Here is a 55,614-nt window from a genome sequence, read left to right on the forward strand (position 1 = left end):
GGAGAGCCGTGCCTTCGGGTTCGCCGAGAGGAGGGGGCGCCGGTGATGAGCCGGCGCCCGTCGAACGGGCGGAGGTCTACTGTGCGAAGAGCGCCTGCAGCTTCTTCATCATCTCGGCCGGGGTGATCTGGCCGGTCATCGCCTGCTGCATGTTGGCCTGCCACTCGGTGTTGACGAAGTCGGCCGTCGCCGAGGACTGCGGCAGCACGGCCGCGAAGGGCAGGGACTGCAGCGTCGCGTCGACGAAGCGCTTCTCGTGGCCGGTCCAGTTCGCCGAGCCGCTCCTGGTCACGGGCAGCTGGTTGGTCGCCTTCACGAACTCGACGTTGTTCTCGGGCTCGGCGAGGAAGGAGATCCACTTCCAGGCCGCGTCCTTGGCCTGGGAAGCCGAGAAGATCGCCAGCGACTCGTCGCCGTAGGAGGTCCACGCCTTGCCGTGGCAGGCCGGTACCGGCACCGCCGAAACCTTGTCTCCGAGCGCGGCCACGAGGTCCTTGGACGAGCCGATATGGTGGATCGTCATCGCCGTCTTGCCGGACTTGAAAGCCCCGATGATCTCCTGGAACCCGTCGTTCGGCGAGGAGGGTGGGATCGACTTGTCCTTGGCGAACATGTCGACGAGCCATTCGTTGGCCGCGATGGCTTCAGGGTTGTCGAGGCCGCCGGGCTTCAATTCCGCGCCGCGCGAGAAGACGAACGTGCCCCACTGGTCCCAGCCGCCCTTGCCACCCCGGAAGCCGAAGCCGTAGGTGTCGGGCGCCTTGGTGAGCGTCTTGGCGGCGGTGCGGAACTCCTCGCAGGTCTTCGGCGGCTGGAGGCCGGCGGCCTCGAAGAGGTCGGTGCGATAGTAGAGGTAGAGGACCACGTACTGGATCGGCAGGTAGTAGTTGCCCCCGTCCGGCGCGGCGTTCAGCGTCAGGAGGTTGTCGAGAAGCTCGGCCTTGCCCGGCCAGGCGTCGATGCGCTCCTTCAAAGGCTCCAGCGCGCCCATTTCGAGAAGGCGCGGCTGCGCGAAGAGCTTGACCATCGCCGCGTCCGGCGCGTTGCCGCCGACGAGCGCGGTGTAGAGATTGTCGTAGTAGCTGTTCCAGGGAACGTTCTCGGCCTCGATCTCGATCCCGGGATTGGCCGCCTCGAACTTCTGGACGAGAGCCGACATCGGATTTTCTGGATTGTCGAAATGGTACCAGAAGCGGACGGTCTCGGCGTTGGCGGCCGAGGCGCCGAGCGCAGTGACGAGGGCGAGCGAGGCGGCGAGCGTCTTGAGGCGGGTCATGGTGTTTCCTCCCGGTCTTGTTGTTGTCTAGATGCGGCCTTTGACGAAGTCGGCGGCTTGCCCCAGCGCCTCCCGCGCCTGGGGCAGGTCGTTCGTCATCTGCAGGAACCCGTGGACGACGCCCGGCACCACATGGGTGCGCTCCGGCCGGCCGAGCGCGGCGAGCCGCGCCTCGAGGTTCAAGGTGTCGCTGAGGAGGGGGTCGATGCCCGCCGCCATCAGGTGCAAGGGCGGCAGGGCGGCCAGCGCGGCGTCGGAGGCGAGAAGCGGGGCGACGAGGGGCGTTGCCCGCGCCGCCGCGTCCGCGACGTAGAAGTCCCAGTAGCGTTGCATCTTGGCCCGTGTCAGGCCGGGTCCGTCCGTGAAGGCCCTGTAGGACGGGGTATCGAAATCGGCGTCGTAGACGCCGTAGAAGAGGAGGGCGGCGTCGGCTTCCGTCCGACCTGCCTCGTGAAGCAGGGCGGAGACGCAGAGACCCGCGCCCGCGCTGTCGCCAGCCAGGATCAGCGGCCCCCGGCGCACGCCGAGGTGGGCCGTCGCCTCGAAGGCCGCGCGCCAGGAGGCGACGACGTCGAGAACGCCTGCGGGAAAGGGATGCTCGGGCGCGAGGCGATAGTCCGGCAGGATCACCGGCAGCCCCGTCTCGGCGGCGAGCATGCGCGCGCAGCGCTCGTGCGTTTCCGGGCTGCAGAAGGCGAAGCCGCCGCCATGGACGAAGAGGATCGCGCCGTCGCGCGCGTCCGGCGGGACGAGCACCAGAAGCCGCACCTTGGCCGATCCGAGGCCGTCGTCGGCCCGAACCTCAGCGGTCCCGGTGCGCTCCATCGCCGGCAGTGCGACGTTCCAGCGCCGGTTGCCGATTTCGGCAGCGCGCCGCCCGTCCGCCGGGGCCATCAGCGTCGGGTCGGGCTGCGGCCCGTCCTCGGCGAGGACCCGGGCGGCGAGGGCCGCCATCTCGGGGGCAAGCTCCGTTGCGAAGTCGGGCGCGCTCATTGCACCTGATCCGGGAAGACGTTCGGGCCGAAGTCGACGATCGTCGCGATGTGGTGGAACAGTGCGGCGGAGGCGGCCTTCAGATCGCGAGCCTCGATGGCTGCGATGATCGGCTCGTGGCGCTGCGCCGTCTGCAGGAGATCGCGCGTTCCGATGGAGCGCGAGATCTTGAAGCGGTGGTTGTGGATGAGGCAGCGGCGCAGGATCGGGTCGAGGGCGGGCAGTCCGGCGTCGGCGAAGATGCGGCCGTGGAACTCGCGGTCGATGGAGGCGAGTTCCAGCTCGTCCCCCTTCCGGGCAGCGACGGTCATGTCGGCGAGGAGCGCCTGGAGGTCACTCGCCAGCGTCCGGCTTGGATGCCGGAGGACGTGGACGATGCCGCGGCACTCGATGGACTGGCGGATCCGGAACAGCTCGACGGCCTCTTCCGTGGTGCAGGCAGAGACCTGCGTGCCGCGATAGCCGTTGCGCAGGACGAGTCCCTCGTCCTGCAGCTGGAGCAGCGCTTCGCGGACCGTCCCTTGGCTGCAGCCGAAGCGGGTGGCGAGTTCGAGCTCCACCAGCGGCTGCCCGGCCTGAAGTTCCCCCAGCATGATCTCGCGCTTCAAGGAGACGAAGGCGGCGGCCGACTTGCCCGACGGCGCGCGGCGGGTCGAGGTTCGCCGACGCTCGTCTCCTGCCTGAGGCTCGTTCACGACACACTCCCGACTTGCCATTATCGATATCATTATTGATAATGCGGGAAAGATCAAGCGGTCTGGGAGGACCCATGTCAGCCATCTCGTTGAAGGCCATCCGCAAGAACTACGGCACCGTGACCGTCATCCGGCGGATCGATCTCGAGATCGAGAGCGGAGAGTTCGTCGTGCTTGTGGGACCGTCCGGCTGCGGGAAGTCGACGCTTCTGCGCATGATCGCCGGCCTGGAGGAGATCTCGGGCGGCGATCTCGTCATGGGCGGGCGCAGCATCGGCCATCTGCCGCCGGCCGAGCGCAACATCGCGATGGTGTTCCAAGACTACGCGCTCTATCCGCACATGAGCGTCGAGGACAACATGTCCTTCGGCCTCAAGATGCGCGATGCGGATTCCGCCGAAATCGCGCGCAAGGTCAAGGACGCATCCGGCATCCTCAAACTCGACCCCTTCCTCGCCCGCCTGCCGGCTCAGTTGTCCGGCGGCCAGCGCCAGCGCGTGGCGATGGGGCGCGCGATCGTGCGCGATCCGCAGGCCTTCCTGTTCGACGAGCCGCTGTCCAACCTCGACGCGGCGCTTCGCGTCGAGATGCGCCTCGAGATCGCCAGGCTCCATCGCCGCATCAAGGCCACCACCGTCTATGTCACCCATGATCAGGTCGAGGCGATGACGCTGGCCGACCGGATCGTGGTCATGAACGGCGGCAACATGGAGCAGGTCGGCCCGCCGCTCGAACTTTACCGGCGCCCGAAGACGCTCTTCGTCGCCAAGTTCATCGGCAGTCCGACGATGAACACGCTGGAATGCGAGGTGGCCGGCCGGGCGGAGGCGAGCGTCCGCCTCCGGCTTCCCGCAGGGGAGGTGGCGCTGCCGCTGGAGGGTGCGCCGACGGACCTCAAGCGTGTGACGCTCGGCATCCGGCCGGAAGACCTCGAAGTCTGCGCGCCGGACGATGCCTGGTTCACGGGCGAACTCTCCGTCGTCGAGCGGCTGGGAAGCCAGACTTTCGGCTATCTCGACATCGGTCGAGACCGCATGATCACGGTGGAATTCCCGCGGGCGAGCGAGGTCGCGGTCGGCCAGCGCGTGTGCGTCGCCGGCCGGCCAGAGCACGTCCACATGTTCGATCCGACGAGCGGCATCCGCTTGAACTGATCGCCGCGACCCGCTCCGACGGGGAGACCTTCTATGGTCTTGCCGAGGCCCGGATCATGATCGAGAGCTGGCGCTGCCACTACAACACCAGGCGTCCACACTCGAGCCTGGGCTACCGTCCGCCAGCACCTGCCGCTATGCCGTGGCCGGCTGGGCCACCCCAACCCGCTTCGCCGGCCACCTCAAACATCGCCGCCGAGCCCACCATGCATTCGTTTTGAACCGGGCTACCTGGTGGGGGCAGGCCAACCGCTGCCGACGGCATGGCCAGATGAAGTGTGGCTGGACGCCGAGGTGCGTGGGAACGCACACGTTTCGACACCGTACGCGTGTCAGCGTTTGATCCCGAATGGCGCTCCACCGAAGCTTCTGAACGCTGGTCCAGCGACGCTTCGCCGAGCGTGATCACCGCGCTGCCGGCGCTGGAGCCTTGCACCATGAATGAATAATCGTGGCCGTCACATCGATGGTACGCGAGAGATCTCGAAGGTCGACCCATTCGCCGATCCCCTTCGCCATCGTCAGATCGCCGCATGCCGGACCGTAACCGACGGTCGGCATGGAGCGCTGGACGAGAGGGTTGCGGATGTCGCTCGACGTATGGAGCGGGTTCACCCTCGGGTTCGCTCCGGCATCCTGCAGCGTCGCGCGGACCAGGCGGTAAAGCGGCCCCTCGACGTCCGTTTCGGCGGCCGACACCCCGGAGAGCCATTCCAACACGGGCTTTCCCGCCGAAGGCCATTCCAACTCGCGCAAGGCGCCCGATACGGCGTTGTCCACGAGGGCCTTTGCGTCCGCCAGGGTCTCGTCCGGCACCAGCGACATCACCGCCTGGATCCGGCAGGAGGCGGGGACGCGCGCCGAAGCGCCTGTTTCCCCGGCCTCGATCCGCGTCACGAGGAGGTTGGTGGAGCGGCCGACCGCCTCTTGCAGGAGCGGGTGCCGGACGCTTTCCCCTCGCATGCGGTCGAGGGCCGCCAGCGCGTCGAGGACGGCCCGCATCGCATCCAGCGGATGACGGGCGAGATGGGCGAAGGCTGCGTGCGAAGGCTCGTCGGTCTGCGGGGGAACTCCCTCGATCCGGACCGCGAACTCGATCTGTCCCGGAGCAAAGGCCTTGATCTCGTCGAGACCGGCGCCCGACTCCGCCGGGTGGAGATAGATCGCGGCATCCGCGGTGAGGCCGCTGGCAAGCGCTGCGGCGATTCCCCGGCGATGCCGCTTCGAGGGCGCCGATACGAGGGTGACCGGTGCGGGCGGGGTCCAGCCGCGGGCCCGCAACCGCGCGAGCGACGCCACCATGATCATGATCCCGGCGATGTCGTCGGCGACGCCCCATCCGATCAGGCGGCCGTTCTCGATCCGCGGCGTGTGCGGATCCCCGGGCCAGCCGTGATCCACCGGGCAGGGTTCCACGTCGGGATGCGCGAAGAGAAGGAGACTCCGGGCATCGGCCGTCGAGGTCGAGGGCACGATCCGGCCGATCAGGCATGTCTGCTCGCTGGAGACGACATCGACGCCGGAGGCGAACTCTTCGATCAAGGGGACGGCCCGCGGATCGTAGGCGAGAGGCTCGACCTCGCAACCCACGGCTTCCATCGCCTCCGCGACGAGGCCTGCAAAGGTCGTCTCGTCCTTCGCCGCCACGACGAGCCGCATCAGAAGGTCGAGCTCTTCCGGGGAAAGGTCGCCATGGCCGGGGGGGGCGGCTAGAGAGGTCGTCATGGAATGCGGCTCCCAATGGGACGATGGATCTTGTTCGACGGCCGTCCGTCCGAATGTCCGGACCGCCGCTACCCCCTTCGCCGCTCAGTCCAGCCGGAAGCGGATCGGCTTCGCGCCCGTCCACAAGGTGCCGCGGCCGAGTTCGGCCAGCGTGTCCAGCTTGTCGGTGATCGTCAGGAAGTGGTTGCCTGCCAGCGGTCCGGCCTTGGAGGCGAAGGCGACCGGGCCGTAGGCGAGGAGGATCTCGGTTTCCGAGACGCCGCCGGGATAGAGGATCATCTGGCCGGGATGGGGATGGCTGGTCGCGTTCTCGTAGCCGAGGCCGAAATCCCTGTCGCCGAGCGGGATCCAGCAGGCTTCGCCCGACCAGCGAACATGGATCACCCGTTCGGAGTAGGGCAACAGATTGCGAAAGGCGGCGACGGTCCTGGGCGCGGCCTCGCTTTCGAAGCGCGCGGGAAACGAGTGGCCGTCGATCTCGACGATGAGTTCGCTCATCAAGGTCTCCTGATGGATGGGGGGCAAGCTTCGTTCGGGCGGAACGCGGAAAAACGCTTCGGGGCCTGTAGCGCCCGGCGCCTCTGCGGCCCTCAGTGGCGCAGGATCTTGCCGAGGAAGGTCTGCGTCCTCGGGTTGGTGACCTCGGAGAAGAACGCCTCGGTCGGCCGGTCCTCGACGATCTCGCCTTGGTCGATGAAGACGACCCGCGTCGCGACGTTTCGGGCAAAGCCCATCTCGTGCGTGACGCACATCATGGTCATGCCCTCGCGCGCGAGGCTCACCATGACGTCGAGCACCTCGGCGATCATCTCGGGATCGAGCGCGGAGGTCGGCTCGTCGAACAGCATCGCCATCGGGTCCATCGCGAGCGCACGGGCGATCGCGACGCGCTGCTGCTGACCGCCCGACAACTGGCCGGGATACTTGGCCGCGTGATCGACGAGACCCACCCGGTCGAGGAGCGCCATCCCTTTGGCCCTGGCGGCGTCCGGCTTGCGCTGCAGCACCATTTCCTGGGCGATGGTGAGGTTCTCGATGATCGACAGATGCGGGAACAGCTCGAAGTTCTGGAACACCATGCCGATGCGCGTGCGCAAGCTCGGCAGGTCGGTCTTGGGATCGCCGACCTCGACGCCCTCGACCCGGATCGAGCCTTCGTCGAAGCCTTCGAGCCCGTTGACGCACTTGATCAGGGTGGATTTGCCCGAACCCGACGGGCCGCAGACGACGACCACTTCCCCCTTGCCGACATGGGTGGAGCAGTTCTTCAGGACCTGGAACTTCCCGTAGAACTTGTTGACGCCTTCGATCTCGATCATGGGCGGCCTTTCGCGAAGCGCGTGACGGAGAAGGGACCGATGTCGTGCGTCGCGGGCCTTCCGGCCACGAGATCGGCGGTGATGCGGCCGACGAGCGGCCCGAGCGTGTAGCCGTTGGAGGTCACGGCGTTGAAGAAGCCGGGAGCGTCGGGGTGCTCGCCGAGGATCGGCGCGCCGTCGATGTTGATGTTCATCGCCGCCCAGCTTCGGATGACGTGGGCCTTGCGAAGCGCTGGCACGACATGCTGCGCCACCCAGAGATTGCCTTCCAGGCTGTCGAAGAGCGGACGCGGATGCTGGTTCACGGGATCGAGCCCGGCCGTCCATCCGCCGCCGATGATGATGTTGCCGTTGGCCGCCTGCTTCAGCGTCAGGTGCCGGCCGGCATGGGCGACGAGGCAGGACACGAGCGGGGCGACGGCTTCGGTCACCACCATCTGGAGCGGCGCGCCGAAGACCGGCACGTCGAGCCCGAGCATGGCGCCGATGCGCGAGGCGAACGCGCCCGCCGCGTTCACGATGCGGCGCGCCCGGATGGTGCCCCGCGAGGTTTCGACGGCATAGGCATCGCCGTCGCGCCGGATCGCGCGGATCTCGGCCTGCGCGTAGAGGCGGGCCCCCGCCGCCAGCGCGGCCAGCAGGATGCCTTCGGTCGCGACGAGCGGATTGATCTTGCCTTCCTGCGGACAGAAGGCGGCGCCCAGGAAACGCTCGGAGAGCGCCGGCTCCCGGCGGCGGAGTTCCGCCGCGTCGATCAGGTGGCAGTCGATGCCCTCGGCGCGTTCCACGGCGGTCTTCGCTTCCAAGAAGCGAAGATGCTCCTCGGTTTCGGCGACCATCAGGCCGCCGGTCAGCTTGATCTCGAAGTCGGCTTCCAGTTCGCGCTCCAGCGCCCGCCACAGGTCGATCGCGTCGCGTTGCAGGCCAAGGGTGCGCGCGGCGGGGCCACCACCGGCTTCCGCGCGTGCGCCGTAGTCGAAGGACAGGAGCTGGGCATGAAGACTCCCGGCATTGCCGCCGGACGCCCCGGAGTTGGGAACGCCGCGCTCGACCACGGCGACGTCCTCGCCCGCGCGGGCCAGAAACAGCGCGGTGGATAGGCCAGCGATCCCCGCGCCGATCACGAGCGTGCCGACCGAGAGTGTCGGCAGCGGCTCGGCGTCGGCAGCCGGCCGATCGGGCAGGAGAGCGCGGCGATGACCGCCCCATTCCGGCTTCTCGAGCGCAAGCGCGGCGAGCGGGATCGGCCGGAGCGGCATCTGTGCTGCAAGCTTAGGCACAACGGCGCGGGCCTTGGGGTCGCGCGCGGCCGCACGCGCGAGCACCGGGCCGCAATACCGGCCCTGGCACCTGCCCATGCCCGCGCGCGTCAGTCGCTTCAGGCTCGCGGTGTCGCCGTGAGGCCCGTCTTCCAGCGCCCGCGACAGGGCAGCAAAGCTCACCGCCTCGCATCGGCATGCGAGAGTGTCGGGGGAGGGGGGCGCCGCATCGGATGCGTCGAAGAGCGTCCAGAGCGCGGCCTGAAAAGTCTCGTGCCGGGCAAGGCGGCGGCGGTCAGCCCGCTCTTCGTCCGCCTCGATCGCCGCATCGAAGCCGAGCTTGCGGGCGACGGCGCGCCCCGCGAGACGACCTTGCGCAAGCGCCACATGGGCTCCGGCGAAGCGCCCCGCCTCGCCGATCACGAAGACGTCCGACTGGGATGTCCGGCCGGTCTCGTCGCGCTCCACTTCCAACCGGCCACCCGCGTCGCGATGGGCGCAGCCGAGAAGGCGCGACAGTTCGCTGGCGGAGGCAAAGCCGTTGCCGACGACCACGGCGTCGACCTCGACGCGTCGCTCGCCTGCGGGCGTCGCGAAGACGGCGGCTTCGACCCGGCCGTCCCCTTCGATGCGCAGAAGCCCGGAGGACCAGGAAAGCGGGATGCCGGAGGTGCGCAGCCGGGCCATCTGCCGCATGCCGGCCACGGCGAGCGCGGGATGGCTCATGACAAGGCGGCCTGCCTCGCGCGGCCTTGCATGGGGAGCCGGCGCCCGGTCGAGAACCGCGGCCACCGTCGACCCGGCCGCGGAGAGCTCGAGCGCCACCTGCAGGTTCAACGGGCCGTTGCCCGCAACAAGGACACGCCGCCCGGCCGGAACGCCGTAGGAGCGGACGAGCGTCTGGGCGCCGCCGGTGGTCATCACGCCCGGAAGGGTCCAGCCCGGAACGGCGAGCGGCGTCTCGAAGGCGCCGGTCGCGACCACGAGCACGCGCGGGCTCCAGCGGCCGGCCCGTCCCCGGCACAGGGTGCCGAGAACGAGACGGCCTTCCTTATCCCGCTCGGCTCCCCAGACCAGCGTCTCGCCACGAATGGCGACGCCGAGGTCGCGCACCCGCTCGATGAGGGTCGCGCCGTCGCGCATCTGGCCGTCGCGCGCCGCCATCCCCTGCCGCTGCTTGTAGAACTGTCCGCCGGGGCCGGGGCGCTCGTCGAGCACCGTCACGCTTGCGCCCAGCCGGGCTGCCGCTTCCGCGGCGGCGAGTCCGGCCGGCCCGGCGCCCACCACGAGGACGTCGACGCTTGTCTCGGCCATGTCGAGCGGCAGCTCGGCGAGATCGACGAGTTCGGGATCCAGAAGGTCGATCCGCGCGGGATGGCTTCTGATGTCCTGACCGTCTTCCGACCTGCTCAGGCAGGCGCGCTGACCCGCGCGCCCGTCGACGACCACGAGGCATTCATGGCAGACGCCCATCCCGCAGTAATGGCCGCGCGGGCGCCCGTCCTTGCCGGTGGACTGCGCCTTCAGGCCCGCCGCGATCAGCGTCGCCGCCAGACTCTCGCCCGGCACGGCCGGCAATGCGCGGCCATCGAACACGATGGTCGCCGTCGCGCCGGCGCGGGGGCTGGGGGCAGGCGCCATGGGCATGTCAGGCGGCGAGCGCCCGGGCGAGGCCGAAGCGGTCGACCAGCGCTTTCATGCGTGCGTCGTCGGCGGCAGGCAGGGGCAGGCGGGGAGGGCGCGGCTGGCCGACGGCAAACCCCATGTGGCCGAGCAGCGCCTTCGTGCCGCCGACATAGAGATGGCCTCCGACCGCCTCGATCAGCGGCAGCCATTCGAGATAGAGCGCGTGCGCCTCGGGGACGCGGTTCTCGTCCTTCACCAATTCGAAGATGCGGGCCATCTGCCGGGGGGCGACGTTGGACGCGACCGCGACCCAGCCCTCTGCCCCTTCCACGAAGGACTCGAAGCCGAGAATGCCGCCGAAGACCGTCATGTTGCGACCGGCCTTGCGAATGATGTCGCGCACGCGCGTCACCTCCAGGGTCGACTCCTTGATGTAGTCGCAGCCCTCGATCTCGGCGATCCGCGCGACGAGATCGGGCTTCAGGTCCACGTTGGCGGTCGCCGGATTGTTGTAGACCATGATCGGCAGCCGGGTGGCGGCGGCGATCGTGCGGTAGTGGTGGACCAGTTCGTCGTCGGTCGGCGTCGAGTAGAAGGGCGGAATGATCATCACGCCGTCGGCGCCGAGCTCCTCGGCCTGGCGGGTGAGGCGAACGGCCTCGCGCGTGTCCTCGGCGCCCGTGCCGATGAGGACGGGCACCCGGCCCGCCGCCGTATCGATCACCGTCTTGGCGACCTGGATGCGCTCCTCCTCGGACAGGGACAGGAACTCGCCGGTGGAGCCGAGCGGGATCAGGCCGTGGATGCCCTCCCGGATCTGCCAGTCGGTAAAGGTCTCGAGCGTTTCGACGTCGAGGCGACCGGCCTTGTCGAACGGCGTGATCATGACGGTGTAGACACCGCGGAAAGGCTTCTGCATGGCGTTGGGTCCGTTGAAGGCGGGGTGTCAGCGCTGCTCGCCGGCGGCAAGCGGCTGGTCGGAGCGTCCGAAGCGCCGCTCGATCCGGCGCTGGACGACGTCCCAGAGGGTGGTCAGGAGGAGGTAGTAGATCGCCGCGACGGTGAAGAGTTCGAGCACCTCGAAGCGCTCCTGGATGAGCACCTGCGTGCGGCGCAGGAGTTCCTCCATCGAGATCACCGAGGTGACCGACGTCGTCTTCAGAAGGCCGTTCACCGAATTGCCGAGCGGCGGCACGATGATCTTGAGCGCCTGCGGAAGCACGATCGAGCGCATGATCTGCGGCTCGCGCATGCCGAGCGCGCGCGCGGCCCGGACCTGGCCCTTCGGCACCGCCTCGATGCCGGCGCGGATGATCTCCGCGAGATAGGCCGCCTCGTTCAGCGACAATCCGATCAGGGCCGCCTGCCACACGTTGAAGCGGAGGCCGAGCTCGGGCAGCGCCGTATAGATGACGATGAGCTGGACGAGCAGCGGCGTTCCGCGGAACAGCCAGATGTAGCCGCCCGCCGCCACGGCCAGGATCCGCGACGACGAGCGCCGCATCAGGGCGAGGCCGAAGCCCAGCACGAGACCGGCAAGAATGGCGACGACCGTCAGCCAGAGGGTCGTGAAGACGCCCTGGAGGATGAACGGGTTCACGAGGTAGCCGAAGAAGCCCGACCAGTTCCAGTTCAGCATGCGTGTCGTCCTTCGCCGGATCGTCGCCGTGGCGGGATGGGAGGCTCGGGGCTCAGCCCGCCGGGCCCTTCACGGCGAGCTCGCCGGACACCGGCTCGACGCCGTATTCGGCGAAGAGCTTGTCGAAGGAGCCGTCGGCCTTCATGTCCGCCAGCACCTTGGCCACCGCGTCCGCCAGGGGGCGGCTCTTCATGGCGAGCGCCACCGGCGTCGGGCCGATCCCGTGCAGCGCGCGATGGAACTGGCCGCGCTTGGCATACTCCTCCGCCACGCCGTCGATCGAGACCATCGCATCCACCTGGCCGGCCCGCAGCGCCTGGTAGGCGAGGGCGAAGTTGTCGAAGGTCCGCACCGTGGCGCCCTCGAGGCCTTTCTCGCGCAGCTGCGCGTCGATCGCCTTGGCCTGCTTCTCCTCGAAGCCGCCGATCTCGACGCCGATGGAGCGCCCCGCCAGATCGTCGAGCGACTTGACCTCGACGCCGGAATTGTTGGCCGTGGAGATGCTGATCGCCTGGTTCTCGTAGGGGATCATCTGCATCATCGCCGCCCGCTCGGGCGTGTAGAAGATGCCGGTGTTGATGAGGTCCCAGCGGCCCGACTGAAGGCCCGGCACCATCGCCGAGAACTCGATGCGGATGTATTCGGGCTCGAGGCACAGGCGCTTGGCGATCTCCTTGCCGAGCTCGACGCGCATGCCCTTCAACTCGCCCGACGCGTCGACGAACTGGAGCGGCGGCAGCGTCGGGTTCGTCGACATCACGAGCTTGCCCGGCTGGATCAGCTCGGCGTCGGCAACGGCGGGCTTGCAGTCCTGCGCCTGCGCGGTCGTGGCGAGGAGGAGGGCGCCGAGGCCGAGGATCAGGGAAAACCGGGTGGGCATGGTGAAACCTCTTGGCAAGATCGGGAGGAAATGCGCATGCTAGTGGTATACCAGTATTATGCGATGAACGCTCGTGGTGTGCAAGGTGGATTTTTCGAGATCGTCAGAAGCGTTCGAGCACGCGTCGGCGGATGCCGGAAAGATGACGCTGCATGGCGTCCGCGGCCTGTTCGGGAGCGCGCGAGGTCAACGCGGAGAGGATCTCGCGGTGCTCACCATTGTCGACATGCAGCGTCGCCCGCCATTTGGTCTGGCGTTCGTAGAGCGTGGTGTAGCGACGCATGTCCTGAAGGTAGCGCGTCATGAAGGGATTGCCGCAGTGGGTCGCGATCAGTGCGTGGAGATCGTCGTCGAACGACAGGAGATCGGATTCCTGGAGATCGTCCGTCGCTTCCAACCGCGCCATGTCGACCTCGAGGCGGGCGACATCGTCGGCCCTCACGGACGTGGCGGCGAGAGATGCCGCAGCCGGCTCGACGAGCGCGCGCATTTCGAGGGTCTGCAGGTAGTCCTGAAGGCTCAGCGCGCGAACCGCAAGGACGCCGGTGTTGCTGCGCACCAGCAAACCTTCGCCGGCCAAGCGGCCCAGGGCGTCGCGCAAGGGGGACCGCGAAACGCCGATCTCCTCGGCGATACGCCGTTCCTGGATGGGCGTTCCCGCCGCGAGGCGGGCGTCGAGGATTGCCGACAGGATATGGCGGTAGGCCTTCTCGGAGAGATTGCTGGGTTCCGCCGGGGCCGGGTGCTTCGCCATCTGGAGCTCGACTGTTTGCTTTCGCACGGCGGAGCAGTGGCATACCAGTCGTGTATAGGCGATAGGCGAAAGCGGCCGGAAGCGAGGGAGCCATGAGTTCAAAGGATGAAATCGCCTTGGCCTCCGCCGCCGATCGCAGCCCGAACCTTGCCAATCTCGTCTACCGCTCGGTGTCCGAAATGATCCGCAGCCGCCGCCTGCGCGGCGGCGACGTCATCGTGGAGGCTAAGCTCGCGACGACGCTCGGCGTGTCGCGAACTCCCATGCGCGAGGCCCTTCAGCGTCTGGAGGGCGAGGGGCTCGTCCACAAGGGCGAGGGGCGCAACTACGTCGTGCGCCGCGTCGACCTCGGCGAATATCTCCAAAGCCTGAGGCTGCGGCTCCTGATCGAACCGGAGGCGGCGGTCCTGGCGCTCGACAACATTCCCCGCCGGACGCTCCTTGCCGTGCGTCTGGAGATCATGGAACTGCTCGACGCCAAGACCTACCACACCGATCAGCACTGGTTCTCGGACGATCATCTCCACGGGATGATCATCGATCATTGCGGCAACGCGGTCATGGCCCGCGTGCTGCGCGACCTTCGGGCCGCGACACGGCTCTTCGAGATCGATCAACTCAAGGAACGGCTGATTCCCGATTCCTCGGAGCACCTCAAGATCATCGACGCGATACAGGCTTCGGACGCGCAGGCCACGCGGGACAGCGTCGCCGCCCACATCCGCAGCCTCATCGCGTTCGCCATGGCGGCCCTCCAGCTGAAATAGCGGGATGCCGGGGCCTCCGATCATGTCTGCCCTGTGCCGCTAGACTTGATCGTCGTGCCCCGTGCCGCGGAATGGAAGGCAGGGACGCTCGCTGTTTCGCCGCAGCCGGAGCAGAGTTCGCCAGCCGCTCACTGGCGACCTCGTGTTCCCCGTGATGGATGTTCCGAGACAACAAAGTCGTAAAAGCTGGGAGATGTCCTTCAGCCCCTTTCCACACGATCTAAAGCGTCGGGCAGAGAGCGACCAATGTGGCGAACTCATTGATGGGATAGGAAATCAGCGATCGACCGGAGGCGATGACGACCTCCGCCATACCCGCACATGCCGCCGTTGCAGCCATGGCGTCAGATGTCCATCATCGGTCGTAAGGGTTCGCAGTTCTGTACCGGAGCGGTGGAATTTCCGGCACACCCGACAGAATGAAACTGGGCACTGGCAAATCGAGGTGATGCTGTGACAGCCGACCGTCGCGCGAGCCAGGTCATGGCGGCTTCGTTGGATCCAGATCCATCCCGCGATGAGAAAAGCGAGGCACAATACCGCGAGCGCTATTGACGTCTCTAGAGACAGTGCGAAGTGGAGACTGACACGCACACCGCGAGTTGCGTTGCCTACGTGAACTGGCTGATTGGACGCCGATCTGAACTCAAAGCTTCGACGTTTCGCTTTTATCGGAGTGCCTCAATTTTCGCTATGCGCGAACATGCTCCGGGGACGACGGAGGGGGCGATAGAGCGAGCGGTCCGCTTGGAAGCCCTTGGCATTCTGCAGGATTCGCGCGGCGGTACGGTAGCTGAATTCGAGCAAAGCGACGTTCGGTATACCGGGCCAAAGCGTACGTCAGGAAAGAAAGTAGAGAAGGTCGACGTTCAAGATGGGGACAGGTTTGTCGAGACGCTCAATCTGAGCAAAAGCCGATACGCGGAACCGATCTGCCTCCTCCTGTGCGCTGGTCTCTATTCAAGGGGGAGGCATGCGAATGGCAGCATGCCAAGCTCTAACACGACATCGAGGCAGGCACATGGATGCTGATCGTTGTCGACGGTAATTGCAGCAACGGTTGATCGAATGGGGTTGATTGAACGATGGTATTTAAATAAATAATCTCGAATCAGAGGTGGTCGATAAATAGTTATCTTATTTGCAGTGAATTCTAACTGAGAAATAGCAAAAAGTTGCCATCCCCATTCAAGGCGGTGAAAGCCAGCCCTGGCCGATTGCGCAAAGCAGAGCAGACGCGCATTGCCACGCATACAACAGCAATAAAAACTCGACCTCGTTCGGAGATGAGCGCTAAAGTCGGAGGAACATAAGTCGTGCGCTACAAAGCGAAATCCGATTGGAAGGTCGGGAAGCTTGCGCGCGGCGGCCCGACGACGGAAGGCAGATAAGCGCTCCCCCGGGCTTCAGGGAGCGCTGCGAGTTCATGGCTCTTGTTCTCGGCGAACGGCTCGTCACGCGCGGCTCTGGACGTTAGAAACCGGCGCCTTCATGCGGGCGACGAGCAGCAAGCTGGCGGCACCGCAGGCCAGAAGCGCCAAGACGATAACCAGCCCGATAGAATAGCTGCCGGTCATGTGGCGGTTCCGCGCGCTCGCAGACCGTGGGCTCGGTACGTCGATCTCGCGCGTTTTCACGCGCTTAGGAGCATGGGTTGCGTGCGCAGACGAAACTTCGCGCCCGCTCTTGCCCTGTCGGCTCGTGCCGCACACAAGGGAAGAATGCAGACGGCCATTCCGACCCAGCCATGATTCCCTCCTCGCTCGTCCGGCGCGTCGACCTCGTCACCCTCCAGCTCTTCGTGACCGTGTGCGAGGAGGAACACCTGACGCGGGCGGCGGAGCGCGCCGGGATCGCGCCGTCTGCTCTGTCCAAACGCCTTGCTGAACTCGAGGCGACGCTCGGCACCGAACTGTTCCTGCGCCATGCCCGCGGGATGACCCCGACGGCCTCCGGCGACACGCTGCTCCATCATGCGCGTTCGATCCTGCGCTCGGTCGACAAAATGGGCGCGGAGCTGGCCGATCATGCCCAGGGGCTGCTCGGGCACGTACGGATCCTCGCCAACATTTCCTCGATCGTCGAATTCCTGCCCGACGATCTGTCGGACTTCTACCGGGCCAACGGGCGCGTGCGCATCGAACTGGAGGAGCGGACGAGCTACGCTGTGGTGAAGGGGATCGAGGAGGGCGTCGGCGACATCGGGCTCTGCGTTTCCAGCGTCGACAGCCGCGATCTCACGGCTGCCCCCTACCGCCGCGACCGGCTGGTGCTCGCCGTGCGGCGCGACCATCCGCTGGCCGGGCGCGAGCGCGTCGGCTTCCTCGATACGCTGGACTACGAGCATATCGGCCTTCATCAGGACAGCGCGATCTATCGCCGGTCGGCAGTGGAGGCCGCGCACGCTGCGCGCGACGTGAAGCTGCGCATCCACGTGCCGGGCTTCGACGCGGTGCTGCGCATGGTGGAAAGCGGGCTCGGCGTCGGCCTGATCCCGGACCGTGCCTTTGCGGTCGTCGCGCGCGGCATGGATCTTGTCGCGATCCCCCTGATGGATCGATGGGCGCATCGCGAGCTGAAGCTGGTGTCGCGCGACCCTGCCGCCCTACCGCAGGCGACGCGCCTCCTGCGCGAGCATCTCCTTCGCCCCGAAGGTTCGCCGCCGGCGAACGAGGGTTGACCGGAGACGACTGGACCCCTGGGCCCGCCCCGCCCTTCTATCGCCTCCGACGACGAATGCACGGCGGGAGGCGGGCATGGACACCTGGAATGAATCGGCGACAGCAACTAGGCTGGCTGGAGGCCCGCTCGCGGGCCTGCGTATCCTCGAGCTCGGACACTTCGTGGCGGCCCCGTTCGCCACGCGCCTCCTCGCCGATCTCGGCGCCGACGTCGTGAAGATTGAGCCGCCCGGCGGCGACCCGGTGCGGCAATGGGGCGAGCAGGCCAACGGCCAGTCGCCCTGGTGGTCGATGCACGCGCGCAACAAGCGCTGCATCGCGCTCGACCTCAAGCATCCTGGCGCGCGCGGCGTGGTTCTGCGGCTGGCGAGCGGTGCCGATGCCCTGGTCGAGAACTTCCGGCCGGGCCAGCTCGACAAGCTGGGACTGTCGGAAGTCGCGCTGCGCGAGGCGCGCCCCGGTCTCGTAATCTCGCGCATCTCGGGCTTCGGGCAGGACGGGCCCTATCGCGACCGCGCTTCATTCGGCGTGATCGGTGAGGCGATGGGGGGCTTGCGCTACCTCACCAATCATCCGCCGGAGGACACCGACCTGCCGCCCTCGCGCGTCGGCATCTCGATCGGCGATTCGATCGCCGGGCTGTACGCCGCGTTTGGCGTGATGGCGGCGCTGTGGCAGCGCGATCGCCCCGACGGCAGACCAGGACCGTTTACGCTCGACGTCGCGCTGACCGAGGCGATGCTGTCGATGATGGAGGGCACGTTGCCCGAATACGGCGTCTTCGGCACCATCAGAGAGCCGCAGGGCTCGCGCATCAAGACGGCCGCGCCGACCAATGCCTATCCGACGCATGACGGGAAGTGGCTCCTGATCGCAGCGAACTCCGACCCGCTGTTCCGCCGCCTTGCGCGCGTGATCGGGCGACCAGAACTTGCCGACGACCCGGCCTTCTCCGCCAATCCCGGACGCTTGCGCAACGTCGCCAGGCTCGACGCGATCATCGCAGACTGGTCGCGCGGCTTCGACGCGGCGGAGGCCGACCGCATTCTGACGGAAGCCGACATCCCCTCCACCCTCTGCTTCAACGCCGCCGACATCGCTGCCGACCCGCAGTATCGCGCGCGCGGAATGGTGCAGGAGCTCGACGACCCGCAGATCGGCCGCGTGCTCCACGCCGGTATCGTGCCGCACGTGCCGGAAGCGCCGGGCATGATCCGCTGGACCGGCCCCGAGATCGGCGCCCACACCGACGAGATCCTAGGCGAAGCGGGCTTCGCGGAGGCCGAGATCCAGTCGCTGCGCGAGGAAGGTGTCGTGCGATGAGCCCCCTGGATCGCCGTACCGACGTCGAGATCGTCGAGGTCGCCCCGCGCGACGGCTTCCAGCCGATCGGGCCCTTCATCGAGACCGCCACCAAGATCGACTTCGTGCGCCGCCTCCATGCGGCGGGCCTGCGGCGGATCGAGATCGGCTCCTTCGTCAGCGCGTCGGCGGTGCCGCAGATGGCCGACACGCCGGCGGTGCTGGATGGGGTGCGCGGCGAGGCCACCCTCCTGCCGCAGCTCCTGGTTCCGACGGAACGGCGGGGGGGCGACGCGCTGGCGGCCGGTGCGCCGATGGTGGCCTACGTCCTATCGGTGTCGGAGGCGCACAACCGCAACAACGTACGCCGCACGCCTGCCGAATCGGCCGCCGACTACGAGCGCTTCGCTTTAGCCGTGCCGACGGGGACCCCCCTTCGCCTCAGCCTCGCCACCACGTTCGACTGCCCGTTCGAAGGCCGCATCGAAGCGACGGATGTAATGGGCCTGTTGGAACGCCTTATCCCCGCGCGTCCCGACGCCGAGATCTGCCTGTGCGACACGACCGGCCGGGCCGTGCCCGATCAGGTGCGCCGCATGTTCGGCGAGGCGATGGCGCGGTTTCCGGACATGCGACATTGGGCGATGCACGGGCACGACACCTACGGGCTCGGTCTTGCCAACGTCTTTGCCGCCTATGAGGAGGGCGTGCGGGTGTTCGACGCGGCGGCGGGCGGTCTCGGTGGCTGCCCCTTCGCACCGGGCGCGACCGGCAACACGGCGAGCGAGGACGTCGCCTGGATGTTCGAGCGGATGGGCATCTCCACCGGGATCGACATCGAGGCGCTGAGAACGGTCGCGGAAGACGCCGCGCGCCTGCCGGGCGCGCAGGCCGGTGGGCGCGTCCGAGACGCCCTTCGTTCGCGGCCGGAACTCTGTGGGGCTTGAGCGTTCGCGAATGGGAAACACCCGTTGCGGCCTAACGCATGTTAGGTGGCGCCGGGCATCATCTAGTCTTGAAGACCAACGACGTCGGGGAGGACGCCGATGACAACGAACGAAGCGCCTGGCGCTGGACGGGGGCGGATGCCGTCTCCGCGCCGAGGCAAACCATCATGCTGACGGCGGTGCAGCCGGCACCGGCCGCGCAGACGCAGGTCTCGTCCGCAGCCGCGCAGGCGATCGGCCTGTCGGGAGTCGAGATCGCCTTCCGCCTCGCCAATGGCGGCCGCTTCGAGGCTGTGGCCCCAACCGACCTCGTGGTGCGCGAGGGCGAGTTCGTCGCCGTGGTGGGCCCGACGGGCTGCGGCAAGTCCACGCTTCTCAACGCGGCGGCCGGCCTTCTCAAACCCTCGGCGGGCAGCGTGCGCATCTTCGGCGAAGAGCTGTCCGGCCTCAACGACAAAGCCGGATACCTCTTCCAGCAGGATTCGCTGATGCCGTGGAAGACGGTGCTCGACAACGTGTCGATCCCGTTGACCATCGCCGGCACGCCCAGACGCGGGGCCGAGGAGCGGGCTCGCGAATGGCTGGCGCGCGTCGGCCTCTCGGCCTTCGGCGACCGCTATCCGCACATGCTTTCGGGCGGTCAGCGCAAGCGCGTCGGCCTGGCGCAAGTCCTGATCAGAAACCCGCGCATCCTTCTGATGGACGAGCCCTTCGGTCCGCTGGATGCGCAGACGCGCGTCATCATGGGCGGCCTCCTACTCGACCTGTGGTCGGCGCAGCGCAAGGCGGTGATGTTCGTCACCCACGACCTCGAAGAGGCGATCGCGCTGTCCGACCGGGTGGTGATCATGTCGGCCGGTCCGCGCGCGCGCATCATCGGCGACTACGTCATTCCGATCGCGCGCCCGCGCGAGATCGCCGACGTGCGCCTCGACCCGCTCTTCCATGACATCCATCGCGAGATCTGGAACGCCCTCAAGGAAGAGGTCGTGAAGGGCTATCGCCAGACCAACGGGCTGCCCGCATGACGAGGCCGGTTCTCATCCTTCTCCAGGTTTCCGTCGCGGTGGTCGTGCTGGTGATCTGGCACCTGTTCACGGCGACGAGCCTGTTCGGCAATCCGGCGAACGCGAAGTTCTTCTTCGCCACCCCGATCGATGTCGGCGAGCGGATCGTCGAGTGGTTCGTCTCCGGCTCGATCTGGTACCACCTCGGCATCACGCTGGCCGAGTCCATGCTGGCCTTCGCGATCGGCTCGCTTGGCGGCGTCGCGATCGGCTTCTGGTTCGCCCGCAAACCCCTGCTCGCGATGGTTTTCGACCCCTACGTCAAGGCGGCCAACGCCCTGCCCCGCGTGGTGCTGGCGCCGATCTTCGCTTTGTGGCTGGGGCTCGGCATCTGGTCCAAGGTGGCGCTCGGCGTCACGCTCGTCTTCTTCATCGTCTTCTTCAACGTCTACCAGGGCGTGAAGGAGGTGAACCAGACGGTGCTGTCCAACGCACGCATGCTCGGCATGACCGAGCGCCAGCTCTTGCGCCACGTCTACTTGCCGTCCGCCCTCAGCTGGATGTTCTCGTCGTTGCACACGGCCGTCGGCTTTGCGGTCGTCGGCGCGGTGGTCGGCGAGTATCTCGGTTCCTCGGCGGGGCTCGGCTATCTCATCCAGCAGGCGGAAGGGGTCTTCGACGTCACCGGCGTCTTTGCCGGCATGTTCGTCCTCATGGCCTTCGTGCTGGTGATCGACGCCGTGGTCACACTGGTCGAGGATCGCCTTCTGGTCTGGCGCCCGCAGGCGCAGGTCGCGACCGCCTGAACCCTCGACGACATCCTCGAACCGGCCTTGGGAGGGGCCCTATTCCATGAAACGCAGAGACTTCCTCATCGCCGGCGGCAGCCTTGCCGCACTGGCCGCCCTGTCCGCCCGGCTGCCCGCTTTCGCGCAGGATGCTGCGGCCGCAATCGAGAAGCCGTCGCTGACGCTGGGCGTCGGCGGCAAGCCGCTCCTCTACTACCTGCCGCTGACCATCGCCGAGCGGCAGGGCTTCTTCGAGCAGGAAGGCCTGAGCGTCGCGATCAACGACTTCGGCGGCGGAGCGAAGTCGCTCCAGGCGCTGGTCGGCGGATCGGTCGACGTCGTAACGGGGGCCTACGAGCATACGCTGCGCATGCAGCATCGCGGCCAAGACATCCGCGCCGTTGCCGATCTCGGGCGCTTCCCCGGCATCACCATCGCGGTGCGCTCGGCCCTGAAGGACGAGATCAAGACGATTGCCGATCTCAAGGGCCGCGCGATGGGCGTCACCGCGCCCGGCTCGTCGACGGCGCTGATGCTGCAATACGCGCTGGTGAAGGCCGGCCTGAAGCCCGACGACGTGTCGCTCGTCGGCATCGGCGGCGGCACCAGCGCGGTGGCGGCCGTTAAGCGCGGCGAGATCGCCGGCCTCTCCCACCTCGACCCCGTGACCTCGCGGCTCGAAGTGGACGGCGACATCGTGCCCCTCATCGACACCCGCACCGAAGAGGGCACGCGCGAACTCTTCGGCGGCACCAATCCGGCCGCCACCGTCTACCTGCGCCACGACTTCGTGGAAGCCAATCCGGTGACGACGCAGCGGATCGTCAACGCCTTCCTCAAGTCGCTCGCCTGGCTGCAGACTGCGACGCCCGATCAGGTCGCGGACTCCGTGCCGGAGGACTACCTCTTCGGCGACCGCGAGTTCTACAAGACCGCTTTCGAGAAGGCGCGTCCGATGTACTCGCCGGACGGCGTCATCACCGAGGATGGCTTCCAGTCGATGCTGTCGATGTTGAAGACGCTGGAGCCGGACGAGTTCGGCAGCGCCGACCTGACCTTCGCGCAGACCTTCGATCCGCGCTTCGTAACGGCGGCCAAGGGCTGACGCACGAGCGCTCCCCGGTTCCGCCGGGGAGCGCTCGCCCTTCTCAGACCCGAAGGTCCGCCGCGCCCCTCCGGACTGCGAATGTCCGCTTCCGGGTGAAGGCCAACCCTACGAGAGCGGATGAAAGGTGTCGGAAGCGGCTGGACCGCTTTCGGGCGGCGGCTTTCCCAGCCGCCGGAGACCGGACGGGGTGGGAACCCGCCTGTCAGTTTTCTGCTTTCAGAAGCAAAAAACGGACGTTCCCCGCAACACCGATGCTTCAGCCGGAACGCTGATCGCGGAAAAGGTTGTCTTACCTTTCCAGTTACTTCCCATCTGGATGGTCATTCCATGAAGTATGTGCTCGCCCTCACCGTCCTGCTCGCTCCCCTTCAAGCTTCCGCCCGTGACATCGGCGAGGTGTCGACGGCCTTCAAGCTGATCGGGCCGAACCACAAGATCGTCGTGACGGCGTTCGAGGATCCGAAGATCGGTGGCATCAGTTGCTACGTCGCCCGTCCGCGAACGGGTGGCCTGAAGGGTGCGGTCGGGCTGGCTGAGGATCCGTCCGTCGCCAGCGTGTCCTGCGTCCAGACGGGCCCGATCGTCTACAACGACACGATCAGCGGCGACGAGGAGGGCGAGCAGGTCTTCGACGAAAGCCGCTCCCTGATCTTCAAGTCGCTGGAGATCGATCGCCTCTTCGACGAGGCGAACGGCAGCATCGTCTACGTCGCGCGAACGACGCGCCTGATCGATGGCTCGCCGGCCACCTCGTTGTCGGTCGTCGCACCGATGGCGTGGAACGGGACGCAGCCGGACGCTCCAAAGGTTCGTTGATCGCTTGCATCCCCGATCGGCTCGCCCGGACGACCGCTGGACGAGACATGGTGCATGGCGCCAGCGACCCTTGCCCGGTCGTCGGACGTCGACAGGCGCTATACGTCGATGCGAAGGCCCGTGTTCCCCGCATGATGGTCCAGCATGCGGTCCAAGCGACGCTTATCCCACCGTCTGGCTGGACAGTTCGAGAACCGGCCGGCGCACACGCACCTTGTCGACCGTGCGCCCGTTCATGGCGACGACTTCGAATTCCAGACCGTCGGCAGCGAGGCGCTGTCCGGCGGCGGGAATGTCGCCGAGCGCGCGAACGATGTAGCCGTTCAGGGTCGTGTAGCGATGGTTCTCGTCGACGAGGTCGGCACCCAGGACCGAGCTTGCGCGGTGGACGTCGACGAAGCCGTCGAGGGTCCACGAGCCGTCCTCGGCAAGCGTCACTTCGGCGGCAACTTCGTCACGGTCCGGAAACTCGCCTGCGATCGCTTCGAGAATGTCGGTCGGAGTGGCGACGCCGACGACGGCGCCGTACTCGTCGACGACGATGGAGAGCGGGGTCGAGGCCTTTCGCAACTCTTCCATCAGGCGCAGCACGCTCGCTCCGTCGTGAACGATGACGGGCTGGCGCATCTTCGCCTGGAGATCGATTGCCGTGCCCTGCGCCAGCGTGTGCAGGAGGTCGGTGGTCGCCGCGACACCCACGAACCCGTCGAGGCCGTCCCGGCACAGAAGCACGATGGAGTGCGTGAGCTTCAGGATGTCGGCGCGGATTTCCTCCTGCGTCTCGCCCAGATCGATCCATTGGATCTCGGAGCGAGGCGACATGATGGTCCGCACTGGACGTTCGGCCAGCGTCAGGACGCCCTGGATCATGTCGGTTTCCTCAGGAGCGAACACCGCCGAACCGGCATCGTCGGCGGACCTGTCGAGGGATGCGGGTGCCGGCGGCTCGCCGCGGCGGCGGCCGCCCAGAAGCTTGAGCACGGCGGCGGCGGTTCGCTCGCGCATGTCCATCCCCGCGAACTCGCGGTCCTTGTTGCGGCCGCGGAACTGGTTGGCCGCCTCGATCAGGACGGAGAAGCCGATGGCGGCGTAGAGATAGCCCTTTGGCAAGTGGTAGCCGAAGCCCTCGACGACGAGGCTGAACCCGATCATCAAGAGGAAGCCGAGGCACAGGATCACGACCGTGGGGTGCCTGTTGACGAAGGCCATGAGGGGCTTGGACGCCAGCATCATGATCGCCATGGCGACGACGACGGCGATGACCATGACCATGAGGTGCTCGACCATGCCGACGGCGGTGATGACGCTGTCGAGCGAGAACACCGCGTCGAGGACGACGATCTGCGCGATGACCTGCCAGAACACGGCGTTGGCCTGTCCACCGCCGGACTTCGCCTCGTGGCCCTCCAGCCGTTCGTGCAGTTCCATCGTTCCTTTCGCAAGGAGGAAGACGCCGCCGACGATGAGGATCAGGTCCCGGCCCGAGAACGACAGGCTGCCCACCGAGAACAGCGGGTTGGTCAATGTCACGATCCAGGAGATCGACGCGAGCAGCACGAGGCGCATGCCGAGTGCGAGGCTGAGTCCGATCAGCCGGGCCCGGTCACGCTGCTCGGGCGGCAACTTCTCGGCGAGGATGGCGATGAAGACGAGGTTGTCGATGCCGAGCACGATCTCGAGCACGACCAGCGTCGCAAGCCCGATCCATGCGTTCGGGTCTGCAATCCATTCCATAGGGATGTTGATCCTGTGTGAGGTGGTTCAGCGCGTGTCGGCGAGACGGGCGACGGATGCCCGGCGCCGCTGCTCGCGGAGCGTTGCCCGCGACGGGGACTTCGCGAACAGCTTGCGGCCGCCGACGAGGGTCGCGAGAGCGGTCACCACCAGCACGGCGACGAGGCCGCCGATCGCATGCTTGGCGGACAGGTCGGGAAGCTGTCCCATGCCCTGCGCGGCGAGCCAGCCGGGTGCCAGCATCAGCGGAGCCCACACGATGGCAGACAGGACGTTCGCCATCTGGAAACGCGTCTGGTTCATCGCCATCATCCCCGCGACGAGGGGAACCGTGGATCGGATCGGGCCCAGGAACCGCCCGAGGAACACGGCGGCGAAGCCGTACTTGCGGAAGAACAGGCGCGTGCGAGCCACCGCGTGCCGGTAGCGGCGCAGCGGTCTGCGGTAGACGATACCAGGACCCAGCCATTTGCCGAGAATGTAGGATACGACATCACCGAGAACGGCGCCGACGATGGCGCACACGAGCACGGTCACCGGATCGAGGACGCCCGATCCGACGAGACCGCCGACAAGCAGCAGCAACGCAGTTGCCGGGATCAGCAGTCCGGCGATGACGAGGGACTCCCCGAACGTGATGAGGGCGACGATCGGTCCCGCCCAGGCCCGGTTGTCCTGAATGAATGTGCCGAGATCGGCGAAAAGCGCTTCCATGATTCCTTGCGTGTTTGGATGTCGGGCATCAAACGACGAGGGCGTCGGGTTTGCCCAACGCCGTCAGCGTCAGTTTGACCTGTGCTCGTCAGGGCAGGCTGCGCTCGACCCGCCCGGCCTCGCGCAGGAGCCGGCCGTGGTCGATGTTCGAGCCGATCAGGGCGTAGGCGACGTCGTCTTCCTGCCAGAACGCAGCCGAAACCTCGCCGCCGCCCGCCGTGGTGATCGGCAGGTTCACGGACGTGCCGGGCCGCGCGGCATAGAGCGCGACCCGGCCGATGTCGTGTGTTTCCATGGCGACGCTGACGCTGGGGCCGAACGTCGAGGGGAACACCTGCACGTCGTCGATCGTCCATTCCTCCGGTAGGGCCGGCATGGCGATGGCCGTGGCCGCTCGCAGTTCTCCCCGGTCGTAGCGCTTCACCTCGAGCTGAGACGGCATGCCGTTCCGCAAGGTCGTGGTCGTGTAGGACTCGAGCGCCTCCGAAACGAAGGCCGGGGGCGGGGCGGACGCGTTGCTCCGCCTGATCCCGAAGACATCGAACTGGCTCTGGGCCAGCAATCCGCCACAGAGGATCAGAACAGCGGCCACCGCCTGCATCGCGGGTCGGCGATACGAGAGGAGCTTGAGCTTCAGTCGAAGCTGGTCGGCGAGGATGGCGGTGCCGGCCTGTTCGATTCCCGTCGCGTCCAAGAGCGCCAGTCGCAGTTCGTTCCTGACGTGGAGGTCCGCCAGAACCTTCACGGCCATGTCCGGATGATGAGACAGATACCGCTCCACCTCGACCCGGCGCACGGCGTCGAGCTGCCCGTCGACGTAGGCGATGAGGTCGGCATCGAGGACGCGATCACTGTCAGGATGCATCGGGGACTCCGGGAGCGCGGAAGGGCAGTACAACGGAGAGCGTGCCGTTCTCGATCTCCTTCAGGCGGGTGCGGCCACGAACCAGACGGGAGACCAAGGTGCCCACCGGGATGCCGAGCTGTGCCGCGGCCTGCTCGTAGGACAGACCCTCGAGGCAGATGAGGTGCAGCGCGGCTCGCTGATCCACCGGAAGGGACATGAAGGCACGTCGGACATCCGCCAGGCGCAGCGAGGTGTCCTGCGAGGCCGCGACCGTGCGGTCGAGACGCATGCCGACTTCGGCATAGCGCACCGTCTCGGCCCGGCGAGACCGCTCCCTGTCGAGGAAGCGATTATGGAGGATCGACATCAGCCAGGCGCGCAGACTTTGGGCGGTGCGGAGCTGGTCGCGCTTCTCGAACGCCTTCAGGAGGGTGTCCTGAACGAGATCCTCCGCCTCGTGCGGATCACGCGTCAGGGTCAGTGCATAGCGCCGAAGCGGCGTCAGTTCTCCCACCACGTCGAGGTCGCGTTTTGAGTCCGTCATCCCCCATAGACGGAGCATGGCCGCCTTCTATCCCTGCCTAAAAATATATTTCGTCCAACGGTCCGGATACGCGTCGCGAACGGGTCGGCACGGACGTCCTTGAAGCGAACCAAGCCCGTTCAGCGTAGGCATTCCCGGCGCTTGCCGCAGATGGCGCCCTCGCCAAGGCGGCCTGGAACCCTGAACCGACTGTGTCACCGGCCTGTCATGCGAGGTCCCTATCCGGCCCATCGCTCGACAGGCGAGCACCCGTCGAAGGAAGGATCCGGATATGCGAACCAAGACCGCCGCGCTGATCGCGTTGATGATGACCGCCGGCGCTGCCGGAGCGCAGGAATACGTCTCGCCCTACGCCTATCCGCAGCCGGAGGACACGACCGAGTTCTTCGCCATGATCGAGATCCCGCAAGGCAGCTTCACCAAGTACGAGATCGACGCCGAGACGGGCCACGTCATCGTCGACCGCTATCAGTCGATGCCGGTCGTCTACCCCGCGAACTACGGGTCGATCCCGAGCTCGCGTGGGGGGGACGGCGACCCCTTGGACGCGATCGTCTACACCCGCGAGCCGATCGTGCCCGGTGCCATGATCAAGGTGCGGGCCATCGGCGTCCTCAAGATGATCGACGGCGGCGAGACCGACGACAAGATCGTCGCCGTTCCGGTCAGCGACGTGAATCCGACCTACGACAAGGTGCAGACGGTAGCCGATCTACCGACGATCGAGACGGAGCGGCTCGAGGCGTTCTTCCGGGTCTACAAGCAGCTTCCCGCGGGCCGCAAGGTCGTCGAACTCTACGGCTTCGGCGACGCGTCGGCGGCTCGGGAAGAGGTCGCGCAGGCCATCCGCAACTATCGCGGTCAGAACCAGTAAGATCGTTCAGGGCACAGCCGCGCGAGGTCTGATACAGCCATTCGGCCTGGTCCCCTGGGTGTCATCCTGTCCGTACCAGCAACGTCGAGCATCATGCCGATCCGAGTATCGCGCGGTACTCGACGTCCCCTTCGTCGGCTACTGCGCATCCCGTTGGCGTTGGAACGCGTCGGCCTCTTGTCCCATTGTGCATACTCAACGGTTTCGCCACACGCTTTGGAGACGGCATGCTTAAGGGAATTGGAATTATCGGACTGATCATCTTCTTGATCGGCCTGGCAGTGGTGGTCGGGTTGTTGAAGCTCATATTCTGATCTTCAAGACGGCGGCGGCGAGCTTCGTCGCCGCCGATAGGCCTTTCCATTCAACTCGCGCGCGAAATTACCCAGACGCTTGCTTGTGGAATGGCTCTGTCCCGAAGCGCACGTCTGCAAGCGGTCCGAGCCAGGCAGCTGCTAGAGGAAGGCGCAAGGGAACGATACCGATTGCATCCGTGCGTTCGCCATCTGTCCGCACACCTGTGCGGTAGCACCACTGTGGAAGATATGATGGGCTGAACGGCCCTGAATACGGCCCGCCAGACCTTCAGACGTGCGCCGTCGATCCTACCAACCAGCGAGGCGCTCAACGGCGCCGCATCGTCGTCAATCGATCGGTGCTAGCCGAGCGCAGCTTCGTTCGTTAGGAGACCCCCTTCGGTCGCATGTCAAAAGATGCGGCCGCATTCGTCCGATCGAAGCTGGGTTTGATTCAATGCATACGCACGATACCGCCGGCGAGCGTCGAACTTTCCGGAAACGTCGGCGCTCCATCGCGATCGGCCGCATGCTTTCGATTATCATCCTGGCATGCCCGCTGATTGCCATCTGCAATCTCCTCTACGTCCTCATGCGTCCGACCTATCTCGACGGATTCCTCTACGTCGACAGTTTCGCGGAATACTTCCAGATCGGCTTGCTTATCTGTCTGGCCGTTGGCTTCACGACAGCGTCCATCGCGCTCGCGGCCTTGACTCTGCTGAGAGCGCAAGCGGCGGGGCCGGCGAGTTTCGATTGGCGGAAAGCGTCTTCGCAATCCCGCGGCAATGCAGGACAGGACGCCGGCGCATGACGGTGAGTTGGTTCGACGCCGCCGTGCTTGGTTTGCTTCAGGGACTGACCGAGTTCCTGCCCGTATCGTCAAGCGCCCACATCCGGATCGCTGCAGAATTCCTGCCATCAGGGGCTGATCCAGGCGCTGGCTTCACCGCCATCACCCAGATCGGTACCGAAGCTGCCGTGCTCGTCTACTTCCGGAAGGACATCTTTCGGATCGCGAATGCCTGGATTTCCCAGGCAATCTTACGCAGGCCCCATGAAGCCGACCAAGCTCGCCTCGGCTGGCTGATCATGATTGGCTCGCTTCCGATCGTCGTCCTTGGCCTCCTTTTCAAGGATCAGATCGAGCACGGCCTGAGAAACCTTTATATCACAGCGACGATGCTGATCGCTTTCGGCATCGTCCTTGGACTTGCCGATCATTTCGGGCGCAAGGTGATCCCGCTGGAGCGCTTGACCTGGCGTCACGGCGTCCTGTTCGGACTCGCCCAGGCAATGGCACTCGTGCCCGGCGTTTCGCGCTCCGGGGGCACCATCAGCGCTGGACTTCTGATGGGCTACACGCGGGAAGCGGCAGCGCGCTACTCGTTTCTTCTTGCGATCCCGGCGGTCCTCGGGTCAGGCTTCTACCAGCTTGCCAAAAGCATAGGCCAGGATACGCCCGTCGCCCCGGGTGCAACGGCTCTTGCCACCTTGATAGCTTTTGTCGTCGGATACCTCGTCATTGTGGGTTTCCTGAAGCTCGTTTCGACCCGGAGCTACATGCCGTTCGTCTACTACCGGGTCGCTTTGGGACTAAGCCTCATCGCCCTGCTTGCGGTCGGCTACATCGTTCCCTGAGGCAAGGTTCGAGGCGTCGAGCCAACCAGATCGGCGTCCTAGAGGATGAGTCCCGGCATATGGGTAATCTCATGCCGACGGAGTTGGCGTAATCGCAGGCTGGAAGGTCGGCTTTCAGGGGTGCGTTAGTGAACTTCAGAATGGTTTAGAAGGGTCGTTTGCGGATGGACCGCTTCCGGGTGTCCGCTTCCCCGGTACTGATCGGCTTGGCAGGGTGGAAAGGGATCTGCCGCTTCCGGCACATTGAAGCATGAAAGCTGCCACTCGCGGCGAGTAATCATCCAAAGAGGGGGCGTCTTCCTTTGCGAGTGCACCCGGGTTCAAACTGTGTCCAACCCTGTCCGCGCCGCGGACACTTGCCACAGACTTTCGGCCGATTCCGGATCGCATGCCCACGAACTGACACCCTTCCTTCCCGTGCTCGGCTCGTTGACGACCGCCACGTCGCAGTCCTCACAGTAGACCTCACCCATGCCGTTGAGCTGCGGGCTCGTCGCGCACCAGACGCTCGTGGCAGCGCCTTGCTCCACGGTCTTCATCCCACGCGCCGGATCGACGACAGGACGGCCTGCCTCGTCCAGTGCGTCGAACGAGGCGATCTCCTCGGCACTGAGGTGCCGGGCCAGATCGGTCAAGATCTGGCCGGGATGCAGCGAGAAGGCCCTGATGCCATGGCCTCGTCCTCGCCGGTCGAGCGCCATCGCAAGGAGCGCGTTGGCCGTCTTCGACTGACCGTAGGCGAGCCACTTGTCGTGAGGACGAACCCGGAAGTCGATGTCCTCGAAATCGACCCCGGCGATCTGGTGGCCGCGCGATGAGACGCTGACAACGCGTGCCCCTTTGGCGGCGACGAGAGCTGGCCATAGGCCGAGCGTGAGCCGGAAGTGGCCGAGGTGGTTGGTTGCGAACTGCGCCTCGTGTCCGTCGGCATCTCGCGTTTCCGGCGTCGCCATGATGCCCGCGCTGTTGACGAGGATCGACACGGGCCGGCCGGCGGACACGACCCGACCAGCGAAGGCGGCGACGGACTGCGGATCGGCGAGATCCATGAGCTCGACCGTGGTGCTGGCGAGCCCGAGCAACGCGGCTCTTGCCCGTTCGGGATTGCGCGCTGGCACGATCACCTCGGCCCCAGCGTGAACAAGAGCGCGCGTCGTCTCGAGTCCGAGCCCCGAGGCTCCTCCGGTCACAACGGCAAGCTTCCCAAAGAGATCGATTCCGGCGACGACCTCCATTGCCGTGCTGGCAGCACCGAAGCCGGAACCGATGGGTGTTTGCCGGGTCATGCTGCTGTCCTGCGTGGTTGGGCGCGTCCAGCGGAAGCAGAGAGCGCTTTGAGAGGTTGGGTTTGGCGTGAGGCGACCCGCTGGTCGCTCGCTATGCGATCACTGTGTCCGCGAGGTCGGGTCCGGAACGGCCGCGAGAGCCTGCGCGACGTGGCGAAGTTTGTCGGGATTGCGGGTGATGTAGATCTCGGTGATCTGGCCATCCTCGATAGCGAGCGCTGTCGTCTGGATGACGTCGCCCCGCTCGCGGCTGACATAGCCGGGAAGCCCGTCGATCCAGACGGGCTCGAGCATCTGCGCCCAGCCTTCCCCCCATTTGCGGCGCACGCCCTCGAACATACGTAAGAGGCGGTCCAGTCCCGCGATGGGATTGATGAAGGCCAGCACCTTGCCGCCGCCGTCCGAACGCAAGACCGCGTTCTCGGCAAGAAGTGTCCGCAGCGTTGCGGTGTCGCCGCTGGTCGAAGCCGCGAAGAAGGCACGCGCGATCCGCTCGCCTTCCTTGCGCTCGATCGGGAAGCGCGGGCGTGCGGCCTGAACGTTCCGCCTTGCCCGGACAGCGAGCTGGCGCACGGCTGCGGCTTCCCGGTCAAGCGTGTCCGCCACTTCGCCGAGCGGCACGCCGAAGACGTCGTGGAGCAGAAAGGCCGCCCGTTCGAGCGGCGACAGGCGCTCAAGCGCCATCATCAACGTGAGTGTCAGGTCGTCCTCGTCCACGCCATCGTCCTCGGCTTCCACCAGCGGCTCGGGCAGCCAGGCGCCGACATAGGTCTCCCGTCGGGCGCGGGCCGACTTCATCTCGTCGAGGCAGAGCCGGGTGACGACGCGCGCGAGGAAGGAATAGGGGGCGGCGATCCCGCTCCGGTCGGCGCCGACCCATCGCAGCCATGCGTTCTGCACGATGTCCTCGGCCTCGCTGCGCGAGCCGAGCATGCGATAGGCGATGCGCAGGAGCCGCGCCCGATGCGTCTCGAAGATGACCGTGGCGTCGTCTGCCTGCCGCATGTGCGCGTCCTCGACGGTAGTTTCGGTTGCCTCAACGGTGATGGCCGGAGATGACCCCGCCGCCAGAATACATGGGTTCTCTACGGACGGTCCGGCGTCGTCAGTTTGGTATCGTCCGTATCCACGACGAAGACGGCGAGGAGCTTGGAGGGATCGTCGTCACTCGCGTTGGCGCTGACGCCGTGATGGTCGCCTGGCATCTCGACGAAGCTCTCGCCAGCACGGAAGACCTTTTCCGGCCCTTCATTGATCCGGCTGCGCACCGCGCCCTCGATCACGGTCGCCGTGATGAAGGCGGAGGCGGCGTGGGTGTGGGACGGCGAGGAGCCGCCCGGGCCGTACTCGACAAGGACGCCACGCAGGCTTTTGCCGGGAACCGAAGGCAGCGGGTAGTCGAAGATCGTCGTAACGCGGGCTTCGCCCCTCGCTACATCCGCGGCCATGACGGGGACGGCAGAGACGGCAAGGAAGGTGCCCAGCAGGATTGCCCTGAACATGGATGAGGCCTTTCTTCGTGGATGGGAGAAGTGCATCGGGCTCAGGCGGCGGAGAGCCAACTCTCAAACCGCGTCGGCGCGAGCCGCACTGCTTCCGCATGCTCGGGAACTAGCGTCCCCGTCTCGAGCGCCGCGCCGAAGTAGAGCACTGCCCTGTCTGCCAGCACCTCCCGAGGGTCGCCATTGGCGGCGATATGGTGGGCAACGAAGTCACGGAACGGCAGACGCTCTGGCCCGGCAATCTCGATCATGGCGTTGCGCGCCGGAGCGAGCGCGACATCGGCGAGTGCTGCGGCGACATCGACGGCGGCGATGGGCTGGAAGTCTGCATCGGGCACGACGAGGCGGTCGCCAGCGACGGAGGCTTCGGCGATGGTGGCGACAAACTCAAAGAACTGTGTCGCGCGTACGATGGTAAAGGGAATGCCGGAGTCCTTGATGAGCTGCTCCTGCGCGACCTTTGCCCGGAAGTAGCCGTTCCCCTCGACGCGGTCCGTGCCGACGATGGACAGGGCGACGTGGTGCTTCACACCCGCCTCGCGCTCGGCGGCGAGGAGGTTGCGGCCTGAGCGCTCGAAGAAGTCGAGCACCGCCGCGTCCTCAAAAGAAGGCGAGTTCGACACGTCGACGACGACGTCGGCTCCGTGGAGGACGTCCGCAAGGCCTTCGCCCGTCAGCGCGTTCACTCCACTGCTCGGTGAAGCCGCGATAGCCTCGTGCCCTTGCCGCGAGAGTTCGGCTGTCAGGTGCCGACCGATGAGCCCGCTGCCGCCGATCACCACGATCTTCATCTTGCCCTTCTCCTTTGTTCGAGAACGGACGGGGCGGCTCCATGCCGTGCTCTCGCGTCCGTCAGACAAAGGACGAGGTGGGTTAGGCCGGATGTGACATGCCTTGGGAAAAATTAGCGACGTGAAACGCGGAATTGCCGGTGAGGGATCGATCGACCTCGGCGGGCGGGACGGCATCGGCGCCGTCCCTGACGAAGCGGTAGAACGGGCTAGGGCTTCGCCTGGACCGGGAGGCGGAAGGGCGCGCCGAGACGGTTGAACGCGTTCATCGCAGCGATGGTGATCGTGAGGTCGACGAGGTCCTTGGGCGCGAAGGCCGCACTGGCGGCCGCATAGGCTGCGTCGGAGGCGTGTGTCTCGCTGACCCGTGTGACCTCCTCCGCCCAGGCAAGCGCGGCGCGATACTGTTCGGAGAACAGGTGGGGCACCTCGGCCCACACCGGAACTAGGACCACCTTATCGAGCGGCATCGTCTTCAGTAGGTCCCGGGTGTGCAGGTCGATGCAGTGCGCGCAACCGTTGATCTGCGACACCCGTAGGAAGACGAGGTCGATCAGCTCGTTCGGTAGATTGGTACCCGTGGTGATGTAGTGGTGGATGCCATAGAGCGCCTTGGCGCCCTGCGGCGCCACTTCGTTCCAGGCCAGCCGCTTGTTCTCGCTCATGTCTCGTCCTTTTGCTCCGAACGCCGAAGATCGACGTTCGAAGGCAGGACGAGCCGAGCGAGCCGGATGTGACATGCCAGTAGCATTCCCAGTCAAAGGAGCTCGTATTTCCGCCGAACGCATCTACGTCCGCTTCCGATTAGGTTGAGCAGGTCGATGGCCGACCGATGTGGGTCGTTTGCGATCGGCCGATATCCGTCAGTTGATGTAGCACACCCTTAGGGTCAGGACCCATTGATTTGAGGCGTGCCGTCTGACTCAGGCTCTGCTGTGGGGACTGGATATGAGCGGCCTGTACTGGCTGACGGACGAGTAGATGAAGCGGCTTCGTCCATTCTCTCCCAAAAGCCACGGCAGGCCACGTGTCGACGATCAGCGGGCTCTCAGCGGCATCATCTTCGGCAATCGCAACGGTCTGCGCCGGCGCGATTCACCACGGGACTATGGGCCCGCGAAGACGCTCACCAACCGTTGGAAGCGTTGGGGTGAAGCGGGTGTCTTCGTCCGGGTGATGGAAGGATTGGCCGCAGGCGGTGCCGATCCCCGAACAATCATGATCGACGCGACCTACCTGAAGGCGCACCGCACGGCATCGAGCCTGGCGGTCAAAAAGTGGGGCTTGGCCGCCTGACCGGCCGCACCAAGGGCGGCATGAACACCAAGCTCCACGCCGTGGCGGATGCGGACGGTCGCCCGCTGAGCTTCGTCCTGCCCGCCGGGCCCGTCAGCGACTACACCTGGACAACGGCGCTTCCGGACGATCTGCCCAAGGCGCAATGGTTGCTCGGCGATTGGGGCTACGATGCCGATTGGTTCCGGGACGCTCTTGAGGCGAAAAGCATCAAGCCCTGCATTCCAGGGCGGAAGTCCGCGATGCACACGTACGCCACGACAAGCGCCGCTACCGGCGACGCAACCGCATCGAGACATGTTCGGGAGGCTGAAGGATTGGCGCCGCGTCGCAACCCGCTACGACCGTTGCCCAACGGTCTTCTTCTCCGCCATCGCGCTGGTAGCCACCGTCCTGTTCTGGCTCTAAAACTATGAGTCCTGACCCTAGTGGTCGAGCATTTGACTGATCGTCTGTTCACAACCGAGCGGTTGACGGAACTCCTTACCTCCATCGTCGGCAACCGCGCCGAGAAGGCGACGGAAGTCGATGGGCGAATCATCGCCCTTTAACGCGAGGCGACGGACGCAAAGGACAAGCTGAAGCGGCTCTCGACCGCGTGCGCGCTCAGATGGTGTCGAGCCAGACCATCCCACCGGAGATCTTCAAACAGTTTGGTCGGGCGATGCGCGAGAACATTCGCTCGGGCGACGTGCCATTCCGTAAGGCCTATCTGCGCTCCGTCATCGACCGCGTTGAAGTCGGGGATGCGACCGTCCGCATCGTTGGCGATACCGTTACGCTCGAACAGGCGATTGCCGGGCATGCGGGCACCATGGCAGATGCATCCGCCGGCATGTTCGGTGTTCGCAGATCTGTACGGAAGTGGCGCGCCCGAAAGGATTCGAACCTCTGACCCCCAGATTCGTAGTCTGGTGCTCTATCCAGCTGAGCTACGGGCGCCTAGAACGTCGGGATCAAGCCGCGGCCGTTCGTGAGGCGGTAACTAGCCAAGTCGCGGCGGGATTGCAAGCGATTCCACGCGCGAGCGGCCAGGTTTATCGCAAGCCCTTGGAGACACAGGGATTTGGGACGCGTCGTCGGCTTCTCAGGCGGTCGTCGGGGGGAGGGCGCCCGGCAGGTCGATCTCAAACCGGGTGCCGGGCATGCTGGAGGCTGCGAGCCGGATCTGGCCGCCATGCGCCTTGACGATCTCGGCGGCGATCGCGAGGCCGAGCCCGGTGCCGCCCGCGCGTGTCGAGCCCCGGAACGCCTGGAACAGATGGTCGCGTGCGGCGGGGCCGAGGCCGGGCCCGGTGTCCTCCACCACGAGGCGCAGGAGCGTGTCGCCGAGTGCCTCCGCCCGGACGGCGACGCGGCGAACCACGGCATCGTCGGTTTCTCCCTCCATCGCCTGTACCGCGTTGCGCACGAGGTTCGACAGGGCGCGGAAGAACTGTTCCGGGTCGAGGTCCGCCTCCAAGGACGGCGGCACGGCGTTGACGAGTTCGATCCCCTGCTCGGGCGTGACGAGCTGCGTCTCGAAGATTTCCTCCACCAACCGGTGCAGGAGGGTGCGCCGGCGCACGGGGCGGCTCTCGGCCGCCTGCCCGTAGGCGAGAACCGACTGGGTATAATGGAGGGCCCGGTCGAGGCTGCGGATCAGTACGGGGGTGAAGCGCTGGACCTGCGCGTCCGGCACGTCGGCGAGCCGATCGGAGATGAGCTGGGCGGATGCCAGGATGTTGCGCAGGTCGTGATTGATCTTGGAGACCGCGAGGCCGAGATCGGCCAGGCGCCGTTGCTGGCGCAGCGTGTCGGCGAGCACGTGCTGCATGCCGGCGAGCTCGCGCTCGGCGATGCCGAGCTCGTCCGTCCGTTCGCTGGGCCTGAGGATCAGCGAGGGATCCTCGGGATCGGCCCCGAACCGGACGAGCGCGCGGGTGAGCGCGCGGACGGGGCGCAGGAGGAACAGGCTGATCGCCCCGAAGACCAGAAGGCCGGTGAAACTCGCGATCCCGAGCGACAGAAGGAGGATGTTGCGGGAGTACAGCAACATCGCGCGGCGCAGCGGTGCCTCGTCGAAGACGATCTCGCCCGTCATCGTGCCGTCGCCGATCTCGCCCACCAGTCGGATCGTCCGGGGGCGGTGGCTGAACAGGGTGTCGAAGGCGGCAAGCACCGAATCGACGCCCGTCTCCTGCGTCAGGTCCACCTGCTCGTCGACGGTCGCAAGATCCGGCACCCGGGCGAGAAGCTGCGTCGTGCCCGGCCGGCGAATGGCGATGAGCCGCGCGTCCAGCGCGTGGAGAAGCTCGCTCTCCTGTTCGGGCGACAGGAGAAGGCCGCCTTCTGCAAAGTCCGACATCAGGGTCGCCACCGAGACCGTCTCCAGCTTCGATTGAAGCCAGTCGAGGCGGAACCGCGCGACGGACGGAACGAAGACGAGGATTTCGGCCCCCATCACGGCGAGCACCGTGAGGGCGAAGAGGCGCGAGGACAGGCGCTTGGCGAAGGGAGGACGCGAACCCTCCCTCGGCTTCGCGTCGTGAATGGGCTGTGTCATCGCGGTTCCGCCGGCCAGGATGGGCCGGCGCAGGAGATAGGAAGGACGTAGCGTCAAGCCTAGGCCATCGCCGGGCCGGGGTCACGCGCAAAGGGAAGGCGCCAGGTGGGATCGACGAAAGTGCCTAACGGAGCCTCGGGGTGCCCGGCCCGCCGCGCGTTCACGGGATGGCGGGAGGAAGGCCGCTCCTAGGCATCGGGGGCGGCCCCTCGGGACGATCGCGCGGCCGCCGACGGGGTGGCCGTTCCGGTTCCGGGCGAGGGCGATTGACTTATCCCCCGCTTCAAACCTATAAGCGCGCCCACAGACGGATGCCGGGTCGGATGGGGCTTGCCCATGCGGATCTTTCGTGCGTTCGACGTTCGATTTGAACCCATAGAAGATCAAGAGGTCCGCGGGCTTACCGCGGGATACGTCCATGAAGCGCACCTATCAGCCCTCCAAGCTCGTCCGCAAGCGCCGCCACGGTTTCCGCGCCCGCATGGCCACGACCGGCGGCCGCAAGGTGATCGCCGCCCGCCGTGCGCGTGGCCGCAAGCGCCTGTCGGCTTGAGTGCCAGGGCTTCAGGCCCCGGCGGACCGACGATCTCCAGACTGACCAAGCGTGCCGAGTTTCTGGCCGCAAGACGGGGCCGTCGCTTGAACGGCCCTTTCTTTTTGATCGAGGCCCTGGATCGCGCCGACGGCGGCTCGGCCCGCTACGGCCTCACCGTCACGCGCAAGGTCGGAAACGCGGTGGAGCGCAATCGCATCCGCCGACGTCTTCGTGAGGCCATCCGTACCGTGTGCGGGGCTGACATGGCCGCCGGCTTCGACTATGTGATCGTCGCCCGCCGCGAGCTACTCACATTGCCGTTCGAGACGCTCACGGGCGAGCTTTCGAGACGCGTCGCCAAGGTGGCGACCGGTACGGCGCCGAAGGCGTCCAGGCAACCGCCCGCAATGCCTCCTTCGGGGATCTGACCTTCCATGGAAAACAGCCGCAATTTCCTGATCGCCATGGCGCTTTCGATCGCCGTTCTGGTCGGGTGGCAGTTCCTCGTCGTCAATCCGCGCATGGAGGCCGAGCGCCTCGCCGCGCAGAGCGCGCCGGCGACGCTGCAGACGCCGACGACGCCGGCCGGCACCGAACAGCAGGGGGAGGTCTCGCCCGCCGGTCGCGAGAGCGTGGTGCCGACGACGCAGACCCCGGCCGTGACCGGCCTGACGCGCGAGGCGGCGCTCGCCGCCAGCCCGCGCATCGCCATCGACACGCCCTCCCTGTCGGGCTCGATCAACCTGCAGGGCGCGCGCCTCGACGACCTCAGGCTGAAGCACTACCACGAGACGGTGGACGACGCGTCGCCCACGATCGTCCTCCTGTCGCCCGAGACGATCGGCTCCAACGCCTATTTCCTCGAGTTCGGCTATTCCGGCCAGGGCGCAGGCGCGCTGCCCGGCCCCGCGACGCTGTGGCAGGCCGAGGGCAACCAGACGCTCACCGCCCAGACCCCCGTGACGCTGACGGCGACGAACGACGCCGGCGTCACCTTCACGCGCCGCATCTCCGTCGACGATCAGTCGATGTTCACGGTCGAGGACAGCGTGCGCAACGAGAGCGCCGCACCGGTCACCCTCTCGCCCTACGGCCGCTCCGTGCGCTTCTCCAAGCCCGAGCATGCCGCCGCCTTCGTGATCTTCGAAGGGCTGATCGGGCATCTCGGCGAGGACGGCCTCCAGGAGGTCAGCTACAAGAACATCGAGGACGACGCGCGCGTCTCGCCCGCCAAGACGTCGGTCGGCTGGCTCGGCATCACCGACAAGTACTGGGCGACGGCGCTCGTGCCCACCACCGGCATCGGCACGTTCCAGCCGAACTTCCGCTATTCGGCCGACGGGCGCGCCTTCTACCAGTCGGACTATCTGGCCGACCCGATCACCATCCAGCCGGGCGCGAGCCTCGACACCACGACCCGCGCCTTCGCCGGCGCCAAGGTGGTGGACACGATCAACGGCTACGAGGAGACCCTCGGCGTCGCCCATTTCGGGCAGCTGATCGACTGGGGCTGGTTCTATTTCATCACCGAGCCGATGTTCCACTACATCGACTGGCTCTATCGCTTCACCGGCAATTTCGGCATCGCGATCATTCTCGTCACGGTCTCGCTGAAGCTCCTCTTCTTCCCGCTGGCCTCGAAGTCGTACCGCTCGATGGCGCGCATGAAGAACGTGCAGCCCAAGATCGTCGAGCTGCGCGAGAAGTATGCCGACGACCGGGTGAAGCAGCAGCAGGAGATGATGCGGATCTACAAGGAGGAGAAGATCAACCCGGCGGCAGGCTGCTGGCCGGTGCTGGTCCAGATCCCCGTGTTCTTCGCGCTCTACAAGGTGCTCTACGTCACGATCGAGATGCGGCATGCGCCGTTCTTCGGCTGGATCCAGGATCTGGCGGCGCCCGATCCGACGAGCCTTTTCAACCTGTTCGGGCTGGTCCCGGTCACCCTGCCGCACCTCCTGATGGTGGGCATCTGGCCGATCCTGATGGGCATCACGATGTTCATCCAGATGAAGCTGAACCCGACCCCTCCGGACCCGGCTCAGCAGATGATCTTCACCTGGATGCCGATCATCTTCACCTTCATGATGGCCTCGTTCCCGGCGGGCCTGGTGATCTACTGGACCTGCAACAACACGCTTTCGATCACCCAGCAGACCCTGATCATGAAGCGCCACGGCGCCAAGATCGAGCTCTGGGACAACCTCCGGGACACGTTCCGGCGCAAGAAGACGAGCTGAGGTCGGGCACACCGATGGAGGGCGGGCGGGGCCATCGAGCCCCGCCCGCCTCATTCCAGCTGGTTGCGGTGGTGGACGCACGGACGGCGAGGCCGTAAGAAGCGGCCATGTCCCTTGGTCCCGACCCGAGAGCGGTGCACCCGGTGCCCGCCCACCAGCGCATCGTCTTCCTGCGCAACGTCGTCTCGGCACCGAACGTCGAGATCGGCGAGTACACCTATTACGACGACCCGGAGGCGGCGCTCCTCTTCGGCTCGCGCAACATCCTCCACCACTACGATTTCCTCGGCGACCGGCTGGTGATCGGACGGTTCTGCGCCATCGCGACCGGCGCACGCTTCGTCATGAACGGCGCGAACCACGCGATGACGGGCTTCTCGACCTTTCCCTTCAACATCTTCGGCGAAGGATGGGACGAGGGGTTCGATTTCGCGTCCATCACGGCGGGGCTCAAGGGCGATACCACGGTGGGCAACGACGTCTGGATCGGCGCCGATGCGCTGATCCTGCCGGGCGTCACGATCGGGGACGGAGCCATCGTGGCGGCCTCCAGCGTCGTCTCTCGCGACGTCGCGCCCTATTCGGTCGTCGCCGGGAACCCCGCCGCGACCCGTCGCCTGCGCTTCGAGCCCGCCGTGATCGAGCGCCTGCTCGCCGTTCGCTGGTGGGACTGGCCGGCGGAGACGATCGGGCGAAACCTTGCCGCCATTCGCGGCGCCGACATCGACGCGCTGGAGAAGGCGGTATGAACGAGACCCAGGGAACTGAAGGCGCCGAGGCAGGCGCAGGAGAAGAGCGTCGCCTGTTCTTCGCGCGGCCCTGGGTGTTCATACGCGGCGTGCCGTCGATGAAGTTCCTGCCGCCCGAAGGCCCGCCGGAGATCGCGTTCGCCGGCCGCTCCAATGTCGGCAAGTCGTCCCTGATCAACGGCATCGTCGGGCAGAAGGGCCTTGCGCGCACCTCCAACACGCCGGGCCGCACGCAGGAGCTCAACTATTTCGTGCCGGACGGCTATTCCGGCGAACGGGGCGAGCTTCCGCCGATCGCGATGGTCGACATGCCGGGCTACGGCTACGCGCAGGCGCCGAAGGAACAGGTGGATGCCTGGACGCGGCTCGTCTTCGACTACCTGCGCGGGCGCGCCACCCTGAAACGGGTCTTCCTGCTGATCGACGCGCGCCATGGCATCAAGAAGAACGACGCCGACGTGATGAGCCTCCTCGACAAGGCGGCGGTCTCCTACCAGATCGTCCTGACCAAGGCCGACAAGATTTCGGCGCTCGCGCTTCCCAAGCTCGAGGCGGCGACCCGCGAGGCGATCAGAAAGCGTCCCGCCGCCTATCCCGCGATCATCGCGACCTCGTCCGAGAAGGGCTTCGGCATCGAGGAGGTTCAGGCGGCGATCGCGAGTTTCGCAGAGGTCGCGCCGTAGAGTCTTTCCCGACGAAAGCCGGGTCGGCTTTCGCGTCCGCGCCATGTGCCGTGCGGGCTATCGACGCCGGGTCCTGGCCCGCGCAGAACGGCGCATGGCGGTCCCGGCAGGGCGGATCGCCTCGAGGGACATCCTTGTCATCGCGCTTTCGCGCCATATCCCGCCATGAACAGGGCCACGCCGGAATCCACGATCCGCGCCATGTCGGCATCGTCCGGCGGGGGCGCCTCGTCGTCGAAGAAGCGGCGGCGGAGCACGCCGGCCGTGGCGAGCTCGACGAATTGCGCCGCCGCCAGCGGCACGTCGTCGATGGCGAGCGTTCCGGCCGCGCAGGCCTTTTCGAGATAGGCCGAGAGGAGGGCGAGGCCCCGCTGCGGCCCATGCCTGTAGAACTCGCGGCCAAGCTCGGGCATGCGCACGGCAACCGCGATCACCGTGCGCTTGGCATGCATGGCCTCCGGCGACATGACGAGCCGCGCGAGCCTTCGGCCGTAGCGCCGCAACGTGTCGGCCGGCTCCCCCGGATCGGTCAGAAGCGCCTCGACCTCGGCGAGATAGGCCTCGCGCTCGCACTCGATCAGCGCGCGGAAGAGGTCCTCCTTGGACCGGAAGTAGACGTAGAGCGTCGATTTCGAGACGCCGGCCTCGCGGACGACATCGTTCATCGATGCCGCGTCGAAGCCGAGCCCGACGAAGGCCCGACGCGCGCCATCGAGGATCTGGCGTCGCTTGACAGGGTCCTCGCCGGCCCCCGTGCGACGGTCGAAGGACAGCGCGGACGAGGGATCCGGCGACGGGGCGGCGGTCACGGATTGGGAAGCGCTTTTTGCTAAGGATGCCAAAATAATCACATCGGGGATCGGGTGTCGCCCTTGCCCTGCCTTGTCATCACGTCTATGTCAACGTCGAACCGAACGGTTCGGTTCGATTTGGGTACTGCCACTATGTCGAAGTCCGCATCGCAAAAGTCAAACCCTTCTGTGCAGTCCGAGCGCGCTCCCGAGGCGCCCAAGCTCGAGGTCGTCGCCCGCAAGACCGGCGAGGCGGCGCCGCCTGCCGCCAAGCCGGCGGAAGCGGCTCCCGCGAAGAAGAAGGGCGGCATCGGCAAGAGGCTTCTCCTGCCGCTGATCGTCGTCGCGGCGCTGGGCGGCGGCGCCTGGTACGGTCATCAGTGGTGGGTCGACGGCCGCTTCCTGGTCTCGACCGACGACGCCTATGTCGGCGCGGACATGGCCGTGATGACGCCGAAGGTCACCGGCTACGTGCGCTCCGTCCCGGTGGTCGAGAACCAGCCGGTCAAGGCGGGCGATGCGATCGTCGAGATCGACCCGGGCGACTACGAACTGGCCCTGCGCTCGGCCGAGGCGAAGATCGATTCGCAAAAGGCGGCGATCGGCTCGATCGAGGCTCAGCGCGAGGCGGCGGTCGGTCAGGTCGGCGAGGCGCAAGCCAACGTCACGGTCGCCGAAGCGACGGTGGGGCAGGCGGCGCTTGATCTCAAGCGCGCCGAGCAACTGGCCCGCACGGGCGCCGGCGCCCAAGCGCCGCTCGACCAGGCACGCTCCGCCAAGGCCGAAGCGGACGCCAAGCTTGCCGGTGCCAAGGCGGCGGTGACGTCGGCAGAGGCGAATGTCGGTGTCCTCGACGCGCAGATCCGCCAGGGCAAGACGACGCTGGAAGGCCTGGCCGTCGCCCGTGATCAGGCGGCCCGCGATCTGTCCTTCACGACGCTGCGCGCGCCCTATGCCGGCGTCGTCGGCAACCTGTCGGTGCAGGAGGGCGATCTCGTGTCTCCCAGCCGCCGGCTGGCTTCCGTGGTGCCGCTGGACAAGGTCTTCGTCGACGCGAACTTCAAGGAAACCCAGCTGCACGAGATCCAGGTCGGCGAGAGCGTGCGCATCGAGGTGGACGCGCTGCCCGGCGTCGAGGTGAAGGGGACGGTGGTCTCGCTGGCTCCCGCGTCCGGCTCGGTCTTCTCGCTGCTGCCGGCCGACAACGCGACCGGCAACTTCACCAAGATCGTCCAGCGCGTGCCCGTTCGCATTGCGGTGGATCCCGCCGAGGCCGCCAAGGGCAACCTGCGTCCCGGCCTGTCGGTGACGGCTAAGGTCGACACGCGCACCGCTCCGGCGGGCTCGCACGCCCTGGCGCAAGCGAACTAACCAACCCCCTTCGTCACGGCCGGCCCCTTCGGGGTCGGCGAGGCAGAACGCCCATGTCGTCGATCACAGCCCAGCCGCCCCTGACCCAAGCGGATGCGGACAAGGTTCCCCTCCGCCGCGTCCTGGCCTTCATGGCCATGGTCTTCGGCATGTTCATGTCGATCCTCGACATCCAGATCGTCTCGGCGTCGCTGGCCGAGATCCAGGCCGGCTTGTCCGCCTCGTCCGACGAGGTGGCATGGGTCCAGACGGCCTATCTGATCGCCGAGGTGATTATGATCCCGCTCTCCGGGTTCCTCGCCCGGATGCTGTCGACGCGTGTCCTGTTCGCCCTGGCGGCCGCGGGCTTCACGGCGTCGTCGGCCTTGTGCGCCACCGCCACCAACATCGATCAGATGATCCTCTACCGCGCGCTGCAGGGCTTCATCGGCGGCGCCATGATTCCGAGCGTCTTCGCGGCCGCCTTCACGATCTTCCCGCCCTCCAAGCGCGCCGTCGTCTCACCGATGATCGGCCTCGTGGCGACGCTGGCACCCACGATCGGCCCGACGGTCGGCGGCTATCTCAGCCATGCCATGAGCTGGCACTGGCTGTTTCTCATCAACGTGCCCTTCGGCATCGTCGTGACCCTGGCCGTCTGGAACCTCGTCGACTTCGACAAGCCGGACCTGTCCCTGTTCTCGCGGTTCGACTGGTACGGCCTCATCGGCATGGGTGCCTTTCTCGGCGCGCTCGAATACGTGCTGGAGGAAGGGCCGCTCGACGACTGGTTCGAGGACGACGTCATCGTCGCGATGACGGTGGTGCTTGTCCTCGGCGGGCTCCTGTTCTTCTGGCGGGCCTTTACCGCCAAGGAGCCGATCGTGGATCTGACGGCGTTCCGAAACCGCAACTTCGCCTTCGGCTCGCTCTTCTCCTTCATCATGGGCGTCGGCCTCTACGGCCTCACCTACCTCTACCCCGTCTACCTCGGGCGCATCCGCGGCTACGATTCGCTGATGATCGGCGAGACCATGTTCGTCTCGGGCATGGCCATGTTCTTCACCGCGCCGATCGCCGGCAAGCTCTCCACCAAGCTCGATCCGCGCGCCATGATGGTGATGGGCTTCACGTCCTTCGGCCTCGGCACCTGGCTGATGACCGGGCTCACCCACGACTGGGACTTCTACGAGCTGCTGATCCCGCAGATCCTGCGCGGGTTCGGCCTGATGATGGCGATGGTGCCGATCAACAACATCGCGCTCGGCACGCTGCCGCCGCAGGTCATCAAGGGCGCATCGGGCCTCTACAACCTGACGCGCAACCTAGGGGGTGCGGTGGGCCTTGCCCTGATCAACACGATGATCAACGACCGCACGGCGCTTCACTACGACCGGCTGGCCGAGCGGGTGCGCTGGGGCAGCCAGGTGGCCGAGGACCGGATGGCGGAGATCGCCGGCAATCTCTCGGCGGCCGGCATCGACGGAAGCCAGGCCGCGATCAGCCAGATGGTGGGTCTCGTGCGTCGCGAGGCTTCGGTGATGGCGTTCTCGGACGTCTTCCTGTTCCTCACCGGCCTCTTCGTCGCGCTTTGCGTCCTGTGCGTCTTCGTGCAGCGTCCGCAGACGGGCGTGAAGGTCGACGCGCACTGACGTCGAGGGCGGTGCGGCTCAGCGCTTGCTGAAGTCGTCGAGCCGGGCCTTGATGCGCCGGAAGAGGTCGCGATAGGCGTCGAGGATCTGGCCCCGGCTGCCGGTGACGGCGGACGGGTCGGGCATCGGCCAGAACTCCACCGCCGTCGCCTCGGTCTGCGTCGCGCTCATGGCGGCGTGGTGGGCTTCGGGCGACAAGGTCACGATCAGGTCGAAGAACCCGTCGGCGAGGTCCTCGTACTTCTGGGGCTTGCGGTCGCCGAGCGACAGGCCTTCCTCGGCGAGGATCACGTCCACGAAGGGATCGCGCGTCCCGTCTTTGACACCGGCGGAGGCGACATAGGTCCCGGGCAGGACGTCGCGCGCGATGGCTTCGGCCATCGGCGAGCGGATCGCGTTCATCCCGCAGACGAACAGGATCGAGCCGGGACGTTTCGTGGCGCCGGCCTCGCTCAAGGGCGGCCTCTGGAGCTGGAGCGGCTGTTTTGTCCGTGGTTCATGACAGCCCCCTGTCCTTAGTTGCGCCGATGCAGGACGCAGATCAGCGTGAACAAGCGCCGCGCCGTGTCCTTGTCGAGCGTGATCTTGCCGGATAACCGCTCGCGCAGGAGGTCCGAGCCGTCATTGTGGATGCCGCGCCGGCCCATGTCGATGGCCTCGATCTGCGAGGGCGTCGAGGACCGGATCGCTTCGTAGTAGCTGTCGCAGATCAGAAAATAGTCCCGGATCACGCGCTTGAACGGGGTGAGCGACAGGTGATGGGCCGTCAGCGGACGACCGTCCTCGTCGGCGATGTCGAAGACGAGGCGCCGGTCGGCCAGCGCCAGCTTCAGCCGGTAGCGCTCGGCCTCGAGACCCTCGGGCTGGAAGAGGTTTTCCTCGATCAGGTCGAAGATCGCGACCGCCCGCTCGTGCTCGATGTCGGGCGAGGCGCGCCCGACCGTCTCGTCGAGCTCCACCGCGATCAGCTTTCCCGCTCCCGCCATCGCCGCGCCGCGTCCCTAGAGGTTCAACCGCACGGCGACCGAGCGGCCGTGCGCGTCGAGCCCTTCGACCCGGGCCAGCTCGATCGCGGCAGGGCCGAGCGCGCGCAGCGCCTCGGCTGATAGCTGGAGGATCGAGGTGCGCTTGACGAAGTCGAGAACCGACAGACCCGACGAGAAGCGCGCCGAGCGCGCCGTCGGCAGGACGTGGTTCGAGCCGCCGACATAGTCGCCGATGACTTCGGGCGTATGGCGCCCGAGGAACACGGCGCCGGCGTTGCGGATGCGGGCGAACAGGGCATCCGGGTCGGCGGTCGCGATCTCCAGGTGTTCGGCGGCCAGGCGGTCGGCGAGCGGCGGTGCGTCGCGCAGGAGATCGGAGACCACGATCGTCGCTCCGAACTCCTCCCAGCTCGCGCGCGCCGTCTCCGCCCGCGACAGGCGGGCGAGCTGGCGCTCGACGGCCGCCTCGACCGCGTCCGCGAACGCGGCCGCATCGGTGAGGAGGATCGACTGCGCCGACCGGTCGTGCTCGGCCTGGGCCAGAAGGTCGGCGGCGATCCAGTCGGGATCGTTGTCGGCGTCGGCGATGACCAGCACTTCGGACGGGCCGGCGATCATGTCGATGCCGACCGTGCCGAAGACCTGTCGCTTGGCACTCGCCACATAGGCGTTGCCGGGGCCGACGATCTTCGAGACGGGCGCGATCGTCGCCGTGCCGTAGGCGAGCGCCGCCACCGCCTGCGCGCCGCCGACGCGGTAGATCTCGTCGACGCCCGCGATGCGCGCGGCCGCCAGCACCAGGGGGTTGAGCACGCCGCGCATGGCGGGCACGACCATGGCGATGCGCGAGACGCCGGCGACCTTGGCCGGCACCGCGTTCATCAGGACGGAAGAGGGGTAGCTCGCCGCTCCGCCGGGCACATAGAGGCCGACCGACTCCACCGCCGTCCAGCGGCTGCCGAGAACCGCGCCGATCTCGTCCTCGTAACGGTCGTCCTTCGGACGCTGGCGCTCGTGATGGCTGGTGATGCGCCGATGGGCGAGGGTGAGCGCCTCCAGCGTCTCCGGCGGCGTCGCCTGGTAGGCCGCCTCGATCTCCGCCTCGCCGACCCGCAGCGTCTCGGGCCGCAGCGACAGCTGGTCGAATGTCTCGGTATAGCTGATCAGGGCCGCGTCGCCGCCCCGGCGCACGGCGGCGATGATGTCGCGCACCGTCGCCTCGACGTCGGCCGAAACTTCGCGCTTGGCGGAGAGGAGGTCGCGAAACCGGCGCTCGAAATCCGGCTCGTCGGCGTTCAGCCTCTGGGGCAAGGCGCGGATCTCCCTCGGAGCCGTCCCGCTCGGAGCGCCGGGTGCGCCGTCAGACCCGGTGCGAGGGGCGTGACGAGGTGCTCCAGGACGCGCCGAGATCGGTCAGCTGAACCTCGATACATTCGACTTGGAGCCTTATCGCGGCTTCCCCGGCAAAGACAAGCTCGATCGAGCCCGACGGTTCGTCGCTTGGCGTCCAGCGCAGGGCGAGCAGCGACAGCACGTCCTCGGGCGCCCCCGGATCGATGCCGACCCGGCTGGCCGAGACGACCCGGTCGAAGCGCAGGACGCTGCGCCGACGCTCGTCGTCGCCGGACCTGCCGAACCATCCCCGCGGCTTGGCGCGTTCCCAGACGAAGCGGTTCATCGGCACGAGGAGGCGGCCCGCCCGCGCGTCGAGCCGCAGGTCGCCGACGCGCAGGGCGGCGTCCTGGCAATGGGCCGAGACGACCGCGAGATCGTCCGCGTCGAGGGCATTGAGGCGAAGCTGGTCCATCGGGTCGTGTCTCGTGTCCATGCCGGCGCATCTAGTGCGATCGGCCGCCCGGACAGGGGTGGCCGATCGCCGATCCGAAGCGTCAGACGGCGCCCTTGGCGCCGAGCGCGGCGAGGACGCGGGCCCAAGACCGCTGGCCCTTGGCGAACGAGCTCATCTCGTATTTCTCGTTGGGCGAATGGATGCGGTCGTCCCCGAGGCCGAAGCCGATCAGAAGCGAGGCCATGCCGAGGCGCCGCTTGAACTCGCCGACCACCGGGATCGAGCCGCCCATGCCGATCATCACGGCCGGCTTCGGCCACTCGTCCGAGAGCGCCTCGCGGGCCGTCTGCAGGACCTTGGAATCGAAGGGAAGCTGGATCGCCGGCGAGCCGCCGTGCTCGTGGAACTCCACGCTGCAATCGGCCGGCAGGCGCTCGGCGACGAAGGCGCGGAAGCTCGCGCGGATCGCGGCCGGATCCTGGTCGAACACGAGGCGGAACGAGACCTTGGCATGGGCCTCCGCCGCGATCACCGTCTTGAAGCCCTTGCCGGTATAGCCGCCCTCGATGCCGTTGACCTCGGCGGTCGGCCGCGACCAGGTCTGTTCCAGGACCGAACGGCCCTTTTCGCCTGCCGGGACCGACAGGCCGACCGCTCCGAGGAATTCCGCCTCCGAGAAGGGCAGCTCGCTCCACACCTTGCGGATGTCGTCGGGAAGCTCGGGCACGCCGTCGTAGAAACCGGGCAGCGTGACGCGGCCTTCATCGTCGTGGAGGTCGGCGAGGATCCGGGCCAGCACATGGATCGGATTGGCCGCCGCGCCGCCGAAATAGCCGGAATGGAGGTCCATGGAGGCGGCGCGGATCGTCACCTCCTCGCCGACGAGGCCGCGCAGGCCCGTCGAGATCGCGGGCGTCTCGCGGTCCCACATGTTCGTGTCGCAGATCAAGGCGACGTCGGCGGTGAGTTCCGCGCGGTTGGCGTCGAGGAAGGGCAGGAGCGAGGGGGAGCCGGATTCCTCCTCGCCCTCCAGGAAGATCGTCACCGAGCATGGCAGGCCGCCGGTCTCGGCGATGAAGGCGCGGCAGGCCTCGACGAAGGTCATCAACTGGCCCTTGTCGTCCGACGTGCCCCGGCCCGTCAGGCGCCGCGTGCCGTCGGGCATGGTGACGACCTCCGGGTCGAACGGATCGGCATCCCAGAGCTCGATCGGGTCCACCGGCTGCACGTCGTAGTGACCGTAGAACAGGACGTGCGGGCTGCCCTCCGGCCCCTCGCGCTTGGCGATCACCATCGGGTGGCCGGCCGTTTGGGCGATGCGCGCCTCGAAACCGATGGCGTCGAGATCGCCGGCAAGCCACTCGGCCGCCCGCCGGACGTCGGCGGCATAGGCCGGATCGGTCGAGATCGAGGGAATGCGCAGGAGGTCCTGCAGCCGCTCCACGGAGCGGTCGAGGTTGAGGTCGAGACAGGCGAGCACGCTGTCGAGGTCGGCCATGGGGCGCCCTTTCGCTGGCGTCGCGAGGCGTTCTCGCCCCGGACAGATCCGGTGCCTGCGATAGCGCGCTTGGCGGAGGGACGCAAAACATCGCGCACCGAAACTCTGTCGCCAGGATGCAACAGTTCGAGCCGAAACGAGATGGAAACCGAAGGAGAGAAGGAGAGAAGAGCCGTCGCGGACTGGAGGGGGGTTGTCGCGACGGCTCCTTCTCAGTAGAGCGGATTCCCGTGAGGGGGGATGGGATCATCCGCTCCAGACATTCGGCTCAAAGCGGGGGACGAGCTTGAGGCCGAACCACGACGTCATCGTGTGCGTCGTTGTCCAGAAAATGCGCCTTGACAGGTTTAAGTTCAATGGGTTTCGATCACGAACGCGTGATCGGAAGCATTAAACCTTTGTAATGCGTATCTCTGCGCATGGTCTGCGATGCAGGGGCTTTGGCGGTCCCGACCGGCGCTCCCGATGGACACGGCCGCCCGCCCACGATACGACCCTGACCTTATGCAAAAGGGCGATCATCTCTTCCTCGTCGACGGCTCGGCCTACATCTTCCGGGCCTACCACGCCTTGCCTCCGCTCACGCGCAAGTCCGACGGGATGCCGGTGGGTGCGGTGTCCGGCTTCTGCAACATGCTGTGGAAGCTCGTGGAGGAATCTCGCGACACCTCGGTCGGCGTCGCGCCCACCCATTTCGCCGTCATCTTCGACCATTCCTCGACGACCTTCCGCAACGCGCTCTACGACGGCTACAAGGCCAATCGGCCAGCGCCCCCGGAGGACCTGCGCCCCCAGTTCGAGCTGATCCGCGATGCGGTGCGCGCCTTCGATCTGCCTTGCGTCGAGAAGGAGGGCTACGAGGCCGACGACCTGATCGCCACCTATGCTCGCCTCGCGCGCGAGGCGGGCGGGGACGTGACGATCGTCTCTTCCGACAAGGACCTGATGCAGCTCGTCGGCGAGGGCGTCATCCTCTACGACCAGATGAAGGACAAGCGCCTCGGACCGGAAGAGGTGCGCGAGAAGTTCGGCGTCTACCCCGACAAGATGATCGACCTGCAGGCGCTGGTCGGCGACAGTTCCGATAACGTCCCCGGCATCCCCGGCATCGGGCCGAAGACGGCGGCCGAACTCCTCGAGACCTTCGGCACGCTCGAAGCGCTGCTGGAGCGTGCCGGCGAGATCAAACAGGCCAAGCGCCGCGAATCCATCATCGCCAATGCCGAGCAGGCGCGCCTGTCCAAGCGCCTCGTGACCCTCGATCAGGAGACGCCGCTGGACGTGTCGCTCGACGAGCTCTTCATCCACGAGCCGGATGGCGAGAAGCTCGTCGCCTTCCTGAAGGCGATGGAGTTCACGACGCTGACGCGCCGTGTCGCCGCCAGGCTCGGCACCGACGCTGCCGACGTCGCGCCGGCGCAGGTGGACACGAAGGCGCCCGCCCGTGGCCCCGACCTCGATGCGGACGCAACCGCCGCTGCGGACGGCGAGCTCAGCCCGAAGGCGCTGGCCGCCGCGCGCCTTGCCGAGCCGGCCTCGCAACCCGTCGACCGGTCGCGCTATGCGACGATCCGCGACGAGGACACGCTCCGACAGTGGATCGCACGCGCTTACGAGACCGGCATCCTCGCCTTCGACACCGAGACCACCTCGCTCGACGCCATGAAGGCCGATCTCGTCGGCCTGTCGTTCGCCGTCGCGCCGGGCGAGGCTGCCTACGTGCCGATCGCGCATGTGGGCGAGGGGGCGGGCGACCTCCTGTCGGGCGCCGACGCCAGGCAAGGCGTCGGCGCGCAGATCCCGCTGGGTGCGGTGCTCGACCTTCTGAAGCCGATCCTGACCGATCCCGCGATCCTGAAGATCGGCCAGAACGTCAAGTACGACTACCTCGTCATGCTCCGGCACGGGATCGCGCTGCAGCCCTTCGACGACACGATGCTGATCTCTTACGCGCTGGACGCCTCGTCCTCGCTCGAGGGGCACGGCATGGACGAACTGTCCGAACGGCTGCTCGGACACAAGCCGATCAGCTACAAGGAGCTCTGCGGCAGCGGAAAGTCCGCCCGGCCGATCGCCGCATGCGCCATCGACAAGGTGACCGAATACGCCGCCGAGGACGCCGACGTGACGCTCCGTCTCTGGCGCGTTCTGAAGCCGCGTCTGGCGGCAGACGGCATGACGGCCGTCTACGAGCGGCTGGAGCGGCCCCTGGTGCCCGTGCTGGCGCGCATGGAGGAGCGCGGCATCCGCGCCGACCGGCAGATCCTGTCGCGCCTCTCGGGGCGCTTCGCGCAGAAGGCGGCGGGCCTCGAGGCCGACATCCATATCCTCGCCGGCGAGCCTTTCAACATCGGCAGCCCCAAGCAGCTCGGCGAGATCCTGTTCGGCAAGCTCGGCCTGCCCGGCGGCAAGAAGACCAAGACCGGCCAGTGGGCGACCGACGCCAAGCTTCTCGAGGATCTCGCAAGCCAGGGCCACGAGCTTCCGCGTCGCATCGTCGACTGGCGCCAGATCACCAAGCTCAAGGGCACCTATACCGACGCGCTGCCGACCTACATGGACGAGGCCGAGCGCATCCACACGTCCTATGCGATGGCCTCGACCACGACGGGGCGCCTGTCGTCCTCCGAGCCGAACCTCCAGAACATTCCGGTGCGCACGCAGGAGGGCCGCGAGATCCGAACCGCCTTCGTGGCGGCCGGCGGCCACAAGCTCCTGTCGGCCGACTACAGCCAGATCGAGCTGCGCCTCCTCGCCCACATGGCTGACATTCCGCAACTCGTGGAAGCCTTCCAGGCCGGCCAGGACATCCACGCGACGACGGCGTCCGAGATGTTCGGCGTGGCCGTCGAGGGTATGCCCGCCGAGGTGCGGCGCCGCGCCAAGGCGATCAACTTCGGCATCGTCTACGGCATCTCGGCCTTCGGTCTCGCCGCCCAGCTCGCGATCCCGCAAGGCGAGGCCGCCAGCTACATCAAGCGCTACTTCGAGCGCTTCCCCGGCATCCGCGACTTCATGGACCGCACCAAGGCCTTCGCGAAGGAAACGGGCTATGTCGAGACGCTGTTCGGCCGGCGCGCCCATTACCCCGACATTCGATCGAGCAACCCGCAGGTGCGCGCGGCCGTCGAGCGGGCCGCGATCAACGCCCCGATCCAGGGCACGGCCGCCGACATCATCCGCCGCGCGATGATTCGGATGGAGGACGCCCTGCACGCCGAACGGCTGTCGGCCCGGATGCTGCTCCAGGTCCACGACGAACTCGTCTTCGAGGTGCCGGACGAGGAAGTGGAGGCGACGATCCCGATCGTGAAGCGCGTCATGGAAGGCGCGGCCGATCCGGTGGTCGAGCTAGCGGTGCCGCTGGTGGTGGATGCGCGCGCGGCCGGCAACTGGGACGAGGCGCACTGAGATGTCCGTGATGAACGCGCTTCTCCCCCGCGACCGGCTGATCGTCGGCCTCGACGTGTCTTCCCGCGCGGAGGCCGAGGCGATCGTCTCCGAGCTCGGCGACGAGATCGGCTTCTACAAGATCGGCTACCAGCTGGGCTTTGCCGGCGGCCTGCCGCTGGTCGGCGAACTTGCGCGCATGGGCAAGCGGGTCTTCCTCGACCTCAAGCTCCTCGATATCGCCAACACGGTGGAGAAGGGCATCGAGAGCATCGTCGGCCTCGGCGCCGCGATGACAACGATCCACGCCTATCCGCAGGCGATGCGCGCGGCGGCAAAGGCGTCCGCCGGCACCGACCTCTGCGTCCTCGGCGTCACGGTCCTCACGTCCCTGTCCGACGAGGACATCCGCGAGGCCGGCTACGGCGGGTCGGTCTCCGACCTCGTCGAGCTGCGCGCGCGCCAGGCGGCGGACGCGAGGATCGGCGGCATCGTCGCGTCGGCGCAGGAGGCCGCGCTGGTGCGCGAGCTCCTTCCGCCCGGCATGGCGCTGGTGACGCCTGGCATCCGCCCGGCGGGCGCGCAGGCCGGCGACCAGAAGCGCGTGGTGACACCGGCCGAGGCTCTGCAGGGCGGCTCGACCCATCTCGTGGTCGCGCGGCCGATCATCGGGGCGGGCGATCGTCTGGCGGCCGCGCGTGCGATCCTTGCCGAGATGCAGGGCGCCTGAGACCCGGAGAACCCGATGCCCAAAGCCTACTGGATCGCCCGCGTCGATGTGGACGACCCCGAGCGCTACCCCGACTACGTCGCGACGGCGGCGCCCGCCATGCAGCGGCACGGCGCACGGTTTCTGGTGCGCGGCGGGCCGTTCACCGCCGTCGAGGGCTCGTCTCGGACGCGCAACGTGGTGATCGAGTTCCCCTCGATGGCCGAAGCGCTCGCCTGCTACGAATCACCGGAATACCAGGCCGCCAAGGCGATCCGCGAGGCGGTGTCGAACGCAGACATCGTGATCGTGGAAGGCTTCGGCCCTGAGTGAACGGGCGCAAGGCGTTCAAGGGGATGGCTCCCGACGGCTATCGCATCCGCATGATGGAGCCGGGCGAGACGGAACGCCTGCGCGCGATCGACGCCGCGGCCGACCGGCTGCTGATCGAGGCCGGCCATATCGCCGACGTCGGTCCGGCGGATCTCGAAACCTTCGTCGCGTTCCTCCTGGCGCACGAAGTCTTCGTCGCCGAGGAGAAGGACGGCGCGGCGGTGGGCTTTGCCGCGGCCGCGGACCTTGCGACACTCACGGGCGACCCCTCCGCGAGCGGCTGCTATTGGATCTCGGGGCTCGCGGTCGATCCGGCGCACGGTCGACGTGGGATCGGCTCCGCCCTGCTGGCGGCGGTGTGCCGGCGCGCCGAATGGTTCTTCCATCGTGCGGTCGGCCTGTCCACCGCCGGGAACCTCCCCTTCGGTGAGCGCTTCTACGAACGGCGCCGCTTCGTGCGCGTGGCCGACGCGGACCTGACGCCAGCCCTGCTCCAGCGCCGCGATATGGAATGGCCCGCCGGCGCACTGCCGGGGTCCCGGACGGTCATGGTTCGTTGGCTGTGATCCGAGACCGCCAAGTGCGTTTGTCGGACAATTAACTTGCGCGGCACCATTCCGGTGCCATCTTCTTGGGAACAGGCCGTTCCGGTTCACTCGTTCCGCCAGTCGTGGGAGTGCATGTTGTACGAATTCTACGAGTGGAACCACGCGGTTCTCGCCCCCTTCCGCGCGGTGGCGGACGCGACCAAGGCCATCTACCAGAACCCGATGAACCCGATGGCGCACACCGAGATGGGGCGCACGGTAGCCGCCATGGCGGAGCTGTTCGAGCGCACCACCCGCGTCTACGGTAAGCCGTCCTTCGATCTCCACGACACGTTCGTCGACGGCATGCGCGTGCCGGTGATCGACAAGCCGGTCTGGCGGAAGCCCTTCGCCGAACTCCTCCATTTCGAGCGCGCGCTGCCCGAAGGGCGCAAGCCCGACCCGCGCTTCCTGATCGTCGCGCCGATGTCGGGCCACTACGCCACGCTCCTGCGCGGCACCGTGGAGGCGCTCCTGCCCTACGGCGAGATCTACATCACCGACTGGCAGGACGCGCGCACGGTGCCCGTCTCCGCCGGCCGCTTCGACCTCGATTCCTATGTCGACTACGTCATCGACATGCTGCGCTTCCTCGGCCCCGGCGTGAACGTCATCGGCGTCTGCCAGCCGGCGGTGCCCGTGATGATGGCGGTGGCGCGCATGGAGGAGGACGGCGATCCCTGCCATCCCGCCACCATGACCCTGATGGGCGGCCCGATCGACACGCGCGTCAACCCGACCGCCGTCAACAAGCTGGCGGAGGCCAAGGGCATCGACTGGTTCCGCCAGAACGTCATCATGAAGGTGCCGTTTCCGCAGGCCGGCTGCATGCGCGAGGTCTATCCCGGCTTCCTGCAGCTCACCGGCTTCATGTCGATGAACCTCGACCGGCACCTCATCGCCCACAAGGACTTCTTCTGGCACCTCGTCGAGAACGACGGGGACTCCGCCGAGAAGCACCGGACCTTCTACGACGAGTACAACGCGGTGATGGACCTCACCGCCGAATTCTACCTCCAGACCGTGGAGGAGGTCTTTATCAAGCACTCGCTGCCGCGCGGCACGATCACCCATCACGGCAAGCGCCTCGACATGGGACAGATCCGGCGGACGGCCCTCCTGACCGTCGAAGGCGAGAACGACGATATCTCGGGCGTCGGCCAGACCCGCGCCGCCCACGATCTCTGCCGCAACATCCCGGACGACATGCGCGTCCACTACCTGCAACCCAAGGTCGGCCATTACGGCGTCTTCAACGGCTCGCGCTTCCGCGCCGAAATCGCCCCGCGCATCGTCGACTTCGCCCTGACCCACGGCCACCGCGCCGCGCCGAAGGCGGATGTCGCGCACGAGGCGAGGGACGAGGCGGGCCTCCAGCCACCGCCCGCGCTCGAGGGCGCGTCCCTGCCCGAGGACGCCGTGGTTTCGGCCGTGGCCGTGTCGGGCGACGTGTCGTTGGACGCGGGTGCGCGCGCCTCGTCCCCGTTCGAGGACCCTGCGACCGACGCGTCGGTAC

The 55,614-nt window shown here is 67.0% G+C and carries 53 protein-coding genes, 1 tRNA gene and 2 pseudogenes (1 of these 56 only partly in view); 27 read left to right on the forward strand and 29 right to left on the reverse strand.

All coding sequences use genetic code 11. The annotated features are described in order from the left end of the window. Positions 1–76: 76 nt before the first annotated feature. From AUL34_RS14865 to AUL34_RS14875, 3 genes are read right to left on the reverse strand one after another with little or no spacing between them, the layout of a single operon-like run. Positions 77–1,276, reverse strand: coding sequence for a sugar ABC transporter substrate-binding protein (locus AUL34_RS14865; protein WP_061935155.1), 1,200 nt, complete (start codon positions 1,274–1,276; stop codon positions 77–79). Positions 1,277–1,303: 27 nt separating this feature from the next. Further along, positions 1,304–2,269: an alpha/beta hydrolase gene (locus AUL34_RS14870; RefSeq protein ID WP_061935158.1), complete on the reverse strand. Its 966-nt coding sequence runs from the start codon at positions 2,267–2,269 to the stop codon at positions 1,304–1,306. Continuing rightward, positions 2,266–2,964 carry a GntR family transcriptional regulator gene (locus AUL34_RS14875; RefSeq protein WP_156420947.1) on the reverse strand — a complete coding sequence of 233 codons (699 nt, stop codon included), beginning with the start codon at positions 2,962–2,964 and terminating at the stop codon, positions 2,266–2,268. Before AUL34_RS14875 ends, AUL34_RS14870 begins: the two co-directional genes overlap by 4 nt. A 74-nt stretch (positions 2,965–3,038) precedes the next feature. Between AUL34_RS14875 and AUL34_RS14880 the strand changes: the two genes are divergently transcribed. Together AUL34_RS14880 and AUL34_RS21955 are read left to right on the forward strand one after the other, a co-directional pair. Next, positions 3,039–4,118: an ABC transporter ATP-binding protein gene (locus tag AUL34_RS14880; protein ID WP_061935162.1), complete on the forward strand. Its 1,080-nt coding sequence runs from the start codon at positions 3,039–3,041 to the stop codon at positions 4,116–4,118. 17 nt (positions 4,119–4,135) lie between these two features. After that, positions 4,136–4,339, forward strand: a pseudogene (locus AUL34_RS21955) (integrase core domain-containing protein); the annotation flags it as partial. Positions 4,340–4,523: 184 nt separating this feature from the next. Here the strand turns inward: AUL34_RS21955 and AUL34_RS14885 are convergent. From AUL34_RS14885 to AUL34_RS14920, 8 genes are all read right to left on the reverse strand, one after another. Next, positions 4,524–5,843, reverse strand: coding sequence for a M20 family metallopeptidase (locus AUL34_RS14885; protein WP_061935164.1), 1,320 nt, complete (start codon positions 5,841–5,843; stop codon positions 4,524–4,526). 84 nt (positions 5,844–5,927) lie between these two features. After that, a complete protein-coding gene (locus tag AUL34_RS14890) occupies positions 5,928–6,341 on the reverse strand; it encodes a DUF3830 family protein (RefSeq protein WP_061935166.1) in 414 nt (137 codons plus the stop codon). A 92-nt stretch (positions 6,342–6,433) separates the two neighbouring features. After that, positions 6,434–7,162: an amino acid ABC transporter ATP-binding protein gene (locus tag AUL34_RS14895; protein WP_061935168.1), complete on the reverse strand. Its 729-nt coding sequence runs from the start codon at positions 7,160–7,162 to the stop codon at positions 6,434–6,436. Further along, complete coding sequence (locus AUL34_RS23030; protein WP_370539046.1) at positions 7,159–10,068, reverse strand: FAD-dependent oxidoreductase; 2,910 nt, start codon at positions 10,066–10,068, stop codon at positions 7,159–7,161. The genes AUL34_RS14895 and AUL34_RS23030 overlap by 4 nt, the downstream gene beginning before the upstream one ends. A 1-nt stretch (position 10,069) precedes the next feature. After that, positions 10,070–10,966, reverse strand: a complete 897-nt coding sequence (gene dapA / locus AUL34_RS14905; protein ID WP_061935170.1) for a 4-hydroxy-tetrahydrodipicolinate synthase — start codon at positions 10,964–10,966, stop codon at positions 10,070–10,072. Positions 10,967–10,993: 27 nt separating this feature from the next. Further along, the gene (locus AUL34_RS14910) at positions 10,994–11,686 is read right to left on the reverse strand and encodes an amino acid ABC transporter permease (protein ID WP_061935171.1); all 693 of its coding nucleotides are present in this window, start codon (positions 11,684–11,686) and stop codon (positions 10,994–10,996) included. Positions 11,687–11,738: 52 nt separating this feature from the next. Beyond that, positions 11,739–12,566: an ABC transporter substrate-binding protein gene (locus AUL34_RS14915; RefSeq protein ID WP_061935173.1), complete on the reverse strand. Its 828-nt coding sequence runs from the start codon at positions 12,564–12,566 to the stop codon at positions 11,739–11,741. A gap of 103 nt (positions 12,567–12,669) precedes the next feature. Then, positions 12,670–13,320, reverse strand: a complete 651-nt coding sequence (locus tag AUL34_RS14920; protein WP_061935175.1) for a GntR family transcriptional regulator — start codon at positions 13,318–13,320, stop codon at positions 12,670–12,672. A 116-nt stretch (positions 13,321–13,436) separates the two neighbouring features. Between AUL34_RS14920 and AUL34_RS14925 the strand changes: the two genes are divergently transcribed. Continuing rightward, positions 13,437–14,087, forward strand: a complete 651-nt coding sequence (locus AUL34_RS14925; RefSeq protein WP_370539047.1) for a GntR family transcriptional regulator — start codon at positions 13,437–13,439, stop codon at positions 14,085–14,087. Between the two features lie 1,454 nt (positions 14,088–15,541). Here the strand turns inward: AUL34_RS14925 and AUL34_RS23035 are convergent. Continuing rightward, positions 15,542–15,664, reverse strand: a complete 123-nt coding sequence (locus tag AUL34_RS23035) for a hypothetical protein (protein ID WP_274532657.1) — start codon at positions 15,662–15,664, stop codon at positions 15,542–15,544. A gap of 170 nt (positions 15,665–15,834) precedes the next feature. On the opposite strand from AUL34_RS23035, the gene AUL34_RS14930 reads away from it, so the two are divergent. The 7 genes from AUL34_RS14930 (at position 15,835) to AUL34_RS14960 (ending at position 22,736) form a co-directional block, all read left to right on the forward strand. Next, positions 15,835–16,767 (forward strand): LysR family transcriptional regulator, encoded by a 933-nt coding sequence (locus tag AUL34_RS14930; protein ID WP_061935179.1) that lies wholly within the window; start codon positions 15,835–15,837, stop codon positions 16,765–16,767. Positions 16,768–16,843: 76 nt separating this feature from the next. Then, positions 16,844–18,091: a CaiB/BaiF CoA-transferase family protein gene (locus tag AUL34_RS14935; RefSeq protein ID WP_061935183.1), complete on the forward strand. Its 1,248-nt coding sequence runs from the start codon at positions 16,844–16,846 to the stop codon at positions 18,089–18,091. After that, positions 18,088–19,017, forward strand: a complete 930-nt coding sequence (locus AUL34_RS14940) for a hydroxymethylglutaryl-CoA lyase (protein WP_061935185.1) — start codon at positions 18,088–18,090, stop codon at positions 19,015–19,017. Before AUL34_RS14935 ends, AUL34_RS14940 begins: the two co-directional genes overlap by 4 nt. Positions 19,018–19,184: 167 nt before the next feature. After that, entirely contained in the window at positions 19,185–20,045 is an 861-nt protein-coding gene (locus AUL34_RS14945) for an ABC transporter ATP-binding protein (RefSeq protein WP_082653419.1), read from the forward strand. Continuing rightward, complete coding sequence (locus tag AUL34_RS14950) at positions 20,042–20,830, forward strand: ABC transporter permease (protein WP_061935186.1); 789 nt, start codon at positions 20,042–20,044, stop codon at positions 20,828–20,830. The genes AUL34_RS14945 and AUL34_RS14950 overlap by 4 nt, the downstream gene beginning before the upstream one ends. Positions 20,831–20,876: 46 nt before the next feature. Continuing rightward, positions 20,877–21,917 (forward strand): ABC transporter substrate-binding protein, encoded by a 1,041-nt coding sequence (locus AUL34_RS14955; RefSeq protein WP_061935188.1) that lies wholly within the window; start codon positions 20,877–20,879, stop codon positions 21,915–21,917. A gap of 330 nt (positions 21,918–22,247) precedes the next feature. After that, on the forward strand, positions 22,248–22,736 hold the full coding sequence (locus AUL34_RS14960; RefSeq protein ID WP_061935190.1) for a CreA family protein: 489 nt from the start codon (positions 22,248–22,250) through the stop codon (positions 22,734–22,736). Between the two features lie 162 nt (positions 22,737–22,898). Here AUL34_RS14960 and AUL34_RS14965 read toward each other — a convergent pair whose 3' ends face one another. From AUL34_RS14965 to AUL34_RS14980, 4 genes are all read right to left on the reverse strand, one after another. After that, positions 22,899–24,482 carry a TerC family protein gene (locus tag AUL34_RS14965; protein WP_192845771.1) on the reverse strand — a complete coding sequence of 528 codons (1,584 nt, stop codon included), beginning with the start codon at positions 24,480–24,482 and terminating at the stop codon, positions 22,899–22,901. Positions 24,483–24,497: 15 nt separating this feature from the next. Next, a complete protein-coding gene (locus AUL34_RS14970; RefSeq protein ID WP_061935194.1) occupies positions 24,498–25,184 on the reverse strand; it encodes a DedA family protein in 687 nt (228 codons plus the stop codon). 88 nt (positions 25,185–25,272) lie between these two features. Continuing rightward, positions 25,273–26,049: an anti-sigma factor gene (locus tag AUL34_RS14975; protein WP_061935196.1), complete on the reverse strand. Its 777-nt coding sequence runs from the start codon at positions 26,047–26,049 to the stop codon at positions 25,273–25,275. Continuing rightward, entirely contained in the window at positions 26,039–26,593 is a 555-nt protein-coding gene (locus AUL34_RS14980; protein WP_192845767.1) for a sigma-70 family RNA polymerase sigma factor, read from the reverse strand. Before AUL34_RS14980 ends, AUL34_RS14975 begins: the two co-directional genes overlap by 11 nt. A gap of 253 nt (positions 26,594–26,846) precedes the next feature. Here AUL34_RS14980 and AUL34_RS14985 point away from each other — a divergent pair, with 253 nt between their 5' ends. The 3 genes from AUL34_RS14985 to AUL34_RS14995 all read left to right on the forward strand — a co-directional run bounded on the left by AUL34_RS14985 (position 26,847) and on the right by AUL34_RS14995 (position 29,386). Continuing rightward, a complete protein-coding gene (locus AUL34_RS14985; RefSeq protein WP_061935200.1) occupies positions 26,847–27,449 on the forward strand; it encodes an inorganic diphosphatase in 603 nt (200 codons plus the stop codon). A gap of 753 nt (positions 27,450–28,202) precedes the next feature. Then, complete coding sequence (locus AUL34_RS14990) at positions 28,203–28,559, forward strand: hypothetical protein (protein ID WP_061935202.1); 357 nt, start codon at positions 28,203–28,205, stop codon at positions 28,557–28,559. Beyond that, positions 28,556–29,386, forward strand: a complete 831-nt coding sequence (locus AUL34_RS14995) for an undecaprenyl-diphosphate phosphatase (protein ID WP_061935204.1) — start codon at positions 28,556–28,558, stop codon at positions 29,384–29,386. Before AUL34_RS14990 ends, AUL34_RS14995 begins: the two co-directional genes overlap by 4 nt. Positions 29,387–29,706: 320 nt before the next feature. Here AUL34_RS14995 and AUL34_RS15000 read toward each other — a convergent pair whose 3' ends face one another. The 5 genes from AUL34_RS15000 to AUL34_RS15020 form a co-directional block, all read right to left on the reverse strand. Continuing rightward, positions 29,707–30,672, reverse strand: a complete 966-nt coding sequence (locus AUL34_RS15000) for an oxidoreductase (protein WP_061935206.1) — start codon at positions 30,670–30,672, stop codon at positions 29,707–29,709. A gap of 99 nt (positions 30,673–30,771) precedes the next feature. Beyond that, the gene (locus tag AUL34_RS15005) at positions 30,772–31,677 is read right to left on the reverse strand and encodes a sigma-70 family RNA polymerase sigma factor (RefSeq protein ID WP_061935208.1); all 906 of its coding nucleotides are present in this window, start codon (positions 31,675–31,677) and stop codon (positions 30,772–30,774) included. An 80-nt stretch (positions 31,678–31,757) separates the two neighbouring features. Then, on the reverse strand, positions 31,758–32,174 hold the full coding sequence (locus tag AUL34_RS15010) for a cupin domain-containing protein (RefSeq protein WP_061935210.1): 417 nt from the start codon (positions 32,172–32,174) through the stop codon (positions 31,758–31,760). 41 nt (positions 32,175–32,215) lie between these two features. Beyond that, complete coding sequence (locus tag AUL34_RS15015; RefSeq protein ID WP_061935212.1) at positions 32,216–32,965, reverse strand: SDR family oxidoreductase; 750 nt, start codon at positions 32,963–32,965, stop codon at positions 32,216–32,218. Positions 32,966–33,174: 209 nt separating this feature from the next. Further along, entirely contained in the window at positions 33,175–33,630 is a 456-nt protein-coding gene (locus AUL34_RS15020; protein WP_061935217.1) for a carboxymuconolactone decarboxylase family protein, read from the reverse strand. A 316-nt stretch (positions 33,631–33,946) separates the two neighbouring features. Between AUL34_RS15020 and AUL34_RS21960 the strand changes: the two are divergent. Then, positions 33,947–34,669: pseudogene (locus AUL34_RS21960) on the forward strand (IS5 family transposase). A 190-nt stretch (positions 34,670–34,859) separates the two neighbouring features. Next, positions 34,860–35,156 (forward strand): hypothetical protein, encoded by a 297-nt coding sequence (locus AUL34_RS21965; RefSeq protein ID WP_156420948.1) that lies wholly within the window; start codon positions 34,860–34,862, stop codon positions 35,154–35,156. Here the strand turns inward: AUL34_RS21965 and AUL34_RS15040 are convergent. Both AUL34_RS15040 and AUL34_RS15045 read right to left on the reverse strand, forming a co-directional pair. Further along, positions 35,127–35,203, reverse strand: a tRNA-Arg gene (locus AUL34_RS15040). The two genes, AUL34_RS21965 and AUL34_RS15040, sit on opposite strands and share 30 nt — an antisense overlap. A 145-nt stretch (positions 35,204–35,348) precedes the next feature. Continuing rightward, positions 35,349–36,806 carry a HAMP domain-containing sensor histidine kinase gene (locus AUL34_RS15045; RefSeq protein ID WP_061935396.1) on the reverse strand — a complete coding sequence of 486 codons (1,458 nt, stop codon included), beginning with the start codon at positions 36,804–36,806 and terminating at the stop codon, positions 35,349–35,351. Positions 36,807–37,224: 418 nt separating this feature from the next. On the opposite strand from AUL34_RS15045, the gene rpmH reads away from it, so the two are divergent. The 5 genes from rpmH (at position 37,225) to yihA (ending at position 41,013) form a co-directional block, all read left to right on the forward strand. Continuing rightward, the gene (rpmH, locus tag AUL34_RS15050) at positions 37,225–37,359 is read left to right on the forward strand and encodes a 50S ribosomal protein L34 (protein ID WP_026501365.1); all 135 of its coding nucleotides are present in this window, start codon (positions 37,225–37,227) and stop codon (positions 37,357–37,359) included. Continuing rightward, positions 37,356–37,769, forward strand: a complete 414-nt coding sequence (rnpA, locus tag AUL34_RS15055) for a ribonuclease P protein component (RefSeq protein ID WP_061935221.1) — start codon at positions 37,356–37,358, stop codon at positions 37,767–37,769. Before rpmH ends, rnpA begins: the two co-directional genes overlap by 4 nt. Before the next feature lie 6 nt (positions 37,770–37,775). Then, positions 37,776–39,581 carry a membrane protein insertase YidC gene (gene yidC, locus AUL34_RS15060; RefSeq protein ID WP_061935223.1) on the forward strand — a complete coding sequence of 602 codons (1,806 nt, stop codon included), beginning with the start codon at positions 37,776–37,778 and terminating at the stop codon, positions 39,579–39,581. Between the two features lie 107 nt (positions 39,582–39,688). Continuing rightward, complete coding sequence (locus tag AUL34_RS15065) at positions 39,689–40,330, forward strand: CatB-related O-acetyltransferase (protein WP_061935226.1); 642 nt, start codon at positions 39,689–39,691, stop codon at positions 40,328–40,330. Beyond that, the gene (gene yihA / locus AUL34_RS15070) at positions 40,327–41,013 is read left to right on the forward strand and encodes a ribosome biogenesis GTP-binding protein YihA/YsxC (RefSeq protein WP_082653408.1); all 687 of its coding nucleotides are present in this window, start codon (positions 40,327–40,329) and stop codon (positions 41,011–41,013) included. Before AUL34_RS15065 ends, yihA begins: the two co-directional genes overlap by 4 nt. A 137-nt stretch (positions 41,014–41,150) precedes the next feature. On the opposite strand, the gene AUL34_RS15075 is transcribed toward yihA, so the two are convergent. Then, a complete protein-coding gene (locus tag AUL34_RS15075; RefSeq protein ID WP_061935228.1) occupies positions 41,151–41,822 on the reverse strand; it encodes a TetR/AcrR family transcriptional regulator in 672 nt (223 codons plus the stop codon). Positions 41,823–41,957: 135 nt separating this feature from the next. On the opposite strand from AUL34_RS15075, the gene AUL34_RS15080 reads away from it, so the two are divergent. Together AUL34_RS15080 and AUL34_RS15085 are read left to right on the forward strand one after the other, a co-directional pair. Beyond that, on the forward strand, positions 41,958–43,175 hold the full coding sequence (locus AUL34_RS15080) for an HlyD family secretion protein (protein ID WP_061935230.1): 1,218 nt from the start codon (positions 41,958–41,960) through the stop codon (positions 43,173–43,175). Between the two features lie 53 nt (positions 43,176–43,228). Further along, positions 43,229–44,806, forward strand: coding sequence for a DHA2 family efflux MFS transporter permease subunit (locus AUL34_RS15085; protein ID WP_061935232.1), 1,578 nt, complete (start codon positions 43,229–43,231; stop codon positions 44,804–44,806). An 18-nt stretch (positions 44,807–44,824) separates the two neighbouring features. Here AUL34_RS15085 and AUL34_RS15090 read toward each other — a convergent pair whose 3' ends face one another. The 5 genes from AUL34_RS15090 to AUL34_RS15110 form a co-directional block, all read right to left on the reverse strand. Then, on the reverse strand, positions 44,825–45,262 hold the full coding sequence (locus tag AUL34_RS15090; RefSeq protein ID WP_061935234.1) for a low molecular weight phosphatase family protein: 438 nt from the start codon (positions 45,260–45,262) through the stop codon (positions 44,825–44,827). A gap of 59 nt (positions 45,263–45,321) precedes the next feature. Further along, positions 45,322–45,792, reverse strand: coding sequence for a UPF0262 family protein (locus AUL34_RS15095; RefSeq protein ID WP_061935236.1), 471 nt, complete (start codon positions 45,790–45,792; stop codon positions 45,322–45,324). A gap of 15 nt (positions 45,793–45,807) precedes the next feature. Continuing rightward, positions 45,808–47,103 carry a histidinol dehydrogenase gene (gene hisD / locus AUL34_RS15100; protein ID WP_061935238.1) on the reverse strand — a complete coding sequence of 432 codons (1,296 nt, stop codon included), beginning with the start codon at positions 47,101–47,103 and terminating at the stop codon, positions 45,808–45,810. 49 nt (positions 47,104–47,152) lie between these two features. Then, positions 47,153–47,599 carry a DUF2948 family protein gene (locus tag AUL34_RS15105; protein ID WP_061935240.1) on the reverse strand — a complete coding sequence of 149 codons (447 nt, stop codon included), beginning with the start codon at positions 47,597–47,599 and terminating at the stop codon, positions 47,153–47,155. An 82-nt stretch (positions 47,600–47,681) separates the two neighbouring features. Then, on the reverse strand, positions 47,682–49,079 hold the full coding sequence (locus tag AUL34_RS15110; RefSeq protein ID WP_061935241.1) for a dipeptidase: 1,398 nt from the start codon (positions 49,077–49,079) through the stop codon (positions 47,682–47,684). 504 nt (positions 49,080–49,583) lie between these two features. On the opposite strand from AUL34_RS15110, the gene polA reads away from it, so the two are divergent. From polA to AUL34_RS15135, 5 genes are all read left to right on the forward strand, one after another. After that, positions 49,584–52,490 carry a DNA polymerase I gene (polA, locus tag AUL34_RS15115; RefSeq protein WP_061935243.1) on the forward strand — a complete coding sequence of 969 codons (2,907 nt, stop codon included), beginning with the start codon at positions 49,584–49,586 and terminating at the stop codon, positions 52,488–52,490. A 1-nt stretch (position 52,491) separates the two neighbouring features. Then, complete coding sequence (gene pyrF / locus AUL34_RS15120) at positions 52,492–53,199, forward strand: orotidine-5'-phosphate decarboxylase (protein ID WP_370539048.1); 708 nt, start codon at positions 52,492–52,494, stop codon at positions 53,197–53,199. 15 nt (positions 53,200–53,214) lie between these two features. Continuing rightward, on the forward strand, positions 53,215–53,511 hold the full coding sequence (locus AUL34_RS15125) for a DUF1330 domain-containing protein (RefSeq protein ID WP_061935245.1): 297 nt from the start codon (positions 53,215–53,217) through the stop codon (positions 53,509–53,511). Continuing rightward, positions 53,508–54,077: a GNAT family N-acetyltransferase gene (locus AUL34_RS15130; RefSeq protein WP_061935247.1), complete on the forward strand. Its 570-nt coding sequence runs from the start codon at positions 53,508–53,510 to the stop codon at positions 54,075–54,077. Before AUL34_RS15125 ends, AUL34_RS15130 begins: the two co-directional genes overlap by 4 nt. Positions 54,078–54,191: 114 nt before the next feature. Next, positions 54,192–55,614, forward strand: partial view of a polyhydroxyalkanoate depolymerase gene (locus tag AUL34_RS15135; RefSeq protein ID WP_082653410.1) — the 5' portion only. Its footprint extends 101 nt past the window's final position; the window shows 1,423 of its 1,524 coding nt (coding positions 1–1,423); it begins with the start codon at positions 54,192–54,194; its stop codon lies beyond the right edge, outside the window.

Source organism: Aureimonas sp. AU22 (assembly GCF_001463745.1).
In the GTDB taxonomy this organism is placed as follows: Bacteria; Pseudomonadota; Alphaproteobacteria; order Rhizobiales; family Rhizobiaceae; genus Aureimonas.

Excerpts from the sequence above, each read along its gene's own strand:
- AUL34_RS15000 (WP_061935206.1), bottom strand. The coding sequence starts at position 30,672 with ATGACCCGGCAAACACCCATCGGTTCCGGCTTCGGTGCTGCCAGCACG.
- AUL34_RS14975 (WP_061935196.1), bottom strand. The coding sequence starts at position 26,049 with ATGCATCCTGACAGTGATCGCGTCCTCGATGCCGACCTCATCGCCTAC.
- yihA (WP_082653408.1), top strand. The coding sequence starts at position 40,327 with ATGAACGAGACCCAGGGAACTGAAGGCGCCGAGGCAGGCGCAGGAGAA.
- AUL34_RS14980 (WP_192845767.1), bottom strand. The coding sequence starts at position 26,593 with ATGCTCCGTCTATGGGGGATGACGGACTCAAAACGCGACCTCGACGTG.
- AUL34_RS23035 (WP_274532657.1), bottom strand. The coding sequence starts at position 15,664 with ATGACCGGCAGCTATTCTATCGGGCTGGTTATCGTCTTGGCGCTTCTG.
- AUL34_RS15005 (WP_061935208.1), bottom strand. The coding sequence starts at position 31,677 with ATGCGGCAGGCAGACGACGCCACGGTCATCTTCGAGACGCATCGGGCG.
- AUL34_RS14915 (WP_061935173.1), bottom strand. The coding sequence starts at position 12,566 with ATGCCCACCCGGTTTTCCCTGATCCTCGGCCTCGGCGCCCTCCTCCTC.
- AUL34_RS14985 (WP_061935200.1), top strand. The coding sequence starts at position 26,847 with ATGCGAACCAAGACCGCCGCGCTGATCGCGTTGATGATGACCGCCGGC.
- AUL34_RS14960 (WP_061935190.1), top strand. The coding sequence starts at position 22,248 with ATGAAGTATGTGCTCGCCCTCACCGTCCTGCTCGCTCCCCTTCAAGCT.
- AUL34_RS14890 (WP_061935166.1), bottom strand. The coding sequence starts at position 6,341 with ATGAGCGAACTCATCGTCGAGATCGACGGCCACTCGTTTCCCGCGCGC.
- AUL34_RS14870 (WP_061935158.1), bottom strand. The coding sequence starts at position 2,269 with ATGAGCGCGCCCGACTTCGCAACGGAGCTTGCCCCCGAGATGGCGGCC.
- AUL34_RS15095 (WP_061935236.1), bottom strand. The coding sequence starts at position 45,792 with ATGGCGGGAGCGGGAAAGCTGATCGCGGTGGAGCTCGACGAGACGGTC.
- AUL34_RS14885 (WP_061935164.1), bottom strand. The coding sequence starts at position 5,843 with ATGACGACCTCTCTAGCCGCCCCCCCCGGCCATGGCGACCTTTCCCCG.
- AUL34_RS14950 (WP_061935186.1), top strand. The coding sequence starts at position 20,042 with ATGACGAGGCCGGTTCTCATCCTTCTCCAGGTTTCCGTCGCGGTGGTC.
- AUL34_RS15085 (WP_061935232.1), top strand. The coding sequence starts at position 43,229 with ATGTCGTCGATCACAGCCCAGCCGCCCCTGACCCAAGCGGATGCGGAC.
- AUL34_RS14880 (WP_061935162.1), top strand. The coding sequence starts at position 3,039 with ATGTCAGCCATCTCGTTGAAGGCCATCCGCAAGAACTACGGCACCGTG.
- AUL34_RS14895 (WP_061935168.1), bottom strand. The coding sequence starts at position 7,162 with ATGATCGAGATCGAAGGCGTCAACAAGTTCTACGGGAAGTTCCAGGTC.
- AUL34_RS14945 (WP_082653419.1), top strand. The coding sequence starts at position 19,185 with ATGCTGACGGCGGTGCAGCCGGCACCGGCCGCGCAGACGCAGGTCTCG.
- AUL34_RS14920 (WP_061935175.1), bottom strand. The coding sequence starts at position 13,320 with ATGGCGAAGCACCCGGCCCCGGCGGAACCCAGCAATCTCTCCGAGAAG.
- AUL34_RS15015 (WP_061935212.1), bottom strand. The coding sequence starts at position 32,965 with ATGAAGATCGTGGTGATCGGCGGCAGCGGGCTCATCGGTCGGCACCTG.
- AUL34_RS14930 (WP_061935179.1), top strand. The coding sequence starts at position 15,835 with ATGATTCCCTCCTCGCTCGTCCGGCGCGTCGACCTCGTCACCCTCCAG.
- yidC (WP_061935223.1), top strand. The coding sequence starts at position 37,776 with ATGGAAAACAGCCGCAATTTCCTGATCGCCATGGCGCTTTCGATCGCC.
- AUL34_RS14990 (WP_061935202.1), top strand. The coding sequence starts at position 28,203 with ATGCATACGCACGATACCGCCGGCGAGCGTCGAACTTTCCGGAAACGT.
- dapA (WP_061935170.1), bottom strand. The coding sequence starts at position 10,966 with ATGCAGAAGCCTTTCCGCGGTGTCTACACCGTCATGATCACGCCGTTC.
- rpmH (WP_026501365.1), top strand. The coding sequence starts at position 37,225 with ATGAAGCGCACCTATCAGCCCTCCAAGCTCGTCCGCAAGCGCCGCCAC.
- AUL34_RS14970 (WP_061935194.1), bottom strand. The coding sequence starts at position 25,184 with ATGGAAGCGCTTTTCGCCGATCTCGGCACATTCATTCAGGACAACCGG.
- AUL34_RS14865 (WP_061935155.1), bottom strand. The coding sequence starts at position 1,276 with ATGACCCGCCTCAAGACGCTCGCCGCCTCGCTCGCCCTCGTCACTGCG.
- AUL34_RS14935 (WP_061935183.1), top strand. The coding sequence starts at position 16,844 with ATGGACACCTGGAATGAATCGGCGACAGCAACTAGGCTGGCTGGAGGC.
- AUL34_RS14940 (WP_061935185.1), top strand. The coding sequence starts at position 18,088 with ATGAGCCCCCTGGATCGCCGTACCGACGTCGAGATCGTCGAGGTCGCC.
- AUL34_RS15080 (WP_061935230.1), top strand. The coding sequence starts at position 41,958 with ATGTCGAAGTCCGCATCGCAAAAGTCAAACCCTTCTGTGCAGTCCGAG.
- AUL34_RS15110 (WP_061935241.1), bottom strand. The coding sequence starts at position 49,079 with ATGGCCGACCTCGACAGCGTGCTCGCCTGTCTCGACCTCAACCTCGAC.
- AUL34_RS15010 (WP_061935210.1), bottom strand. The coding sequence starts at position 32,174 with ATGTTCAGGGCAATCCTGCTGGGCACCTTCCTTGCCGTCTCTGCCGTC.
- AUL34_RS14910 (WP_061935171.1), bottom strand. The coding sequence starts at position 11,686 with ATGCTGAACTGGAACTGGTCGGGCTTCTTCGGCTACCTCGTGAACCCG.
- AUL34_RS23030 (WP_370539046.1), bottom strand. The coding sequence starts at position 10,068 with ATGCCCATGGCGCCTGCCCCCAGCCCCCGCGCCGGCGCGACGGCGACC.
- AUL34_RS14955 (WP_061935188.1), top strand. The coding sequence starts at position 20,877 with ATGAAACGCAGAGACTTCCTCATCGCCGGCGGCAGCCTTGCCGCACTG.
- AUL34_RS15105 (WP_061935240.1), bottom strand. The coding sequence starts at position 47,599 with ATGGACCAGCTTCGCCTCAATGCCCTCGACGCGGACGATCTCGCGGTC.
- polA (WP_061935243.1), top strand. The coding sequence starts at position 49,584 with ATGCAAAAGGGCGATCATCTCTTCCTCGTCGACGGCTCGGCCTACATC.
- AUL34_RS15065 (WP_061935226.1), top strand. The coding sequence starts at position 39,689 with ATGTCCCTTGGTCCCGACCCGAGAGCGGTGCACCCGGTGCCCGCCCAC.
- AUL34_RS15045 (WP_061935396.1), bottom strand. The coding sequence starts at position 36,806 with ATGACACAGCCCATTCACGACGCGAAGCCGAGGGAGGGTTCGCGTCCT.
- AUL34_RS15020 (WP_061935217.1), bottom strand. The coding sequence starts at position 33,630 with ATGAGCGAGAACAAGCGGCTGGCCTGGAACGAAGTGGCGCCGCAGGGC.
- AUL34_RS15125 (WP_061935245.1), top strand. The coding sequence starts at position 53,215 with ATGCCCAAAGCCTACTGGATCGCCCGCGTCGATGTGGACGACCCCGAG.
- pyrF (WP_370539048.1), top strand. The coding sequence starts at position 52,492 with ATGTCCGTGATGAACGCGCTTCTCCCCCGCGACCGGCTGATCGTCGGC.
- AUL34_RS14995 (WP_061935204.1), top strand. The coding sequence starts at position 28,556 with ATGACGGTGAGTTGGTTCGACGCCGCCGTGCTTGGTTTGCTTCAGGGA.